52 protein-coding genes, 4 tRNA genes and 1 pseudogene are annotated in these 57,671 nt (G+C 39.5%); 33 read left to right on the forward strand and 24 right to left on the reverse strand.

The features are described from left to right. Positions 1-205: 205 nt before the first annotated feature. Positions 206-874, reverse strand: coding sequence for a TfoX/Sxy family DNA transformation protein (locus QP437_RS04350; RefSeq protein ID WP_285267072.1), 669 nt, complete (start codon positions 872-874; stop codon positions 206-208). 226 nt (positions 875-1,100) lie between these two features. Between QP437_RS04350 and QP437_RS04355 the strand changes: the two genes are divergently transcribed. The 3 genes from QP437_RS04355 (at position 1,101) to recX (ending at position 3,657) form a co-directional block, all read left to right on the forward strand. Continuing rightward, positions 1,101-1,943 (forward strand): patatin family protein, encoded by an 843-nt coding sequence (locus QP437_RS04355; protein WP_285267073.1) that lies wholly within the window; start codon positions 1,101-1,103, stop codon positions 1,941-1,943. Between the two features lie 136 nt (positions 1,944-2,079). Then, the gene (gene recA, locus QP437_RS04360; RefSeq protein ID WP_049369596.1) at positions 2,080-3,135 is read left to right on the forward strand and encodes a recombinase RecA; all 1,056 of its coding nucleotides are present in this window, start codon (positions 2,080-2,082) and stop codon (positions 3,133-3,135) included. Between the two features lie 69 nt (positions 3,136-3,204). After that, positions 3,205-3,657, forward strand: a complete 453-nt coding sequence (recX, locus tag QP437_RS04365; RefSeq protein ID WP_285267074.1) for a recombination regulator RecX — start codon at positions 3,205-3,207, stop codon at positions 3,655-3,657. Here recX and crcB read toward each other — a convergent pair. The 7 genes from crcB to QP437_RS04400 form a co-directional block, all read right to left on the reverse strand. After that, the gene (gene crcB / locus QP437_RS04370; RefSeq protein WP_285267075.1) at positions 3,632-4,027 is read right to left on the reverse strand and encodes a fluoride efflux transporter CrcB; all 396 of its coding nucleotides are present in this window, start codon (positions 4,025-4,027) and stop codon (positions 3,632-3,634) included. The genes recX and crcB overlap by 26 nt on opposite strands. Further along, positions 4,028-4,846 carry a Cof-type HAD-IIB family hydrolase gene (locus QP437_RS04375; RefSeq protein WP_285267076.1) on the reverse strand — a complete coding sequence of 273 codons (819 nt, stop codon included), beginning with the start codon at positions 4,844-4,846 and terminating at the stop codon, positions 4,028-4,030. A gap of 157 nt (positions 4,847-5,003) precedes the next feature. Then, on the reverse strand, positions 5,004-6,188 hold the full coding sequence (gene tuf, locus QP437_RS04380) for an elongation factor Tu (RefSeq protein ID WP_049383876.1): 1,185 nt from the start codon (positions 6,186-6,188) through the stop codon (positions 5,004-5,006). Between the two features lie 103 nt (positions 6,189-6,291). Next, positions 6,292-6,367 (reverse strand) — tRNA-Thr (locus tag QP437_RS04385). Positions 6,368-6,370: 3 nt separating this feature from the next. Continuing rightward, positions 6,371-6,445: transfer RNA gene (locus QP437_RS04390), tRNA-Gly, on the reverse strand. Between the two features lie 41 nt (positions 6,446-6,486). Then, positions 6,487-6,571, reverse strand: a tRNA-Tyr gene (locus tag QP437_RS04395). Between the two features lie 30 nt (positions 6,572-6,601). Next, positions 6,602-6,677: transfer RNA gene (locus tag QP437_RS04400), tRNA-Thr, on the reverse strand. Positions 6,678-6,890: 213 nt separating this feature from the next. On the opposite strand from QP437_RS04400, the gene coaA reads away from it, so the two are divergent. After that, entirely contained in the window at positions 6,891-7,826 is a 936-nt protein-coding gene (coaA, locus tag QP437_RS04405; protein WP_285267077.1) for a type I pantothenate kinase, read from the forward strand. Between the two features lie 38 nt (positions 7,827-7,864). Here coaA and QP437_RS04410 read toward each other — a convergent pair whose 3' ends face one another. From QP437_RS04410 to QP437_RS04430, 5 genes are all read right to left on the reverse strand, one after another. Further along, a complete protein-coding gene (locus QP437_RS04410; protein WP_285267078.1) occupies positions 7,865-9,523 on the reverse strand; it encodes an ABC transporter ATP-binding protein in 1,659 nt (552 codons plus the stop codon). Then, positions 9,516-11,261 (reverse strand): ABC transporter ATP-binding protein/permease, encoded by a 1,746-nt coding sequence (locus QP437_RS04415; protein ID WP_285267079.1) that lies wholly within the window; start codon positions 11,259-11,261, stop codon positions 9,516-9,518. Before QP437_RS04415 ends, QP437_RS04410 begins: the two co-directional genes overlap by 8 nt. A gap of 253 nt (positions 11,262-11,514) precedes the next feature. Then, positions 11,515-13,941: a DNA topoisomerase (ATP-hydrolyzing) subunit B gene (gene gyrB / locus QP437_RS04420; protein ID WP_285267080.1), complete on the reverse strand. Its 2,427-nt coding sequence runs from the start codon at positions 13,939-13,941 to the stop codon at positions 11,515-11,517. A gap of 177 nt (positions 13,942-14,118) precedes the next feature. After that, positions 14,119-15,006: a DUF3137 domain-containing protein gene (locus QP437_RS04425; protein ID WP_285267081.1), complete on the reverse strand. Its 888-nt coding sequence runs from the start codon at positions 15,004-15,006 to the stop codon at positions 14,119-14,121. Positions 15,007-15,017: 11 nt separating this feature from the next. After that, complete coding sequence (locus QP437_RS04430) at positions 15,018-15,572, reverse strand: LemA family protein (RefSeq protein WP_285267082.1); 555 nt, start codon at positions 15,570-15,572, stop codon at positions 15,018-15,020. 414 nt (positions 15,573-15,986) lie between these two features. Between QP437_RS04430 and hybO the strand changes: the two genes are divergently transcribed. From hybO to hybE, 6 genes are all read left to right on the forward strand, one after another. Continuing rightward, a complete protein-coding gene (hybO, locus tag QP437_RS04435) occupies positions 15,987-17,135 on the forward strand; it encodes a hydrogenase 2 small subunit (protein ID WP_005697985.1) in 1,149 nt (382 codons plus the stop codon). A gap of 1 nt (position 17,136) precedes the next feature. Beyond that, positions 17,137-18,177 carry a hydrogenase 2 operon protein HybA gene (gene hybA, locus QP437_RS04440; protein WP_285267083.1) on the forward strand — a complete coding sequence of 347 codons (1,041 nt, stop codon included), beginning with the start codon at positions 17,137-17,139 and terminating at the stop codon, positions 18,175-18,177. Continuing rightward, positions 18,170-19,396, forward strand: coding sequence for a Ni/Fe-hydrogenase cytochrome b subunit (gene hybB, locus QP437_RS04445; RefSeq protein WP_049368206.1), 1,227 nt, complete (start codon positions 18,170-18,172; stop codon positions 19,394-19,396). The genes hybA and hybB overlap by 8 nt, the downstream gene beginning before the upstream one ends. Next, a complete protein-coding gene (gene hybC, locus QP437_RS04450) occupies positions 19,396-21,105 on the forward strand; it encodes a hydrogenase 2 large subunit (RefSeq protein ID WP_049369729.1) in 1,710 nt (569 codons plus the stop codon). The genes hybB and hybC overlap by 1 nt, the downstream gene beginning before the upstream one ends. Next, positions 21,105-21,584 (forward strand): HyaD/HybD family hydrogenase maturation endopeptidase, encoded by a 480-nt coding sequence (locus tag QP437_RS04455; protein WP_285267084.1) that lies wholly within the window; start codon positions 21,105-21,107, stop codon positions 21,582-21,584. Before hybC ends, QP437_RS04455 begins: the two co-directional genes overlap by 1 nt. A gap of 142 nt (positions 21,585-21,726) precedes the next feature. Then, positions 21,727-22,236: a hydrogenase-2 assembly chaperone gene (hybE, locus tag QP437_RS04460; protein WP_285267085.1), complete on the forward strand. Its 510-nt coding sequence runs from the start codon at positions 21,727-21,729 to the stop codon at positions 22,234-22,236. Between the two features lie 110 nt (positions 22,237-22,346). On the opposite strand, the gene serA is transcribed toward hybE, so the two are convergent. The 4 genes from serA to lon form a co-directional block, all read right to left on the reverse strand. After that, on the reverse strand, positions 22,347-23,579 hold the full coding sequence (serA, locus tag QP437_RS04465) for a phosphoglycerate dehydrogenase (protein ID WP_285267086.1): 1,233 nt from the start codon (positions 23,577-23,579) through the stop codon (positions 22,347-22,349). Positions 23,580-23,598: 19 nt separating this feature from the next. Then, entirely contained in the window at positions 23,599-24,258 is a 660-nt protein-coding gene (gene rpiA / locus QP437_RS04470) for a ribose-5-phosphate isomerase RpiA (protein WP_285267087.1), read from the reverse strand. A 109-nt stretch (positions 24,259-24,367) separates the two neighbouring features. Next, positions 24,368-25,516: a radical SAM family heme chaperone HemW gene (hemW, locus tag QP437_RS04475; RefSeq protein WP_285267088.1), complete on the reverse strand. Its 1,149-nt coding sequence runs from the start codon at positions 25,514-25,516 to the stop codon at positions 24,368-24,370. 48 nt (positions 25,517-25,564) lie between these two features. Beyond that, on the reverse strand, positions 25,565-27,982 hold the full coding sequence (gene lon / locus QP437_RS04480; protein WP_285267089.1) for an endopeptidase La: 2,418 nt from the start codon (positions 27,980-27,982) through the stop codon (positions 25,565-25,567). Between the two features lie 234 nt (positions 27,983-28,216). Here lon and QP437_RS04485 point away from each other — a divergent pair, with 234 nt between their 5' ends. Together QP437_RS04485 and QP437_RS04490 are read left to right on the forward strand one after the other, a co-directional pair. Then, a complete protein-coding gene (locus tag QP437_RS04485; protein WP_285267090.1) occupies positions 28,217-29,095 on the forward strand; it encodes a DUF535 family protein in 879 nt (292 codons plus the stop codon). Between the two features lie 171 nt (positions 29,096-29,266). Then, on the forward strand, positions 29,267-30,790 hold the full coding sequence (locus QP437_RS04490) for a YfcC family protein (protein ID WP_285267091.1): 1,524 nt from the start codon (positions 29,267-29,269) through the stop codon (positions 30,788-30,790). A gap of 54 nt (positions 30,791-30,844) precedes the next feature. On the opposite strand, the gene QP437_RS04495 is transcribed toward QP437_RS04490, so the two are convergent. The 3 genes from QP437_RS04495 to ansB all read right to left on the reverse strand — a co-directional run bounded on the left by QP437_RS04495 (position 30,845) and on the right by ansB (position 34,115). Continuing rightward, complete coding sequence (locus QP437_RS04495; protein WP_285267092.1) at positions 30,845-31,480, reverse strand: hypothetical protein; 636 nt, start codon at positions 31,478-31,480, stop codon at positions 30,845-30,847. 128 nt (positions 31,481-31,608) lie between these two features. Next, positions 31,609-32,910 (reverse strand): anaerobic C4-dicarboxylate transporter, encoded by a 1,302-nt coding sequence (locus tag QP437_RS04500; protein ID WP_054420037.1) that lies wholly within the window; start codon positions 32,908-32,910, stop codon positions 31,609-31,611. A gap of 155 nt (positions 32,911-33,065) precedes the next feature. Further along, the gene (gene ansB, locus QP437_RS04505; protein WP_285267093.1) at positions 33,066-34,115 is read right to left on the reverse strand and encodes an L-asparaginase 2; all 1,050 of its coding nucleotides are present in this window, start codon (positions 34,113-34,115) and stop codon (positions 33,066-33,068) included. Positions 34,116-34,365: 250 nt separating this feature from the next. On the opposite strand from ansB, the gene QP437_RS04510 reads away from it, so the two are divergent. From QP437_RS04510 to QP437_RS04540, 7 genes and pseudogenes are all read left to right on the forward strand, one after another. Then, positions 34,366-34,812 (forward strand): rhodanese-like domain-containing protein, encoded by a 447-nt coding sequence (locus QP437_RS04510; protein ID WP_070582118.1) that lies wholly within the window; start codon positions 34,366-34,368, stop codon positions 34,810-34,812. Between the two features lie 9 nt (positions 34,813-34,821). Next, on the forward strand, positions 34,822-35,331 hold the full coding sequence (gene secB / locus QP437_RS04515; RefSeq protein WP_285267094.1) for a protein-export chaperone SecB: 510 nt from the start codon (positions 34,822-34,824) through the stop codon (positions 35,329-35,331). 53 nt (positions 35,332-35,384) lie between these two features. Next, the gene (gene gpsA / locus QP437_RS04520; protein WP_285267095.1) at positions 35,385-36,392 is read left to right on the forward strand and encodes an NAD(P)H-dependent glycerol-3-phosphate dehydrogenase; all 1,008 of its coding nucleotides are present in this window, start codon (positions 35,385-35,387) and stop codon (positions 36,390-36,392) included. Positions 36,393-36,402: 10 nt separating this feature from the next. Continuing rightward, on the forward strand, positions 36,403-37,200 hold the full coding sequence (cysE, locus tag QP437_RS04525) for a serine O-acetyltransferase (protein WP_285267096.1): 798 nt from the start codon (positions 36,403-36,405) through the stop codon (positions 37,198-37,200). Between the two features lie 678 nt (positions 37,201-37,878). After that, positions 37,879-38,469 carry a hypothetical protein gene (locus QP437_RS04530; RefSeq protein ID WP_285267097.1) on the forward strand — a complete coding sequence of 197 codons (591 nt, stop codon included), beginning with the start codon at positions 37,879-37,881 and terminating at the stop codon, positions 38,467-38,469. Further along, a pseudogene (locus tag QP437_RS04535) lies at positions 38,459-38,542 on the forward strand (serine O-acetyltransferase); the annotation flags it as partial. The gene QP437_RS04530 and the pseudogene QP437_RS04535, both read left to right, overlap by 11 nt. A gap of 9 nt (positions 38,543-38,551) precedes the next feature. After that, complete coding sequence (locus QP437_RS04540) at positions 38,552-39,367, forward strand: shikimate 5-dehydrogenase (RefSeq protein ID WP_285267098.1); 816 nt, start codon at positions 38,552-38,554, stop codon at positions 39,365-39,367. Between the two features lie 46 nt (positions 39,368-39,413). On the opposite strand, the gene udp is transcribed toward QP437_RS04540, so the two are convergent. Beyond that, complete coding sequence (gene udp / locus QP437_RS04545; protein WP_049381954.1) at positions 39,414-40,172, reverse strand: uridine phosphorylase; 759 nt, start codon at positions 40,170-40,172, stop codon at positions 39,414-39,416. Between the two features lie 49 nt (positions 40,173-40,221). Further along, entirely contained in the window at positions 40,222-41,721 is a 1,500-nt protein-coding gene (locus QP437_RS04550) for a helicase HerA-like C-terminal domain-containing protein (RefSeq protein ID WP_285267099.1), read from the reverse strand. A 122-nt stretch (positions 41,722-41,843) separates the two neighbouring features. Between QP437_RS04550 and QP437_RS04555 the strand changes: the two genes are divergently transcribed. The 7 genes from QP437_RS04555 to ppx all read left to right on the forward strand — a co-directional run bounded on the left by QP437_RS04555 (position 41,844) and on the right by ppx (position 51,619). Next, positions 41,844-42,521, forward strand: a complete 678-nt coding sequence (locus tag QP437_RS04555) for an MOSC domain-containing protein (protein ID WP_285267100.1) — start codon at positions 41,844-41,846, stop codon at positions 42,519-42,521. Then, positions 42,511-42,984, forward strand: coding sequence for a YchJ family protein (locus tag QP437_RS04560; protein ID WP_285267101.1), 474 nt, complete (start codon positions 42,511-42,513; stop codon positions 42,982-42,984). Before QP437_RS04555 ends, QP437_RS04560 begins: the two co-directional genes overlap by 11 nt. After that, entirely contained in the window at positions 42,984-43,808 is an 825-nt protein-coding gene (locus QP437_RS04565) for a virulence factor BrkB family protein (protein WP_285267102.1), read from the forward strand. The genes QP437_RS04560 and QP437_RS04565 overlap by 1 nt, the downstream gene beginning before the upstream one ends. Then, positions 43,805-44,239: a D-aminoacyl-tRNA deacylase gene (gene dtd, locus QP437_RS04570; RefSeq protein ID WP_285267103.1), complete on the forward strand. Its 435-nt coding sequence runs from the start codon at positions 43,805-43,807 to the stop codon at positions 44,237-44,239. Before QP437_RS04565 ends, dtd begins: the two co-directional genes overlap by 4 nt. A 187-nt stretch (positions 44,240-44,426) precedes the next feature. After that, the gene (locus tag QP437_RS04575; protein ID WP_285267104.1) at positions 44,427-46,163 is read left to right on the forward strand and encodes an autotransporter assembly complex family protein; all 1,737 of its coding nucleotides are present in this window, start codon (positions 44,427-44,429) and stop codon (positions 46,161-46,163) included. Positions 46,164-46,172: 9 nt separating this feature from the next. After that, a complete protein-coding gene (locus QP437_RS04580) occupies positions 46,173-50,066 on the forward strand; it encodes a translocation/assembly module TamB domain-containing protein (RefSeq protein WP_285267105.1) in 3,894 nt (1,297 codons plus the stop codon). An 8-nt stretch (positions 50,067-50,074) separates the two neighbouring features. Then, positions 50,075-51,619 carry an exopolyphosphatase gene (ppx, locus tag QP437_RS04585; RefSeq protein WP_285267106.1) on the forward strand — a complete coding sequence of 515 codons (1,545 nt, stop codon included), beginning with the start codon at positions 50,075-50,077 and terminating at the stop codon, positions 51,617-51,619. A gap of 22 nt (positions 51,620-51,641) precedes the next feature. On the opposite strand, the gene QP437_RS04590 is transcribed toward ppx, so the two are convergent. Beyond that, on the reverse strand, positions 51,642-52,007 hold the full coding sequence (locus QP437_RS04590) for a PRD domain-containing protein (protein ID WP_285267107.1): 366 nt from the start codon (positions 52,005-52,007) through the stop codon (positions 51,642-51,644). Between the two features lie 111 nt (positions 52,008-52,118). Here QP437_RS04590 and QP437_RS04595 point away from each other — a divergent pair, with 111 nt between their 5' ends. The 4 genes from QP437_RS04595 to purT all read left to right on the forward strand — a co-directional run bounded on the left by QP437_RS04595 (position 52,119) and on the right by purT (position 55,148). Further along, a complete protein-coding gene (locus QP437_RS04595; protein WP_285267108.1) occupies positions 52,119-52,718 on the forward strand; it encodes a beta-phosphoglucomutase family hydrolase in 600 nt (199 codons plus the stop codon). Continuing rightward, positions 52,718-53,197 carry a YqaA family protein gene (locus QP437_RS04600; RefSeq protein WP_285267109.1) on the forward strand — a complete coding sequence of 160 codons (480 nt, stop codon included), beginning with the start codon at positions 52,718-52,720 and terminating at the stop codon, positions 53,195-53,197. Before QP437_RS04595 ends, QP437_RS04600 begins: the two co-directional genes overlap by 1 nt. A gap of 256 nt (positions 53,198-53,453) precedes the next feature. Then, positions 53,454-53,957, forward strand: a complete 504-nt coding sequence (gene luxS / locus QP437_RS04605) for an S-ribosylhomocysteine lyase (protein WP_285267110.1) — start codon at positions 53,454-53,456, stop codon at positions 53,955-53,957. Between the two features lie 9 nt (positions 53,958-53,966). Further along, entirely contained in the window at positions 53,967-55,148 is a 1,182-nt protein-coding gene (gene purT / locus QP437_RS04610; protein WP_285267111.1) for a formate-dependent phosphoribosylglycinamide formyltransferase, read from the forward strand. A gap of 320 nt (positions 55,149-55,468) precedes the next feature. Here purT and QP437_RS04615 read toward each other — a convergent pair whose 3' ends face one another. Next, entirely contained in the window at positions 55,469-55,696 is a 228-nt protein-coding gene (locus QP437_RS04615) for a hypothetical protein (RefSeq protein ID WP_285267112.1), read from the reverse strand. Positions 55,697-55,887: 191 nt separating this feature from the next. On the opposite strand from QP437_RS04615, the gene QP437_RS04620 reads away from it, so the two are divergent. From QP437_RS04620 to QP437_RS04630, 3 genes are all read left to right on the forward strand, one after another. Then, positions 55,888-56,565 carry a transcriptional regulator gene (locus QP437_RS04620; RefSeq protein ID WP_285267113.1) on the forward strand — a complete coding sequence of 226 codons (678 nt, stop codon included), beginning with the start codon at positions 55,888-55,890 and terminating at the stop codon, positions 56,563-56,565. A 209-nt stretch (positions 56,566-56,774) separates the two neighbouring features. Beyond that, positions 56,775-57,188, forward strand: a complete 414-nt coding sequence (locus QP437_RS04625) for a hypothetical protein (protein ID WP_285267114.1) — start codon at positions 56,775-56,777, stop codon at positions 57,186-57,188. Positions 57,189-57,216: 28 nt separating this feature from the next. Then, on the forward strand, positions 57,217-57,648 hold the full coding sequence (locus QP437_RS04630; protein ID WP_285267115.1) for a hypothetical protein: 432 nt from the start codon (positions 57,217-57,219) through the stop codon (positions 57,646-57,648). Positions 57,649-57,671 lie beyond the last annotated feature (23 nt).

The raw sequence follows: 57,671 nt of genomic DNA on the forward strand, positions 1-57,671 counted from the left end.
ACAAGTCAATCAACAAGTGCCCACACAGATTGTCTGATATATTGTTAAAGAGCAAAAAATAACGACGCACTGGTTTTATAAAGCTTCACAACAGCGCGTCGTTGTGTGGAGTGCATTATAGGGATTTTTGAAATCCACGCAAGCACTTTTTTAAGAAATTTCTTCGATAGATGATTTTTTAAACGTTAAGTCCTTTATATGAATGCTATTCAGCCTTTTTTGAGGTTCGCTTACAACGTCTAAACCCATTTGCAGAAAGTATTTCATTAAGTTTAATAAGCCCTCTCTCCTTTTCTTTCTCAGTATAAAACTCACAATTACGATTTTCTAAAGCACCACGAAGTCGCCAATAAAAAGCTTCTGTTGCACCAATGTCCGCTTTCTTCAAACGAACAATTGCATTTTCAGCACCTATTTGTCGTAAAATATCGACATTATCAATACCAACTTTCTTTAATGCTCGTTCATACTTAACCGATAAATTCGGTAAATCACGAATCCGTCCAATCTTAGAGAGTGCAGAATCGAGTTTTTCCTTCCTTATTTGAGTAATTGAAAGAATGATCAAGGTTCTCATTAAGACATTATCTTTCAAGATACTTTCAGTTAAAGCATAATAATCAGATAATACAAAGCGCTTATTGAGTTCATTTGTTGTAAAGGGTTTACATCCAAGTCCTTTTAGTTTTATCGAAAGCTCATCCTTAGCGCGCAAGTAAACCTTATTGTTGGCCCAAACAGCAAACATATCTTTTTCTTTATGAAACAAGCCATATCCCGTAAATAGATTTTTACTTGTTACATCTCCGATAAGTTGATTTAACAAATCACATACTTTACTGATATGATCATTTGGGATTATGAGAGTTTTCATTTTAAAACTCCTCCTTACTTAAGGTTAATCACATACGACTATACCAAGAAGTACTTCTCAAAAATGGTTATATCATAACCAGTTAAAGATGACGAATATAAATTTTCAAATTTGTGAGAAAGATCGCAAATGCAAAATTTATTTATTGATAAACAACTAGATAAGAAAAAACAAGCTTATAGTTTAATATTTAACCATTAGAATTTTTTAAAATTCAGGAGTAAAAATGACAGTAGGACTCGTTCTTGAAGGCGGCGGCATGAGAGGAATGTTTACAGCAGGCGTTCTTGATGCACTCATGGAACAAAACATTCAAATTGATAAAATTATTGGCGTTTCTGCAGGGGCATTATTTGGCATAAATTATGCATCTAATCAAAAAGAAAGAGCATTGAGATATAACCTAAAATATCTTAAAGATAAACGGTACATGGGATTTCATAGCCTTTTTACAACAGGCAACATTGTCAATAAAGATTTTGCTTTCTATGACCTTCCTTTTAATCTCGACCCTTTTGATCAAAATGAATTTGAAAAATCTCACATTGATTTCTATTTAGCCGCCACAAACATTGAGAATGGTAAAGCGGAGTATTTCAAAATCAAAGATGTTTTCAAAGAGATGGAATACTTCAGAGCAACCTCGGCTATGCCTTTTGTCTCGCAATTTGTGGAAATTAATGGACAAAAATATCTAGACGGTGGAATTGCTGATAGTATTCCATTTGAAAAAGCACAAGAGCTCGGTTGTGATAAAATCATCGTTGTTTTAACCCAACCTATCGACTACCGTAAAACAAAATCTTCTTCTTTTTTATTCAAGCTTTTTTATCGCAAATATCCACACTTAGTTAAAACCTTAGAAAATCGCTACCGCACTTATAATGAACAAGTAGAAGAAATCATTCGTTTAGAAAAACAAAATAAAATCTTTGTGATCCGTCCAAATGTACCGCTCAATATAGGTCGATTAGAACGAGATGAAACCAAAATAAGAACTGTATATGAACTGGGTGAAAAAATTCTCTCAGCACAAATTCAAGATCTAAAAAAATACTTAAGAAGTTGATTTTAAATAAACTATTTCTCAAGTTTGGAATCTGATTCACATTTTTTCATCAAGGAAAAAATTTTCTCTTGATACTGTACATCAATACAGATATAATCTAGCCAAATTTAGATAACTCTATTTAAGAAGGTTTTATATGGCAACTCAAGAAGAAAAGCAAAAAGCGCTCGCCGCAGCACTTGGTCAAATTGAAAAGCAATTCGGTAAAGGCTCAATTATGAAATTAGGCGATACTCAAGCCCTTGATGTTGAATCTGTTTCAACTGGTTCTTTAGGTCTTGATGTCGCTCTTGGTATTGGTGGTTTACCAATGGGTCGTATTGTTGAAATTTTTGGACCTGAATCTTCTGGTAAAACAACTTTAACTTTATCTGTTATCGCTCAAGCACAAAAAGTAGGTAAAACCTGTGCGTTTATCGATGCGGAGCATGCACTTGATCCTATTTATGCAGCAAAACTTGGCGTTGATGTTAAAGAGCTCTTAGTCTCCCAGCCAGATAACGGGGAACAAGCACTTGAAATTTGTGATGCCTTAGTTCGTTCTGGTGCTGTAGATGTGGTCATCGTGGACTCGGTTGCTGCACTTACCCCGAAAGCTGAAATTGAAGGCGAAATGGGGGATTCACATATGGGTTTACAGGCGCGTTTAATGTCTCAAGCACTACGTAAATTAACTGGTCAAATCAAAAATGCAAACTGTCTCGTTATCTTCATTAACCAAATTCGTATGAAAATTGGTGTCATGTTTGGTAACCCAGAAACCACAACTGGTGGTAACGCGCTAAAATTCTACTCTTCTGTTCGTTTAGATATCCGTCGTACTGGTTCAGTTAAAGATGGAGATGAGGTTATTGGTAACGAAACTCGTGTTAAAGTAGTCAAAAACAAATTAGCCGCACCTTTCCGCCAAGTTGATTTCCAAATTCTTTACGGAGAAGGTATTTCGAAAGCTGGCGAATTAATTGAGCTCGGTGTTAAACACAAACTAGTTGAGAAATCTGGTGCATGGTATGCATACAACGGTGAAAAGATTGGTCAAGGTAAAGCTAACGCAATGAAATGGTTAAACGAAAACCCTGCTAAATCTGATGAACTTGAAGCGAAGCTTCGTGCTGAATTAGTCGCTAACCCAGAACAAGCATTAATGGCGGACATTGAACAATCTAACGATGACGCAGAAAGCGATTTCTAATCACTAAAAGTGCGGTCAAAATTGACCGCACTTTTCATTTCAACCGTATTTCACCTAAAAGGAATTTCTATGTCTTCTCTTGCTTTGAGCTATGTCGTTAATTTACTTGCTAGACGTGAATATAGCGAATTTGAACTACGCAATAAAATGCAGGAAAAAGCATTTACAGAAGATGAGATCGATGAAACGATTACTTACTGCCAGAAAAAAAACTGGCAAAATGATAAACGATTTGCTGAAAACTATTTACACGCACGTTCGCAACGTGGGTATGGTGCAAATCGTATCAAACAAGAATTACGTCAACTGAAAGGTGTATCTTCAGAGGTAATAAATGAAGTCCTCACAGAAAGTGAAATTAATTGGATTGAAATAGCAGAAAAGGTTCTACACAAAAAGTTTCCCAATTATGCAGAACCTCAACCAATCAAAAGCAAACAAAAGATTTGGCAGTATATGCTCTCTCATGGATTTTATTCTGAAGAATTTAGCGATTTTATCGGAAATGGAATAGAAGACTGATGAGCCTAAAGAAATAAATCCCTAATACTGTAAAAATTAAACAACCAACTAAATGGCTAACTAAAACGAACAATCCATTTGCCCACTCTTCTTTAAAAAAGAGTTCTATTACTTCGCCTGAAAAAGAAGAAAAGGTGGTGAGAGCACCAAGAAATCCAGTCACTAAGAATAATCGCCATTCAGGGCTAAATTGAGGAAATAACCAAAAGGCGGCCACTAAAATCCCCATCAAAAAACAGCCAATAAAGTTCGCCACAAGTGTACCAAATGCAACTGTGCTAAATAGTGAATTCAACCAAAGACCTAATCCCCATCGTAAGGATGCACCGATGGCTGCACCAGTGCTCACAAGAATGATTGACTGAAACATTTATTTGATACCAAAAAGCTCCGCCAAATGTTTGGCTACCGCTTCGTCTTTATTGAACCCAATCTCCTCCAACTCTGGGCAAGCTTCTTTTAGACGAGGATCAGCATTTGCCATCACATAACCTTTACCAGCCAAAGAAAGCATTTCAACATCATTTTGACCATCACCAAAAGAAATACAATCTTTTAATCCATAATTTCTATTTTCTAATAGATGAGCTAATGCATCACCTTTAGATACATTTTTATTCATGACCTCTAAGCAAGTCACAGCGGAATAAACAATCGTCGTTTTATCACCAAAATGCGTTCTAAGATAATCTTCCAGTTCTACAAGATCTTTCGGATCACGAGCAATAAAAAATACTTTTTCAGTTCCTCTTCCGTGATGTTTTGTGAAATCAACCACCTCATACATAAAGCCTGAATCCTTATGATATTTTGCTAATTCAGGCACATCTGTATTGATAAACCAACTGTCATCTTGATAAGTATTGATACAAATCTTGGTACGATCAAAAGGGATTTTATACAACTCAAGCACGATTTCTTCTGGAAGACTATTGCTATAAATAAGGTTACCTTTTAGGTCACGTACTCTCGCGCCATTGGAAGTGATCATTACAGCATGCTCAGCACCAACCTTACCCAAAATAGAAGAAACATCCGTGTGATTACGGCCCGTTGCTAAAATAATATCAACACCTTTTTGTTCTAATTTATTTAATATCTCAATTGTGAAATCACCAATTACATGATTGGTATTGAGTAATGTACCGTCAAGATCAGAAACCACAGCTTTAAATGGAAGTTGTTGCATAAAACCACCTATATAAAAAATGAGTCTGTATCATACCAAAACAACACTATTTTTGACCGCACTTTCTATCATAAAATCAACATTCATTGATAAAAAACAAAAAGGCGCATCTTTCGATACGCCTTCTTTATCTAACTTGTTACAGTTAATACATCAATTATTTGATGATTTTCGCAACAACGCCAGCACCTACTGTACGGCCACCTTCACGGATTGCGAAACGTAAACCTTGGTCCATCGCGATTGGGTGGATTAAGCTTACTGTCATTTTGATGTTATCACCAGGCATTACCATTTCCACTCCTTCTGGTAATTCGATTGTACCAGTTACGTCAGTTGTACGGAAATAGAATTGTGGACGGTAACCTTTGAAGAATGGAGTGTGACGACCACCTTCATCTTTTGATAATACGTAAACTTCTGATTCGAAATCAGTGTGTGGAGTGATTGAACCTGGTTTCGCTAATACTTGACCACGTTCGATTTCTTCACGTTTGGTACCACGTAATAATGCACCGATGTTTTCACCTGCACGACCTTCGTCAAGTAATTTACGGAACATTTCAACACCAGTTACTGTTGTTTTTGTAGTTGGTTTGATACCAACGATTTCAACTTCATCACCAGTACGGATGATACCACGCTCAACACGACCTGTTACTACTGTACCACGACCTGAAATTGAGAACACGTCTTCGATTGGAAGAAGGAACGGTTGGTCAATTGCACGCTCTGGCTCAGGAATGTAAGTATCTAAGTGGTTTGCTAACTCAAGGATTTTTTCTTCCCATTCTGCAACGCCGTTTAATGCTTGTAATGCAGAACCACGTACGATTGGAGTATCGTCACCTGGGAAGTCATATTGAGAAAGAAGTTCACGAACTTCCATTTCTACCAATTCTAATAACTCTTCGTCATCTACCATGTCGCATTTGTTTAAGAATACGATGATGTAAGGTACACCTACTTGGCGACCTAATAAGATGTGCTCACGAGTTTGTGGCATAGGACCATCTGTCGCTGCTACTACTAAAATAGCACCGTCCATTTGCGCCGCACCAGTAATCATGTTTTTAACATAGTCCGCGTGTCCTGGGCAGTCAACGTGTGCGTAGTGACGAGTTGGAGTATCGTATTCAACGTGTGAGGTGTTGATGGTGATACCACGCGCTTTTTCTTCTGGCGCGTTATCGATTTGGTCGAATGCACGAGCTGCACCACCGTAGTGTTTTGCTAATACGGTTGTGATTGCTGCTGTTAAAGTTGTTTTACCGTGGTCAACGTGGCCGATTGTACCCACGTTTACGTGCGGTTTTGTACGTTCAAATTTTTCTTTAGACATTTAAAGAGTCCCTCTAAATAGACACGGTTATCGATGGGTAAATTAAACCACATTAACCAATAAAATCATTACTATTTAATAAGGAGAGAGGAATTTGGAAGGCTGGTGCTGATAGGCGGATTTGAACCGCCGACCTCACCCTTACCAAGGGTGCGCTCTACCAACTGAGCTATATCAGCGTTTGGAGCGGGCAGCGGGAATCGAACCCGCATCATTAGCTTGGAAGGCTAAGGTAATAGCCATTATACGATGCCCGCAGTCCTAAATTCATCTGTCCCATCAGAATTCATTTAGAAAATGGTGGAGGGAGAAGGATTCGAACCTTCGAAGGCTGAGCCAACAGATTTACAGTCTGCCCCCTTTGGCCGCTCGGGAACCCCTCCACGCTAAATGAATACTTGTTTACTAAAGGATGGTGCCGACTACCGGAATCGAACTGGTGACCTACTGATTACAAGTCAGTTGCTCTACCTACTGAGCTAAGTCGGCGTGTTGTAAGCAAGTGAGGCGTATTATATGGAAAATTTTATGCCTGACAAGTTTTTTTTATGAAAAATGCGTTTTTTTTAACTATTCGTCTAATTTACAAGCAAAAAGCCACATTCTTGCTTTAAAACTCATCACTTTTAATAAAAAACGATGATCACAACTCATTTATAGGGTATATTTTGTCCAATTTTTTCACTCTAGATATAAAGCACCGTGGAAATTACCGAACAACTAACACCCTTTCTGAACTTTAGCCGTCAGCAATGGGCTGAATTAAGAAAATCTGTTCCGCTAAAATTAACGGAGCAAGATCTCAAACCGCTTTTAGGTTTTAATGAAGAGCTTTCTCTCGATGAAGTGAGCACCATTTACCTGCCACTTGCACGTCTCATCAACTACTATATTGACGAAAACCTTCGCCGCCAAACCGTTTTGAATCGTTTTCTTGGCGGACAAAGCCCTAAAGTCCCTTACATCATTAGTATCGCAGGTAGCGTTGCTGTCGGGAAAAGTACATCGGCACGTATTTTGCAATCTTTGCTAACCCACTGGCCTACCGAACGAAAAGTTGATTTAATCACTACCGATGGTTTCCTGTATCCATTAGAAAAACTAAAAAAAGACGATTTACTACAGAAAAAAGGCTTTCCTATTTCTTATGATACGGCCAAATTAATTCGTTTTTTGGCTGATATCAAATCAGGCAAGCCTTCTGTAAAATCACCTATTTATTCTCATCTGACTTACGATATTGTTCCTGATAAGTTCGATATTGTCGATCAACCGGATATTTTAATTTTAGAAGGACTAAACGTTCTCCAAACAGGTTCAAACAAAGCCAATCAAACCTTCGTATCTGATTTTGTGGACTTTTCTATTTATGTTGATGCTGACGAGAATTTGCTTAAAGAATGGTACATCAAACGATTCTTAAAATTCCGTCAAAGTGCTTTCACTAATCCGGATTCCTATTTTAAACATTATGCCAATCTCTCTGAGCAAGAGGCCATTGAAACGGCCAGCAGCATTTGGGATAACATTAACGGATTAAATTTAAAACAAAACATTCTGCCAACTCGTGAGCGCGCCAATCTGATTCTTAGAAAAGGTGAAAATCACGAAGTTGAGTTAGTGAAATTAAGAAAATAAAAAAGAGCGGTCAATTGACCGCTCTTTTTCTCACTGCCTTACGACATCCTTCCATTCTCAATGCCAATCACCTGATCGCAAATAGCCATAGTCGATTGGCGATGACTCACGAGAATAATCAATTTTTCTGCTTTCACATTCAACAATGATTTCAAAATCATCGCTTCGTTTAAGCTATCTAAATTACTGGTCGGTTCATCGAGTAAAATAATCGGTGCGTTGTGTAGGAATGCACGAGCAATACCAATACGTTGTTTTTCACCATCAGACAGGTTGCCGCCCAATTCCGTCATTTTTGTTTGATACCCTTCTGGCAAGCTTAAAATGAAATCATGAATTGACGCTTTCTTCGCGGCTTCCATAATTTCTTCTAATGTTGCATCACGGCGTGCAAGGCGAATATTTTCCTCGATGGTTTCGTTGAAAATGTAGGTTTGCTGGGTAATGTACGCCATATTGTCACGCAAACTACGGGTGTTGATGTTCGGTAAGGTTTCACCGTTAATTTTAATGCTGCCTGATTTAGGATCGTAAAAACGCATCAGCAGTTTTAACAAGGTGCTTTTACCGCTACCGCTTCTGCCGTGAATCCCTAAGATTTCACCTTTTTTCACAGATAAGCTAACATCCGATAAAATTTGTTCTTCGCCGTAAGCAAAGTTGATGTTCTCTACATCAATGCGAGAAACCTCTTTCAAATCGACCGCACTTTCTACGTCTTTTAATTCAGGCTCTTCCGCTAACAAACTCAATACACGCTCACCTGAAGCCAAGGTTTGTAACAAGTTGCTTGAAAGGTTACTTAACGCAATAACCGGGCCATAGCTCGACATCAATAAAATCACGCCGATTAAAAAGGCAGAAAAATCAATCTTATCTAGACTAAACAAAATTAAGCCGGTGAATAACAGAATGATGTTAAACGCTGATACTGCCACTTCAGTGTAAATGCGCACTTTCGCTTCTTGGTCTTTAATACGTTCAAAAGCCGTATCAATTTTTTGGCTACGTTGTTGGATTTCATCTAAGCGCTGTTTCGCGTAGCCGAAAAGTTGGATCTCTTTCATACCACGCACACTGTCGAGGAAGAAATCATTCATTTCGCCTACTAATTCACGATAGCGTCTGCCATCTTCACGCGCCAATTTGGTGGTAATAATGGGTAGAATCACACCCACCGTTAAATAAGCAGCTAATGCCACAACTACAAACCAGCCTGAAAGATGAGCAAAGACCAACAATAAAATCGCAGAAGTAAAGAACGCAATCATAATCGGTGCAATAGTGTGCGCATAGAACACCTCGAGCAATTCAATATCATTGGTGACTAATGACACTAATTGCCCAGCTTGTTTGTCTTGCAACTTCACAAAAGCCAAGCGACGTAAAGAAGAAAACACTTTATCGCGCAATAATGCCAATAATTTAAAAGCAATATAGTGCCCGGACATTTGCTCTAAATAACGCAACGCACCACGAGCTACCGCTAACACGATAAGCGCGGTCAAAATTCCAGAAAAACTTAAATGGGTGTCAAAGTTTAATAAATTTATTAAACCCATCGCCCCAAGCACCATAATAAAGATAGCGGCAAGAAAACCAAGCGTTCCCATGGTGATAGTAAACGCCATGATATGCGCCAATGGAGTCACTAATTTCAACAAATGCCCCATCACAACAAAACCATTTTTACGCATTTGCCACCTCTCTAATTTGTTCTAAATCTTTTTGTTGTTGGAACATTTCAGCATACGCACCTTGTTTTGCCATGAGGTCTTTATGCGTGCCTTGCTCAATCAATTTACCTTGTTCAAGCACATTAATGCAGTCGGCATTCACGGCATTCGCCAAACGATGGGAAATCATCACGATAGTTTTTTGCTGCTTAAATTGTTGAATGAACTGCAAAATAATTTCTTCGCTTTCCACGTCAATATTACTGGTCGCTTCATCAAAAATATAAAGCGCCGCATTGTGTAATAACGCGCGTGCTAAGGCTAAACGTTGAATTTGACCGCCAGATAAATTCGCGCCACGGCTTAATAGCTGCATCTCTAATCCACCATTATCTCGAACGAATTGCGCCAGATTGACTTGCTCTAAACACGCATAAATTTGTTCATCTGTGGCATCAATTTTCGCCATGGTCATATTTTCGCGCAGCGTACCTTTAAACACGTAACTGCTATGGCTCACCAAAGAGACTTTTTCGTAAAACGAATGACGATCAATCTCTTGAATTTCTTGGCCGTTGAACAAAATCTTACCTTGTTGCGCTTGATTAAAGCCCATTAGCAATGAAACCAAGGTAGATTTACCACAACCACTTTTACCCACAAATACCGTAAGCTGATTTGGTAAGATGCTTAAATCTAAGCCCACAATCGCAGGCTTCTCTTCGCTATAAGCAAAATGCAGATCTTGAATATCCACTTGAATAGCATTTTTCGCTGCAAAATCGACCGCTTGAGTTTGAGTTTCCACGGGCGTATCTAACAATGTGAAAATCTTATCTGATGCGGCTTTACCATTCATCGCCACATGGAAGAAAGAACCCAATAAACGAAGTGGAATAAAGAATTCAGAAGAAAGCAGAATAAATAAAATGACGCCTAATACGGTTAATTGATCGGCTTGGAATTGCAACAAAGCCGTTAAAATCCCGATTGCCGCACCACCGTAAGCAAGTAAATCCATCAGCGATACTGAGTTAAGCTGCATGGTCAGTACCTTCATGGTAATTTTGCGGAAATGTTCCGCTTCTTCATCCATTGCTTTCGCTTTATAAGCATCATCTTGATAGATTTTTAACGTAATTAAACCTTGTAGGTTATCTAAAAAGCTGCTGCCTAATCCCACATAAATCGACCAATATTTTGCCAAGAGTTTTTTCGCAATTTTATTCACCGCAATGATCGACATAGGAATAAGCGGCACGCAAATCAGCAAAATCACGGCTGTTTTAAAGCTGAAAAAGATCAGGAAGGCAAAGAGTGTGAGCGGTGCAAGTAAGCTATAAAAAAGCTGAGGTAAATAACGCCCAAAGTAGATTTCAAGCTGCTCCACACCTTCTGAGGCTACTTGAATGATACTTGACGTGGATTGTTGATTCACTTGATTTAGTGGCATCGAAGCCAATTTTCGATAGATGAGGCTACGCAGTTCGTGTTTTACTTTCGTACTAGCAAAATAAGAAGCCTGCACCGATTTTTTACCCGCAAAGGCACGCAACGCCAAAGCAGCAATTAAAACGATGCCCAAAATGACCGCACTTATCGGGCCCAATTCATTAAAATAAGCCGCCTGTAAAATATAAGAAAACACGACGGCACTGATAATCCCACCAATTAACGCCACCCAGTTCCATAACACCGTGATGCCAATCCATTTTTTACTGTCGGCCACCGTGTTAATTAGGCGTTTATCTATCATCATAATGATTGCTCCTAAAAACAAAAAAGAAGTACGCACATTACTATGCGTACTTTGCTACCAATCTAACAACTAAAAACGAGTCTATTTCGTATTATTGTCCTTAAGCGATAAAAATCGTGAAAATTATAGTAAAGAATGCACACAAATAATAGATCTAATTGAAAATTATTTCTATTTCTAAATGAAGTAAAAAAAATACCGCACCAGGTTTCCCTAAGTGCGGTCATTTTTAGTGATATTTTTGAATGTTAGACTAAACGTCTAAGTTTGCTCGCAACGCATTCATTTCGATGAATTCACGACGAGGCTCAACTTCATCCCCCATTAACGTGGTGAAGAGTTGGTCTGCTGCAACAGCATCTTTAATTGATACTTTTAACATACGACGAGCATTTGGATCCATGGTGGTTTCCCAAAGTTGATCAGCGTTCATTTCACCCAACCCTTTATAACGTTGGATTTCTAAGCCACGACGAGATTCTTTCATCAACCATTCAACAGCTTGTTCAAATGACTGAACGGGTTGAGTTTTTTCACCACGAGTGACATACGCCCCCTCTTCGAGCAAGCCAGTAACTTGCTGACCGAATGTAGAAATCTTCGCAAATTCATTGCCTGTCACAAAATCAAAATTGATAAAGTAATCGGTATCAATACCATGTTTACGAACGGTAATGACTGCTTCATATACTTGGCGTTCGCTGTTAAATTGCGTTCTTGCCGAATATAAATGCGCTTCTGTTTCTTTTTCGGTTAAGTACGCAACAAAAGCATTCGCCCAATTTTCGACCGCGCTTTCATTACGCATTAAATCAACGGTTAATTGTGGTTGGTAAACTAAGCCTTGTAACAATGGCTCTGGATAGTAACGACTTAAACGAGTAATTAATTTCTGAACATTGTTATATTCGCCTACTAATTTCTCAAACACTAAATCATTCATTGCTGGCGCATTAGCACTGATATGCAACGCTGCGCCATCTAACGCAAGCATTAATTCATATTGCACTATTTCGTCGTTATCTTTGATATAACGCTCTTGTTTACCTTTTTTCACTTTATAAAGTGGTGGCTGAGCGATATACACATAACCACGCTCAATTAATTCTGGCATTTGACGATAGAAGAAGGTCAACAATAAAGTACGAATGTGTGAACCGTCCACGTCCGCATCGGTCATGATAATGATGTGGTGGTAACGTAATTTATCTGGGTTATATTCATCACGACCAATACCACAGCCTAGCGCCGTAATTAATGTACCCACTTCTTGAGAAGAAAGCATTTTGTCAAAACGTGCTTTTTCAACGTTAAGAATTTTTCCTTTTAATGGAAGAATCGCTTGAGTTTTACGATCACGACCTGATTTTGCAGAACCACCCGCAGAATCCCCCTCCACGAGGTAAAGTTCTGACAGTGCTGGATCTTTTTCTTGGCAGTCCGCTAATTTACCTGGAAGACCTGCAATATCTAATGCGCCTTTACGACGGGTCATTTCGCGGGCTTTACGTGCTGCTTCACGCGCACGTGCAGCCGTAATAATTTGATTTACAATGATTTTTGCATCGGCTGGATTTTCTAATAAATATTCCTGCATGCGCTCATTCATGGCAGATTCAACCGCACTTTTCACTTCAGAAGACACTAATTTGTCTTTTGTTTGTGAAGAGAATTTAGGATCGGGCACTTTCACTGAGATAATCGCCACCAAACCTTCACGCGCGTCGTCACCAGATGTGCTCACTTTCTCTTTTTTCAGTAACCCTTCGCTTTCCATATAGTTATTTAAGCTACGCGTTAATGCACCACGGAAACCGGCTAAGTGAGTACCACCATCACGTTGTGGAATGTTATTGGTAAAGCAATAAACGTTTTCGTTTACGCCATCATTCCATTGCAATGCGACTTCCACGCCAATGCCGTCTTTTTCAGCTGAAAAATAGAATGGTTTTGGGTGAATTGGATTTTTATTTTTATTTAAATATTCAACGAACGCTTGAATACCACCTTCATAATGGAAGTGATCTTCTGTGCCATCGCGTTTATCGATTAAACGAATGGATACACCAGAATTTAAGAATGAAAGCTCACGTAAGCGTTTTGCTAAAATTTTGTAATCGAAAGTTGTAATGGCAAAGATTTCTGGACTTGGCCAGAAACGCACGGTTGTACCCGTCGCTTGCGTTTCACCGATAATAGTTAAAGGCCCTTGAGGCTCACCTAAGTGATAGAATTGCTCGTACACATGACCTTGGCGACGAATGGTTAATTGCAATTTATCAGAAAGTGCATTTACTACCGAAACACCCACGCCGTGCAAACCACCTGATACTTTATAAGAGTTATCATCGAATTTACCGCCCGCGTGAAGCACTGTCATGATTACTTCTGCTGCAGAAACACCTTCTTCCGGATGAATATCTACTGGAATACCACGGCCATCATCTTGTACGGAAACAGAATTATCATCATGAATGGTCACGATAATATCGGAACAATGACCCGCAAGGGCCTCATCGATCGCGTTATCCACCACCTCAAACACCATATGGTGTAGGCCTGTTCCATCATCGGTATCCCCAATATACATGCCCGGACGTTTCCGAACCGCATCAAGCCCCTTTAAGACTTTAATACTTGATGCACCATAAGCATTTTCTGTAACCGGTGTTTCTGACATAGTTTTTCTCTATTTTGTAATGAAAATTGTGCGGAATTATAGCAAAAAACTGACTATTTTGCGAAATAAAAGTGCGGTCAACATTTTCGCTGTTTAAAAACCAATAAACAAGTACATAGCATATTAAAACAAAAAGACGAGTTTTATCTAAACTCGTCTTTTTTATTGTATTAACACTTATTTCCAAATATGGTTATTTAACCCGAGTTCTTTCACCATATCTGTGAAACCTTTGATACTCGAAATATAATCACGAATCGTACTGTCTTCCAGCAAGGACTTTTCAAAAGATGGTTCAAAACTATTCTTTCCTAAATTAGCCGCAACAATCACTTCTCGGTTACGAAGTACCATCGAAATAGGACAATTAAATTTCTCTTTCAAGCTGCAAAAGCGTTCCATTAACTTAGGCGATAAGGCATATCTGGCTAAGATTTGATCTTCCGTAAATACATCAAAGTAACGGTTAAAAGACGGATTATCCATCAAAGCAATTTCACCTTCTTTTCTTAAACACCCCTCCTTCTTATCGCAAACATAAACCCAATGGGCCAGTTCTTTAGGGAAAGTTGCTTTAAATAAAATGCCTTGAAAGGTCGTGGTCCTTAATCCTTTCATCATTTTTCCGCTCGGTTCCATATTAAACGCTGCAAAATCACAGATTTCAACTTCAGTCTGGCCAAGCTCACCCAAAATTAAATCCTCACTACGATAACTCGCCGGATAACTATCGTAAACTGAGAAAAAATCATTAAGATGAAGCCCCCGGTCTGGTCTAAAGTGGAAACCAAACTCCTGGACAATTGTGTTAATTACCCGAGTTTTAAATTCTGCAATAAAGCGTTTATATCTAAAAAATAAGCGACGAAAACAATAAATGAGCACACCAAGAATCAATGCAGTACTTAATAGATTCTCACTCCCTATCGCACCGAGAAGCAAAAATAACCCAAAACACAACCCAATTATCGATTTGTTGATAAGTGATTTGACGGCTAAGCGTTCCTCATCTAATTTTTCCAACCCCAGGAAGCGAATCCCTTCAATCTCTTTTGGTGTATTCATGGTTTGTCCACTTATTGTTTAAATAAATTACCCACATTAGGGACTTCAGCTTCATTCTGAGGAATATCGAAAAATGTCCCTTTTTGGAAATTAAACAAATTTGCAATTAAATTCGACGGAAACATCTCCACAGCATTGTTATACTCTTCAACTGCTGAATTATAAGTACGTCTTGCTGCAGAAATTTGCTCTTCCACATCACTAAGTACGGCCTGAATTTGCATAAGATTTTGATTGGCCTTGAGATCAGGGTAATTTTCTAGACGAACCTGTAAATTACGCAATAATCCTGAAATCTCATTATTGAGTTGAAATTTTTCACTTGTGGTATGAGCTAATTTAGCACTTTCACGTAACGTCACGATACGCTCAAGCAAGCTACGCTCATGCGACATATATTCCTTTGCTGTGGCAACAAGGTTTGGTAACAAATCATAACGACGTTTTAACTGAACATCCACGCTTGCCTCAACACTGCTCACTTGATTACGTCTCATAACCAATTTGTTATACATTGAAATGGTGAAAGCTAAAGTTACAACAACAATACCTGCGACTACACTCATTATTATTTTCTCCATAAAAAATTATCCCTGCTTAGTATAGGGAAAAGCGTAATAAAATCCATTCTCTTAGACAATTTTTTGTTGATAAAAATCAATAAAAATAAACAAAACCAAGAATTTAACTTATTCACTTCCTATTCATATCAACGCAAAGTGCGGTCAAATTTTACGAGGATTTTTCGAGACCAAATCCTTCTTTATTATTGTGATTTTATGTACAAAAAAGATACTCTAAGTGAAGATAACCTTAATAAATAACAATCATTCTCAATAATTAAGTAAAAACAATCACTTACCCACTTATTTTATAAGGAAAATAAGGGTATTTTTGATTACGATCAAATAAACTTCCCTCATCAAGGCATATCATAGGTAAATTAACCATACAAGTAACGTGCCAATTGGAGTGATTATATGCAACGAAGTGATGGATTATTTTCTGCTTTAGCAGAAGTTTCCCGTCGGGATTTTATGAAGTTATGTACCGCACTTGCGGCGACTATGGGGTTAAGTTCAAAAGCGGGTGCAGAAATGACCGCTGCTTTAACCGAACCTAAACGTCCACCAGTATTATGGATTGGTGCGCAAGAATGTACGGGTTGTACTGAATCCTTGCTACGTGCGACCCACCCAACAGTAGAAAACTTGGTATTGGAAATGATTTCCTTAGAATACCACGAAACCCTTTCTGCCGCCTTTGGGGAACAAGCTGAAGATAATAAACACAATGCAATTAAACAGTATTATGGAAAATATGTTTTAGTTGTAGATGGATCTATTCCGGTGAAAGACGGCGGCGTCTATTGTATGGTAGCAGGTAAACCGATTGTAGAACACATCCAAGAAGCCGCTAAAGGGGCTGCCGCAATTATTGCGATTGGTTCTTGTGCGGCATGGGGTGGCGTACCTTCTAGTGGCGGCAACCCAACTGGTGCAAGCAGCTTGTCTGAAGTATTACCAAAAGGCACTCCAGTGATTAATATTCCAGGTTGTCCACCAAATCCACACAACTTCCTTGCAACTGTCGCTTATATTCTTACTTATAAGAAACTACCCGCAATGGACAAATTAAATCGTCCATTATTCGCTTACGATCGCTTAATTCACGAAAACTGCTATCGTCGTCCACACTTTGATGCAGGTCGCTTCGCTAAAGAATACGGCGATTATGGTCACCGCAACGGTTGGTGTTTGTATCATCTCGGTTGTAAAGGACCAGAAACTTACGGTAACTGCTCTACTTTAGAATTCTGTGATGTCGGCGGTAATAACTGGCCAGTCGGTATCGGGCACCCTTGTTATGGTTGTAACGAAAAAGGCGTCGGCTTTACCAAAGGTATTTTCCAATTAGCAGGCGTAGAAAACCCAACGCCACGTGTTGAAAAACCAGATGTTAATAATACCGAAGGTTCAGGTGCAACCATGACCGCCATTGGTTTATTAGGTGGTGCAGCTGCAATCCTAGCAGGCGTGAGTGTTGTGACCTTACGCGAATTAAGCGCTCAACATAAAGCCCGTTCCGAAGCTAAAGCCGCAGAGAAAGAACAACATACAGGTAAATAAGATGGATAGACGAAAATTTCTAAAAGCAGGCATGCTTGGCGGAATCGCTTCCTCCTTGCCTGTGTCGAGTGTGCAGGCAACGGAAACGGTTGAGCCCATTCCTGGCGCACTAGGAATGCTTTACGACTCTACCCTTTGCGTAGGTTGTCAAGCATGTGTGGCTGAATGTCAAAACGTAAACCACACACCTGTGAATCCAAAAGGTGATCAAACTTGGTCAAATAACGACAAACTCACCCCATTTACTCGTAACGTGATTCAAGTATGGAGTGATGGTGACGGCACAAATAAAGACAAAACAGAAAACGGCTATGCTTACGTGAAAAAACAATGTATGCATTGCGTTGACCCAAACTGTGTTGCGGTTTGCCCAGTTCAAGCCCTTACCAAAGATCCAAAAAACGGTATCGTAAAATATGATCCCGATATCTGTACTGGTTGCCGTTATTGCATGGTTGGCTGTCCGTTTGATGTACCAAAATACGACTATGACAATCCATTCGGTGAAATCAGCAAATGTGAACTCTGTAACCAAAAAGGTGTTGAACGTTTAGATAAAGGCGAATTACCTGGTTGCTGTCATGTTTGTCCAACTGGCGCCATTATTTTTGGTACACGTGAAGAATTATTGGCTGAAGCTAAACGTCGTTTAAGCTTATTACGTGGTACTGAATATGATTACCCACGTCAACACGTCAATAGTACAGATAAATACCGTGCTACCGTACCGGCATATCAATATCACATCTACGGTGAAAAAGAAGGTGGTGGTACACAGGTGCTCGCCTTAAGTGGTGTACCTTTTGCTAATCTTGGTTTACCAGACTTAGATGAAGTTGCAACGGGTTCTCGTGCCGCGCATTTACAACACTTCTTGTATCGCGGTTTAGCCTTACCGTTAGTGGCACTTGCGGGTTTAACCTTTATGACTTACAAAAATATGCACGGCGATAAAATCGCTGAGCGTATTGCAGCACAAAAAGAAGCCATGCGTCAGGCACGCAAGGAAATGGAAGAAGCGGAGGATGAGCATCATGAGTAATCCACGTCCGGTGGGCGGTCGCCTTGTTTCTGCCGCAATTCTCTTTTTTGCACCACTTGCCGTGCTTTGCGTTTTATTAATTTTAAAACGTTTAGTGTTTGGTATCGGTTCTGTAACCGCACTTAACGGCGGTTATCCTTGGGGTTTATGGATTGCCTTTGACTTACTTGTCGGTACAGGATTTGCCTGTGGTGGTTGGGCATTAGCTTGGACCGTGTATATTTTCAATAAAGGGAAATATCACGCCCTTGTACGCCCAGCATTGCTTGCAAGTTTATTCGGCTATTCACTCGGTGGTCTATCTATCACCATTGATATGGGTCGTTATTGGCATTTACCATATTTCTACATTCCAGGCCAGTTCAACACGAATTCCGTTCTGTTTGAAACGGCATTTTGTATGACGGTGTATATCATCGTGGTAACCCTAGAATTTGCCCCTGTATGGCTTGGTTTCTTTGGCTTGAAAAAATGGTTTAATAAACTCAATAAAATCATGTTTTTCATTATTGCCTTGGGTGCCTTATTGCCGATGATGCACCAATCATCTATGGGTTCCTTGATGATTGTGGCTGGTCATAAAGTCCATCCGGTATGGCAAAGCTATGAAGTTTTACCGATACTCTCCTTGCTGACAGCTTTCATTATGGGCTTCTCTATCGTGATCTTTGAAGGCTCCTTAGTTAAAGCGGGTCTTGCAGGAAAAACGCCAGATGAACGTCATTTATTTACTCAATTGGCACGCGTTACCGCAGGATTAATTTTCTGTTTCTTAGCTGTGCGTTTTGGTGAGTTGATTTATAACGATAAACTGCAAATGGTTGTTGGTTTCGATAAATTAACAAGATTTGAAGCATGGATGTTCTGGATGGAAGTCTGGTTGATGGTATTACCATTACTGACCCTCTTCCTCGGGGAGAAAAAATCTGATTCCCGTTGGTTATTTATTTCGGCATTAAGCATGTTACTCGGTGCGGCATTATGGCGTATGAACTACTCGCTTATCATGTATAACCCGGGCAATGGCTATCAATATTTTCCATCAGCGGAAGAATTGCTTATTTCAATTGGCTTCGTTTCTATTGAAGTATGTGCCTATATTTTAATCATTCGTTTATTCCCTGTATTACCGGTATTTAAAGAAAAACATACCGAAGACTCAGAAAAAATTATTGCCGAAAAAGCGGCATTCAGCAAAAAAGTTAGCGGAGCAGAATAATGTCAGAAAAAAAACGTATCTCAATTGACCCAATTACCCGTATTGAGGGTCATTTACGTATTGATTGCGAAATTGAAAACGGTGTTGTCACCAATGCTTGGTCATCAGGTACCATGTGGCGCGGTATGGAAAATATCGTAAAAGGTGCCGACCCACGTGATGCATGGATGATTATGCAACGTATCTGTGGCGTATGTACCACAGTACACGCGATTATCAGCGTACGTGCCGTAGAAGATGCTATTGGTGCTAAAGTTCCCGTCAATGCACAGTACATTCGTAACATGATTCTTGCTGCACATAGTATCCATGACCATATCGTGCACTTCTATCAACTCTCCGCGATGGACTGGGTGGATATCACCGCTGCGCTAAAAGCTGATCCTGAAAAAGCAGCAGACATGCTAAAAGGTGTCTCTACATGGTCATTAAACAGTGCTAACGAATTCCGCAACGTACAGAAAAAAATTCAAGCATTAGTGGACAGCGGACAACTTGGTATTTTCGCTAACGGTTACTTCGGTCATGCTGCAATGAAACTTCCACCAGAAGTCAACCTCATTGCCGTCGCGCACTATTTGCAAGCCCTTGAATGTCAACGTGATGCTAACCGTGTAGTCGCATTACTCGGTAGTAAAACACCACATATTCAAAACTTAGCTATCGGTGGTGTGGCAAACCCAATTAACTTGGATTCCCAAGCGGTACTAAACCAAGAACGTCTCATGTTCGTGAAAGCTTGTATCGATCGCCTAACTGACTTCATTAACCAAGTGTATAAAGTAGATGCAGCAGTATTTGCGGCTTACTATCCTGAATGGTTAAGCTTAGGCAAAACATCTGGCAACTACTTATCTGTACCAGAATACCCAATTGATGCAGATAACTCTAAATTCATGTTAAAAGGTGGTTATATCGAAAACGGCGATTTATCGACTTTCCGCCCAATTGATCAACAAAAAGATGAGTTCGTTGTAAAAGGCATCAAAGAAAGTGGTAAACACGCTTGGTACGAAGATGATGAACCATTAGAACCGTGGGCTGGCTTAACTCGTCCGAAATATACCGGCTGGCAAGATGATGGTAAATACTCTTGGGTAAAAGCACCAACCTTCTACGGTAAAGTTGTCGAAGTGGGTCCTCTCGCCTATTTAATGTGTGGTTTGGCTGCGAATGACACGCCAACTGTTAACCACTTCAATGAATTAAAAGGCATTTATGAAAAATTGACTGGTAACACGTTAACTACCGATCAATTACATTCTACCCTTGGACGTATTATCGGCCGTACCGTGCATTGCTGTGCGATCAACGACATTCTAAGCGCTCAATGGCAAATGCTCATTGATAATATCGCTAAAGGTGATATGACGGCGTATATCAAAACAGATATCCCTGCAAGCGGTGAGTTCCGTGGTGTTGGCTTTGGTGAAGTACCACGTGGTATGCTTTCTCATTGGGTTGTCATCAAAGATGGCCGCATTGAAAACTATCAAGCCGTTGTACCATCTACATGGAATGCAGGTCCACGTAACGAACAAGACCAAATGGGTCCTTATGAGCTTTCCATTATTGGTACACCTGTGGCAGATCCAACTAAACCATTGGAAGTGGTCAGAACTATTCACTCTTTCGACCCTTGTATGTCTTGTGCCGTGCACGTAGTTAATACCGAAAATGGTGAAGTGACTGAAGTGAAGGTGTTGTAATGAAGCCGTTAATTCTAGGCGTCGGTAATATTTTGTTAAGTGATGAAGGTGTCGGTGTACGTGTTGTGCAGGAACTTGAAAAACGCCCTGAAATTCAACCGCACTTTGACATCATCGATGGTGGTACTTGTGGCATGGAATTGCTGGATGCGATGGCAAATCGTGAGCATTTGATTATTGTCGATGCCGTGCTTGCTAACAAACAGCCAGGCGAGATTATTGTGTTACATGATGAGCAGGTGCCCACCTTTTTCTCTCGCAAAATTTCGCCACATCAACTCGGCATTTGTGATGTACTTTCTGCAATGAAATTAACAGATGAATTCCCAAAACACCTTTGCCTCATCGGCATCCAACCAGAATCGCTAGAATCTGGAATTGGCTTGACGGAAACAATACAAAACGTATTGCCAAAGGTTTTTAAAACGTTAAATCAAGTGATTGCTGAATATGGTTTGAATCTAGACTCCCCTCTTTAGAAAAGAGGGGCTGGGGGGAGATTTGACTTAATTAATAGAGACAAGAGTTAAATATCCCCTAACCCCTCTTTACGAAAGAGGGGAACTTTCTTTAAGATTTCACCTGCTATGCTTTAATCTTATTAATATTGAAAAATAAACCATGTATCGACACGAAAAAACACCTGAAAACTCTACCGCACTTTTAACCTCTGTTACTGGCTTTGAAGAAAACCCAACGGAGATTTTCCTTGCCGAAATGCAAAATATTGTACCTGAAATGCAAGATCTTCCTTTCTTTCATAAAGGCATCGAGTGTTTCTGCCCTAAATTTGTTTTATTTGAAGACCAATGGATCGGCACAGTATTAACGCCATGGATGATGAGTGTGGTGATTCTACCTGGCCCTCAACAACAATGGGAACCGCGTGAATTAGGTGATAAACTCACCGTACAACTGCCGTACAAAGCGCTAACCTTTACCGTTAGTAGTCTTGAAAATGTACCGCAATATTTAAGTTGCTCCTTACATTCACCACTCGACCCGAATCTGACTAACGAGCAAGCGGTTCAACTGACGCAAGATTGTTTGCGTATGGTTTTATCCATCCCAACCGCACAGCCGGTATTTAATTCTGATCGCCGTAATCTATTTAAGGCCATGATCAAATAAATGTAAGCCGCAAACAGTTAATAAAAATGGGCAAAGTAAGATAACCTACTTTGCCCATTTTGTGTTCTATCCCACACAAAGTGCGGTCAGTTTTCGCTTAATTTTTCACATTAAAACAACACTCGCGCTTTAATTGTGCCTTCAATTTCACGAAGTTTAGCCAATAACGGGAACGCATCATCTGTTTCGATATCCACTACGACATAACCAATTTTTGGATCGGTTTGTAAAAATTGCGCTGCAATATTGAGATTAGCTTCAACAAAAATTTGGTTTAATTTGTTTAATACACCCGGACGGTTTTCGTGAATATGAAGCAAACGTTTTGTGCCAACGTGTTCTGGCAAGGATACTTCAGGGAAATTCACGGAAGAAAGGGTTGAACCGTTATCTGAATATTTCACAAATTTACCCGCTACTTCAAAGCCAATGTTTTCTTGGGCTTCTGCGGTTGAACCACCGATATGCGGGGTTAAAATCACATTATCAAATTTACGTAATGGAGAAACAAATTCTTCATTGATTGAAGCAGGTTCAACAGGGAATACGTCAACCGCTGCACCACGAACTTTACCTTGCTCAAGCGCCGCTGCTAAAGCATCAATATCCACTACCGTACCACGTGCTGCATTGATTAAAATAGAATCTTGTTTTAATTGTGCAATACGTTCAGCACTCATTAAATTACGAGTTGAAGGTAAATCTGGTACATGAAGCGAAATCACATCACAAGAACCTAACAACTCTTCAAGTGTGTGTAATTGTTTTGCATTACCCAATGGTAATTTATTTTCAATATCGTAGAAATATACTTCCATCCCTAGAGATTCCGCAATAATACTTAATTGCGAACCGATATGGCCATAACCCACAATACCGAGTTTTTTACCGCGTACTTCATGAGAACCCACCGCAGATTTATTCCATAAACCACGATGCACATCCGCATTTGCTTGAGGGATATTACGCATTAAAAGCAAAATTTCACCCAACACTAATTCAGCCACAGAACGTGTATTGGAGAACGGGGCATTAAATACCGGAATCCCACGCATTTTTGCCGCATCAAGATCCACTTGGTTGGTACCAATACAGAAACAGCCAATGGCAATGAGTTTCGGCGCAGCTTCAATCATTTCCTTAGTCAAATTAGTACGAGAACGTAAGCCGATAAAATGCGCATCTTTAATGGCTTCTTTTAGCTCATCACCATCTAAGGCTTTTTTGTAAAAGTCGATATTGGTATAGCCTGCGGCATGCAAGGTATCTAATGCACTTTGGTGCACGCCCTCTAATAGCACAAATTTAATTTTTGATTTGTCGAGTGACACTTTGTTTGTCATGTTTGCTTCCTTATTTTTATTAATCGATGACTTTTGCGCCTTCTGGTGTACCAACAATTACAATATCCGCCCCACGTAAGGCAAAAATACCATTTGTTACCACACCGGCTACGTTATTCAATTCTTTTTCCATTTCCACTGGACTTAAAATGGCGAAGTTATGTACATCTAAAATCACGTTACCGTTATCCGTTACCACGCCTTCACGATATTCTGGCGCGCCACCAAGAGAAACTAATTTACGGCCAACTTGTGAGCGCGCCATTGGAATGACTTCTACTGGTAATGGGAAAGTCGTACCTAAAACATCCACTTGTTTACTAGTATCTACAATACAAATAAATTTTTTCGCTAAAGCGGCCACAATTTTTTCGCGAGTCAGTGCTGCACCGCCACCTTTGATCATCATTTTTTGTGGATTGATTTCATCTGCGCCATCCACATAAATATCTAAACTTGATACATCGTTAGCACTAAATACTTCAATACCCTGTTTACGTAATAACTCTTCTGAAGCTTTAGATGCTGCTACCGCGCCTTGAATTTGATCTTTTAATTCTCCTAAGGCTTTAATAAAACAATTCACTGTTGAGCCACTTCCTACACCAACAATAGTATCGGGTTTAACGTATTTTAACGCTGCGCGCGCAGCTAATTTTTTCATTTCTAGTTGATCCATTTCTCTATCCCTTTTAAATTTTGAATAATAACGTAAACGTTTGCTTTACTTTAATACGACACTATTAAATAAACAAGTGTAAAAATTTATTCATGATGATGAAAAAATTTTATTCATCTAAAAAAAGCGCTAACAGCTCATTCAAAAACAATTTGCCGTGTTCGGTGATCTGCCAAAAATCCAGTGTTTCCACGATATAATTTTGTTGAATGGCAAAATCAATTTGATTTTTGACCGCACTTTGCGAAAGCCCCGTGTAATACTCAAACTCTTGTTTAGGCACCGCTTCCAATAAACGAAAACGATTCATAAAGAACTCAAAAGCGCGGTCATTTTTTTCCACGTTTTTTTCTTCATAAAGATATTCACCACGCAAATAGCCTTTTGGATGCTTCGTTTTAGAAAAACGTAAAATATCGCCATCAGGAAAAGTGAGTTTTCCATGAGCACCGCAACCTATCGCCAAATAGTCCCCGAATCGCCAATAATTCAAATTATGCTGACATTGAAAACCCAGTTTTGCATAAGCAGATGTTTCATATTGTTGATAACCGGCTTCGGTTAAAAGTTGGTGGCCTTGCTCAAAAATATCCCAAAGCTCATCATCATCCGGCAACATAGGCGGACGATAAGCAAACATGGTATTGGGTTCAATCGTGAGTTGATACCAAGAAAGGTGTGGTGGAGCAAGCTCAATAGCTTGTCGTAAATCATCTAGAGCTTCCTCAAGTGTTTGGTTTGGCAAGCCGTGCATTAAATCCAGATTGAAACTTTTTAACCCAGAAACTTTCGCCAAACTGACCGCACTTCTAGCTTCCGCCTCATTATGAATGCGCCCTAAACGTTGTAATTTATCGTCATTAAAACTTTGGATGCCCATGGAAATACGTGTTACACCAGCATCCACATAGCCTTTAAAACGCTCCGCTTCGACAGTGCCAGGATTGGCTTCCATGGTAATTTCTATATTCTCTGAAAAAGGAATGCGACGTTGAATTTCTGCCAATAACAACTTGATACTTTCCGCTGAAAATAAACTCGGCGTGCCCCCACCAATAAAAATTGAATGAAGTAGACGATTTTGAATACTAGCCTGATATTTCTCTAAGTCTGCCTCAAGATCGGCGATCAGATGTTGCACATATTCTTGTTCAGGAATTGCGCCTTTCTGTGCATGCGAATTGAAATCACAATAAGGGCATTTCTGCACACACCAGGGAATATGCACATAAAGGGAAAGAGGGGGAAATTTTTGCATAATTAAAAGTCAAAAGGGCTTGTTTTCACAAGCCCTAAAAATGAGTCATTAATTGACCGCTCTTGCTGTTTTAGTCGCAGCTTTACGGCGTGGTGCTTTCGCTTTCGTTTCCACTTTCACAAATTCAATGCCTTCTGGTGGATTCTCTAACGCTAAGCCTAACACTTCATCAATGGTTTCTACCGCATGAATCGCAAGATTTTCTTTTACGTTATCTGGAATTTCTTCCAAATCTTTCACGTTATCTTTTGGAATCAATACGGTTTTAATACCACCACGATGTGCCGCAAGTAATTTTTCTTTCAATCCGCCAATTGGTAATACTTTACCGCGTAGGCTGATTTCACCAGTCATCGCGACATCGGCACGCACTGGGTTACCCGTTAAGCAAGAAACTAATGCGGTACACATTGCGATACCTGCACTTGGACCATCTTTCGGTGTCGCACCATCTGGCACGTGAATGTGAATATCACGTTTTTCATGGAATTCAGAATTGATACCCAATTTCTCCGCACGTGCACGGACTACAGTCATGGCTGCTTGGATAGATTCTTTCATCACATCGCCTAATGAACCGGTGAAGGTTAATTTACCTTTGCCCACCACTGACGCAGTTTCAATAGTCAGTAAGTCACCGCCCACTTCTGTCCACGCAAGCCCCGTTACTTCACCCACACGGTTTTGGGTATCCGCTTTACCGAATTCAAAACGTTTCACACCAAGATAGTCATGCAAGTTGTCTGAATTAACGGTAATGGATTTCACTTTTGGGTTTACCAATAAATTCTTCACCGCTTTACGACAGATTTTAGAAATCTCACGCTCTAATCCACGCACACCGGCTTCACGGGTGTAATAGCGGATAATATCTAAAATGGCATTTTCTTCGATAGTTAATTCGCCTTTTTTCAATCCATTACGTTCAATTTGTTTTTGTAACAAATGTTGCATCGCAATATTGAGTTTTTCATCTTCGGTATAACCAGAAAGACGAATGACTTCCATACGATCTAGCAATGGACCTGGAATATTCATGGAATTTGAGGTTGCCACAAACATCACATCAGACAAATCGTAGTCTACTTCAAGATAGTGATCGTTGAAGGTGGTATTTTGTTCAGGATCAAGCACCTCTAACAAGGCTGATGCTGGATCACCACGCATATCCGAAGACATTTTATCAATTTCATCAAGCAAGAAGAGTGGGTTTTTCACGCCAACTTTTGCCATTTTTTGAATCAATTTACCCGGTAATGCACCAATATAGGTTTTACGGTGACCGCGGATTTCCGCCTCATCACGTACCCCACCTAATGCCATGCGTACATATTTACGACCTGTTGCATTGGCAATAGATTGACCTAGTGAGGTTTTACCTACCCCTGGTGGTCCTACTAAGCAAAGGATTGGACCTTTGATTTTGTTTAAACGCGCTTGCACCGCAAGGTATTCTAAAATACGTTCTTTCACTCGTTCTAAACCGTAGTGATCCGCATCCAAGACTTGTTGTGCTTTTGCGATATCTTTCTTCACTTTGGTACGTTTATGCCATGGCACTTGAAGCATCCATTCAATATAGCTACGAACCACTGTCGCTTCAGCCGACATTGCTGACATCATTTTGAGTTTTTGCAACTCACTTTCCACTTTGTCACGCACATCTGCTGGCATACCTGCCGCTTCAACTTTTTGACGAAGTTGCTCAACTTCATCGATAGTATCTTCGCTTTCGCCTTCGTCCATTTCTTTGCGAATAGCTTTAATTTGTTCGCTAAGATAATAGTTACGCTGGCTTTTCTCCATTTGTTTTTTCACACGGCCACGGATGCGTTTTTCAACTTGAAGAATATCCGCTTCTGATTCCATCATGCCGAGCAAGTATTCCAAACGCTCTTGCACATCTGCCAGTTCTAACACGCTTTGTTTATGACGAACGGTCACTGGAATATGCGCAGCCATGGTATCTGCTAAACGATCGGCATCATCAATGCGTTGAAGCGCACCTAAAACATCTGCAGGGATTTTTTTATTAAGTTGCAGATAGCTTTCAAATTCATTTAAAACGGCTGCCTTCACCACATCTAATTCTTTTTCATCGCCAAACGTGGTTTCAATCGGTGTAACTTCCGCAGAAAAATGGTCTTCACCATCATTTAATTGATTGATTTTCGCGCGCTGTTGCCCTTCCACCAACACTTTCACTGTGCCGTCTGGCAATTTTAATAATTGAATAATATTGGCAATCGTCCCGACATCGAATACATCATCAACGGTAGGTTCTTCTAAATCAGCCTGCTTTTGTGACACCAATAATAATTTTTTGCCCTCATTCATGGCTTCATCAAGGGCGCTAATGGATTTTGCGCGCCCAACAAAAAGTGGCATCACCATATAAGGGAAAACGACGACATCCCGTAATGGCAATACAGGAAGTGTACGTTGTTGAGTTCTTTTGGCGTTCATAATTATCTCTCTTACATCAATTCTATAATTTCATTGAATATGGGGATGAGTTGCATAAATTCAAGGTAGGATTTGGCATATTAAGGAGAAATCGAAAAATAGGCAAGTAAAGAACCACCTTTATTGATGGTTAATTGGAAAAACCATGGAATACAGGTACAATAAGTGCGGTCAAAAATCACCATGATTTTTCCAATAAAAAACGTTTGAAAAAATAACCGCACTTTATCCATTATGACAACAAAACAAACTATTACTTTCGCAACCTTTCAAGAATTACTGCCCGATTCTTGTAATCATCCATTAAAAAAGCAATTAAGGGATAAAGCCCGTTATTACGGACGAAAATTTTTATTTAAAAAACAATGTGATGCACTGATTGATTTCTTGAATACTAACCAAACCTGGATTCCACTTTTTCAACAAAATCCATATCGTTTTAATGCATTGCTCGCGACCTATTGTGACAAACGTTTTTCTGCAACTGATCGACTCAATGCCATTACCAATAATCTCTTAATGCTTGAAGAAAAAATGGGCGTTGAATTTTGTAAAAAATTGCTACAAGAAAAATCCCTTTTATTAGCGCAATTAACGGATCAACTTGGTATTTATTTCAATATCAATCAGATTGACCCTTTCGAAGGTTATTTTTCCATTAACTTGAAAGACAATGATGGACGTAGCATTTATGATGCTTCTTTCACCTTCTTAAAGCCAAATAAGTTACTTATTGCCTCAATTCAAGGCCCTTCTTATGAAGAAGCGCAAGAAGCTGTGAAACAAGCCACAAAAGAATTACACGGTGTTCGTCCAATGTTTATGTTGATGAATGTTTTCCGCTTGTTAGCTGAAAAATGGCAATGTGAATTAATCGGTATCCCTCACACTTCACAAGGTAAATACCGTTTATCTGCTCGCAGTAAAATTCTATTCAACTATGATGAATTTTGGCAAGAAAACCAAGGGCAATTAAATGGTCAATATTGGCAATTACCGCTTGAAAGCGCCCGCAAACCATTGGAAGAAATCGCCAGTAAAAAACGTTCTATGTACCGAAAACGTTATGAAATGTTGGATGATTTGAGTGAAAAAATTACTCAATTTTCCTAAATAAAATAGACTTAAGCTAGGCTTACTCACAACAAAACCTGGCTTAAGTAAACGATTGCCCACCCTGATATTATTGCATTCTTTCAAAAATCACTCTTTGCTTTTTTGCTCGTTTTGTGTAGAATACGCGCTCGGCTTATTGATTAATCCGAACACAAGGAGTTCTCCATAATGGAAGCATCAAAGAAAAAGATGAAATTCCCTTCCGCATTTAGCATTCTCTTTATTATTCTTCTTATTGCTATTGGTCTTACTTGGCTTATTCCCTCAGGGTCCTACTCTAAGCTTTCCTACGACAGTACCGAACATCATTTTATTGTCAAAACCAACGGAATTCCCGATCAAAGCTATCCAGCAACAGAACAAACGCTTAATCAACTCAATATCAAGATTCAACTTTCTAATTTCACCAACGGCATTATCAAAAAGCCGATTGCTATCCCCGATACCTATCAACGCATTGAACAACACGAAAAAGGCATTACCGATATGATTCACGCCATGGTGGATGGCACTATTGAAGTCGCAGATATTATGATTTTTATCTTCATACTCGGTGGGATGATTGGTGTAATAAACAAAACAGGAGCATTCAATGCCGGATTAATGTCTCTCACCAAAAAAACGAAAGGAAATGAATTCTCCGTTGTCTTTGCTGTCTGTGTGTTAATGCTGTTAGGCGGTACGGCTTGTGGTATTGAGGAAGAAGCGGTAGCCTTCTACCCAATTCTTGTTCCTGTCTTTTTAGCCTTAGGCTATGATTCGATTGTCTGTGTTGGCGCCATATTCCTCGCAGCCTCGATGGGCACTGCCTTCTCAACAATCAATCCATTTTCCGTTGTCATCGCTTCAAATGCGGCAGGGATTCCATTCACGGAAGGAATGGGATTTCGTACACTGGGTCTGATTCTTGGTGGTACGTGTGTGATTGCTTACATGTATTGGTATTGTAAAAAACTGCGTGCTAATCCTGAATTTTCTTATACCTATGACGATCGCCAAGCCTTCTATGATCTCTATATGAAAGATATCGATCCCAATGCAACCGTTGAATTTACCTTTAGAAGAAAACTGATTCTGATTCTATTTAGTGGCGCCTTTCCTCTCATGGTATGGGGGGTGATGTTTGGCGGTTGGTGGTTCCCTCAGATGGCGACTTCCTTCCTGGCCATCACCATCATTATTATGTTTATCAGCGGATTGCCTGAAAAAGATGTCGTAAATGGCTTTACTCATGGTGCTTCTGAATTAGTTGGCGTCGCATTGATTATCGGACTCGCTCGAGCAGTCAATATCATTCTGGAACAAGGGATGATTTCTGACACCATTCTCGACTATATGACACATCTTGTCGATGGAATGAATGGCAGCGTCTTTATTATTGGTCAGCTCCTTATATTCATCTTCTTAGGGCTGGTTGTACCTTCATCTTCCGGTCTTGCCGTACTCGCTATGCCAATTATGGCTCCGCTAGCTGATACTGTGGGCATTCCAAGAGACATCGTGGTATCGGCTTACAACTGGGGGCAATATATTATGTTATTCCTCGCCCCGACAGGATTAGTCCTTGTCACATTACAAATGCTTGGTATTCCATTCAACAAATGGTTGAAATTTGTCATGCCAATTGTAGGCTGTCAGTTTGTTATCTCATCGATACTCCTCCTCGCTCAAGTATTTATGTATGCGCAATAAGCAATAAAATAAAAAGCCACGCAGTCTTGCGTGGCTTCTTTTTCTTATCAGATGTTATTTAACAAAATCATCAAACTCTAACTCGTAATCATCACCATCTCGGCTGTATTTGATATATCGTGGAAATTGTTCACCTGAGAATTTCTTCACCATAATGTCTTTGTTACCGGTTTTAAATGAATAGGTAATTTCCGTGACAGTTTGCTTGTTATATTGAATTTGTTTTTCCACTTTCTTCACATTCACATTTTCCATTGGGTAAAGTTTTTTACCATTTGTAATTTGGAAACTGGTTGGCAATTTATCGTAATAACTCAATTGAAATGCCATAGTGAATAAATCAAAAGTTGGTAATTTTAACGGCTCGGTTTCTAACCCATTTTTCACTTTACCGTATTCAATTGTTGTTGGCGAAATTTTAGAAATTGCATACGTTTTACCATTACGCACATCTTGATAATTTACCATTTTAAATTGACTCGCGTTTTGTGAACCACGAGAAGTAAACACAATATTGTACAACGGAACATTAATTTTCGCATTGACTGAATACTGTGAACCATCAGCTTTAAAATGCACATACGCGGGCATTAAATAATTCGAACTGTATTTAATATTATAATCCACCGCAGACCATGCTGTTGGTACATAAGCAATTAATGCAGCAAAAAGGATTTTAAATAACTTCATTGGTTTTCCTTATATATAAATAAAAAGAGATTGCCTTTTAGAGTATCACAATAAGAAGAAGTTCCCCATTAAAAAACCATCTTATCCGAAGACAAGATGGTTTTCATTTATTTTAGCTTAATGGAGGATTATAAAACTGCACCCGCCATTAAGAATCCGAATAATACAGATAAGCTAATTGCAATCACACCAGGAATTAAGAATGGGTGGTTGAATACATATTTACCGATACGGGTTGAACCAGTGTCATCCATTTCTACTGCCGCAATTAAGGTTGGGTAAGTAGGAAGAATGAATAATGCTGATACTGCGGCAAAGGCTGCAATTGCGGCTTCCGGAGAAACACCTAATAAAATTGCAGTTGGATATAATGCTTTTGCAGTTGCAGCTTGTGAGTAAAGTAAGGTACTTGCGAAGAACAAAATAACCGCTAAACTCCAAGGATATTGTTGTAAGAACTCAGCTGATACTGCTTTGATTTGATCGATATGACCTTCAACGAAAGTATTACCTAACCATGCCACACCAAGCACACAAATTACTGCTGACATACCTGATTTGAAGGTTGCCGCATTAGTAATGTTCGCAGTGTCCACTTTACATGCCATAGTGATAATCGCTGCTGTCGCAAGCATGAAAGAGATAATCGCGTTATCACGAGAAAGAATTGGGTTTTGAATTAAACCAACAGTTTTACTGATTGCTGTTGCATAAAGCATTACCACTAAAATTGCGATAAGGAAAATCATTACAGAGCGTTTTGCATAAGGTTTGATCTCAATTTGCATTTCACCACGCATAGTGATTAAGCCTTTTGCTAGACGATCTTGGTAAACTTCATCATTTTTCAAATCTTTACCAAGGAAGTTACAAATCACCGCAGTAATCATACATGCTGCGTAAGTAGTTGGGATCCAAATACCTAATAATTGTAAGTAACTTAAACCGAAGTTTTTCTCTAATTCTGCAGAAAGGAATACCACCGCTGCAGAAATTGGAGAGGCTGTAATCGCAATTTGTGAAGCGATAACCGCAATAGAAAGTGGACGTGAAGGACGGATACCTTGTTCTTTTGCTACTTCAGCAATCACTGGAAGTGTTGAGAATGCTGTGTGACCAGTACCTGCAAGTACAGTCATAAAGTAAGTTACAGTTGGTGCAAGGAAGGTAATGTATTTTGGATTTTTACGTAGAATTTTTTCAGCTACTTTTACTAAGAAATCCATACCACCCGCAACTTGCATTGCCGCAATTGCCATGATTACAGACATGATAACTGAAATTACATCAAACGGAATTGCACCCGGTTTTAAGCCAAGCAGTGAAAGTGCCACAACACCCATACCACCCATGAAACCGATACCAATACCGCCTAATCTAGCCCCTAGGTAAATAAAGAGTAGGACGACTAAAAGTTGAGCCCAAATCATAATATTTTCTCCATATTAATTTTTAAAATAATTCCAGAACATATATTAACAACAAACTAGTGCATTATCTATATTTATTACTTGGATTAGCCTATTTTATCCGAAAGTGCGGTTAAAATTTGATTCAAATTCTGACCGCACTTTCAATGGCTTTCTTAGAAATCCTCAAAGTATTGTTGAATCACTTTTGGATCTTTTGTTTGTGTTAAGGCTAATTGCAATAACACACGTGCTTTTTGCGGATTCAATGTGCCTGAAGCCACAAAACCATATTTAGAATCATCCACTTCAGCATCACGCGTTGTGTGACCCGTTGGTACACGAGATGAACGTACTACAACAACGCCATCTTTCGCGGCTTTTTCTAAACGTTCTAAGTGTGCCGCATTCACGTTACCGTTACCTACACCCGCTGAAACAATACCTTGATAGCCCGCATCCAATAATGAATTTAACGGCTCAATTGGTGCATTAGAATAAGCATAAACTATGCCTACTTTCGGCAAGCTGTCTAATTTATCTACGTTAAATGGTGTGTTCACAGTATGTTTACTTTCAGGTGAACGTTCGTAATCCACTTTACTGTTATGGATATAACCCAAGGTACCATAGTTTGGTGAATGGAATGTTTGTACTGCAGTGGTACTCATTTTAGTCACATCACGCGCACCTAGTACTTCACCATTCATCGCTACTAACACACCACGACCAGATGATTTTTTATCAGTTGCCACCACGACGGCGTTATAAAGGTTTAATGGACCATCCGCACTTTTTTCTGTCGCAGGACGCATTGCACCCACTAATACAATTGGTTTTTCACATTTCGCAGTAAGATCTAAGAAATAAGCGGTTTCTTCCATGGTATCGGTACCATGAGTAATCACGAAACCATCAGTCTCTTTACATTGTGCATTAATCGCTTTCGCTAATTTTAACCACACATCATCGCTCATATCTTGTGAACCAATTTTCACAATTTGTTCACCTTTCACATTGGCTAATTGCTTAATTTCAGGCACCGCATCGATTAACGCTTCAACATTGAGTTGCCCTGCTTTATAAGCAGAAGAAACGGCGGTTTCACCGCTTCCAGCAATAGTGCCGCCAGTCGCTAAAATCGTAATATTTGGCAATTCTGCAGCTTGTGCCACAGAAAAACCTAATCCAAGCATCATGAGTGCTGTTAATTTTTTTAATTTCATACTTGTCTCCTTTTACGTTAAATAATCTAAACTTGGCTATTCTCTACTTAATTAGAAGTAGAATAAACACTAAGATAATAGATTTATGATCCCGATCATGTTTTTCCCCATTTGATTGTATAAGCTTTCGCCAACCCGACGTTTCCTTCATAATTTTTTTGAAAGATAACCAAAGTGCGGTTATACTTAAGCCTTTATTTCATGTGAAGATAAACTCTTATTCATTATCAAAAATTAAGTTGAGAACAACATGCAAGAATTTATGCCTCAAGCAATTGAATTTGCTCAAAAACACACTTTTTTAACGATCGCATGGTTTGCTGTCCTTTTCATGACACTTTTTACCTTTTTTAAAAGTGCGACACAAAAATATCGCGTCATCACCAACCCTGAAGCCGTTCATTTAATGAATAACGAAGAAGCGGTGGTGATTGATTTACGCCCTATCGATGAATTCCAACGCGGTCATATTATAGGCAGCGTGAACTTGCTTCCAACTGAAATCAAAAATCACAATGTAGGCAAAATCGAACATCACAAAGAAAGACCGGTTATCATTGTGGATGTTAACGGTGTTTCTTCTACCACCTCTGCAGAACTTTTAACTAAACAAGGCTTTGAAAAAGTCTATGTGTTAAAAGACGGTTTAGCTGCTTGGGCGGGTGCAAATTTACCATTAGTAAAAAAACATAAGTAAGGATCCTCTATGTCTGAACAAAATCAACAACCTGAAGTAGCTGCTGAACAGCAACAAGAAGCCGTACTTCAAATTCAACGTATTTATGTAAAAGATGTTTCTTTTGAAGCACCAAATCTTCCTCATATTTTCCACCAAGAATGGAAACCAAAACTTGGCTTTGATTTAAGCACTGAAGCCGTTCAAGTGGGTGAAGATTTATACGAAGTGACGTTAAACATTAACGTGGAAACCACCATGGAAGATTCTGGTGATGTGGCGTTTATTTGTGAAGTGAAACAATCTGGTGTATTTACAATCAGCGGTTTAGAAGATGTTCAAATGGCACACTGCTTAACATCTCAATGCCCAAATATGCTTTTCCCTTATGCTCGTGAATTGATTTCTAACTTAGTAAATCGCGGTACATTCCCAGCATTAAACCTTTCTCCGGTAAACTTCGATGCGTTGTTCATTGATTATATGAATAAGCAGCAAGCTGCGGCCGAAGCGGAAGAAAATCAGGAAACCCAACATTAATTGTGATAAGGGCAGGCGATACCGTCTGCCCTTTTATTTTAAAGGTGATTGAAATGAACCCATCCCAATCTCCAATTACCATTCTTGGTTGCGGTTCTTATGGAACAGCACTCGCTATCTCATTTTCTCGCAATGGTTCTCCAACCTATCTTTGGGGGCACAATTCCGATCACATTCATCAAATGCAACAGGAACGTCAAAATCGCCGTTTTCTGCCTGATATTGAATTTCCAGAAAGTTTGCATTTAGAATTAGATTTGAAAACTGCACTTGACCAATCGAAAGATATTTTAATTGTAGTGCCAAGCCATGCTTTCGGTGAAATTCTCTTAAAAATTCGACCGCACTTAAAACCTAATCATCGTTTAATTTGGGCAACCAAAGGATTAGAACGCAACACCGGCCGATTACTACAAGAAGTAGTGGAAGAAACCTTAGGTAAAGCAATTCCAACCGCTGTGCTTTCTGGTCCCACTTTTGCGAAAGAATTGGCTCAAGGCTTGCCAACGGCGATTACCCTTGCCTCTCGTAATGAAAAGTTTGCCTTAGAATTTCAAGCTCGGATTCATTGCAGTCAGCATTTTCGGGTATATGTAAACCAAGATATGATCGGCGTTCAATTAGGTGGCGCCATTAAAAACGTGATTGCAATTGGTGCAGGCATTTCGGATGGTATGGGATTTGGTGCCAATGCGAGAACGGCATTAATTACCCGTGGGATTGCGGAAATTACTCGCTTAGGCGTATCCATGGGCGCCAATACGCAAACCTTTATGGGGATGTCTGGTTTAGGTGATTTAGTGCTCACTTGTACCGATAACCAATCCCGTAACCGCCGATTTGGTTTAATGCTTGGTAAAGGCACTGATAGCCAACAAGCCATGGATGAAATTGGTCAAGTAGTGGAAGGTTTTTATAACACCAAAGAAACCTATTTATTAGCACAACGACAAGTCGTGGAAATGCCAATTACAGAACAAATTTACCAAATGCTCTTTTGTGGTAAAAGTGCACAAGAAGTCGCACTGAGCTTATTGGGTCGTGAACGAAAAGGCGAATAAGGAGAAAAAAATGACGTTAGAAGTATGGCAACACATTCGCCAAGAGGCAAAAGAATTAGCAGAATGCGAACCAATGCTCGCAAGCTTTTTCCATTCCACTATTTTAAAACATCAAAATCTTGGCAGTGCCTTGAGTTATTTGCTTGCGAATAAACTGGCTAACCCTATCATGCCCGCAATTTCGCTGCGTGAAATTATTGAAGAAGCCTATCAAGCCGAGCCCAATATCATTGATTGTGCCGCTTGTGATATTAAAGCCGTGCGCCACCGCGATCCTGCTGTGGAATTGTGGTCTACACCATTGCTTTATTTAAAAGGTTTTCACGCCATTCAAAGCTATCGTATTACCCATTATTTGTGGAACCAAAACCGAAAAGCACTCGCACTTTATTTACAAAATCAAATTTCAGTGGCTTTCGATGTGGATATTCACCCTGCCGCCCAAATTGGGCACGGCATTATGTTTGACCATGCTACTGGTATTGTCGTCGGCGAAACCTCAGTGATTGAAAATGATGTGTCTATCTTGCAAGGCGTCACCCTTGGTGGTACAGGTAAAGAATCCGGCGATCGTCATCCCAAAGTACGAGAAGGCGTGATGATTGGGGCGGGCGCAAAAATTCTCGGCAATATCGAAGTGGGAAAATACGCCAAAATCGGCGCCAATTCTGTTGTACTTCAACCTGTGCCTGAATATGCCACTGCAGCAGGTGTACCTGCTCGTATTGTCGGCAAAGACAAAGCGGCAAAACCGGCATTTGAAATGAACCAATATTTTATTGATGATGATTTAAATTTGAATATTTAAAAATATTTATAAGAAAGGCAAATATATGATAGAGGAAAAAAAGTATCCACAACTTTCGATGAATGAGTTTTTTTTCACGTATAGTTTCATATTTGTTTTGCTATTATTTATATCTGTAGTTATTTTTTTTAACGATGTTCCAATAACTAACTTTGAAATATTTATCGATAAATATTTAGTCAAGGGGAGAGGAGTATATTCTCATATATACTCCTTTCAATCTGAAATAATCTCAAATTTGTCAATGATTATTGCTCCACTGTTTGCTATTTATCTAGCATTAACTTTGAAGCTCACTTACTTGTCGGAAAATGAAATTATTAATAGTGGAAGGGTAATAGAGAAAAGTGTAAAAAAAACTATATTAATGAAATTTTGCTTTATTATATCAGCACTGCTTCTTGTAACGATGTGTGCGTTTTTAACATACATATATAATTGGGATCTTGAAGAATCTAAAACTAATACATTATTTGTTAGTGATAATGTAATATGGTTGCTATCCTTAACTTATATAATTTATACAGGGACATTCTTTACACTTTTTGTGCTGTTTAGCGTAATACGTCACCCAGTATCTTCATTAAAGTATCATATATACCGACCAAATTGAAATAAACCAATATTTTATCGATAACGATATAAATATTTAAAAATATTTATAAGAAAGGCAAACATATGATAGAGGAAAAAAAGTATCCAAAAATTTTGATAAATGAGAATTTTTTAGTATATGGTAGCATTTTTATATCAGTATTGTTTGTTCTCATAGTCATTTTTTTTAATAATATTCCAATAACTGATTTTGAAGTATTCATTGATACGTATTTAATAAAAGGGAATGGAGTATACTCTCATATATACTCCTTTCAATCTGAAGTAATTTCAAATTTATCAATGATAATAGCTCCTTTGTTTGCTATTTATACTGTATTGACTTCAAAGCTTACTTATTTATCTGAACGTGAAATGATTGATTCTGGTATTACAATAGAGAAAAGTATAATAAAAACCATACTGAGAAAACTAGTCTTCATCATATCATTACTGCTTCTTGTAGCAACATTTATATTTTTGACATACATCGATAGCTGGGATCTTCAAGCTGTAGAAACTAATACATTATTTATTACCGATAATGTTGTATGTTTATTGTTCTTAAATTGTGTATTTTGCATCGGAACGCTTTTCGCTCTTACTTTTCTATTTAGTGTAGTATTACACCCTATAACTTTTTTAAGATATCATTACCAATCTCCTTTTAATTAAAGACAAAGCGGCAAAACCAGCTTTTGAAATGAATCAATATTTTATTGATGATGATATAAATTTGAATATTTAAGACCAAAATATGATTAACAAAGACACCCAACTTTGCATGTCTCTTTCTGGTAGACCAGGCAATTTTGGCACAACATTTCATAACTATCTGTATCAAAAACTCGGGCTGAATTTTATCTATAAAGCCTTTACCACCACAGATATTGAAAGCGCAGTCAAAGGCATTCGTGCACTTGGTATTCGAGGCTGTGCTGTTTCGATGCCATTTAAAGAAAGCTGTATGCCATTTTTAGATGAAATCTCGCCTTCCGCACAAGCCATTCAGTCCGTGAACACCATTGTGAATGATCAAGGGTTTCTTCGTGCTTACAACACCGACTATATTGCCATTGTTAAACTTATCGAAGAATATCAATTAGATAAAAAGAGTCGAGTGATTGTCAGAGGCAGTGGTGGTATGGCTAAAGCGGTCGTCGCAGCCTTTAAAAACAGCGGATTTGAGCATCTGAAGATTTTTGCTCGAAATGAAAAAACAGGTAAAAATTTAGCCGCACTTTATGACTATGAATATATCCCATCTTTAGACTATCAATCGGCAGACATTTTAGTCAATGTCACGCCAATTGGGATGAAGGGGGGAAAAGAAGAATTTGATCTCGCCTTTCCTGAAAATCTTATTCAACAAGCTCAAACCGCTTTTGATGTGGTGGCAATTCCTGCTGAAACACCCTTTATCCAATTTGCTCAACAGCAAGGTAAACAAACGATTTCTGGTGCAGAAGTGATTGTGCTACAAGCTGTCGAACAATTTGAGCTCTACACTGGGGTTCGACCTGATGACCAATTAGTCGCAGAAGCCGCAGCTTTTGCTCGAAAAAATAGTTAAAAAAAGAACCGCACTTTTAAAAAGTGCGGCTCTTTTTATCTGAGTTTTACGCTAACAATTTTCTTGCAGCTTCCACTACGACTGATACTGCTTTGTCTTCCGTATCTTTCATGGTTGCTTCATTTGGAATTTCTTGTTGTGTACGGTTCACAATCACACCCGCCACCATACCAGCTCGTAAGCCAAGAGCGTTACACATCGTGAATAACGTCGCAGATTCCATCTCATAGTTCATTACATTGAGATCTTGCCATTGTTTTAGCAAGCCTTGGTAATCGCGATACACTTTACCGCTATACGTATCATAACGTTCTTGACCTGGATAGAAGGTATCTGAAGAGGCTGTAATTCCTACAAATGGCTCAATTCCTTTTTCTTTAGCTGCATTGAAAAGCGCCGTGGTACATTCAAAATTTGCCACTGCTGGATATTCAATTGGCGCAAAGTGACGGCTTGCGCCATCAAGGCGGACTGCACCCGTTGTAACAAGAACATCACCCACATTAATGTGTGGTTGAATTGCGCCTGTTGTACCAATACGTAAGAATGTACGCACGCCAAGCTGAGCCAGCTCTTCCACACAGATAGACGTAGAAGGGCCACCAATACCGGTTGAACATACGACTACCGGTTGACCATTTAAATAGCCTAACCAAGAAGTGTATTCGCGTGTGCTTGCAAGAAACTCTGGGTTCTCAAGCTTTTTAGCAATACGTTCACTACGCGCAGGATCACCTGGCACGATAGCTAATGTGGCACCTTTCAGTTGTGCTTTAGTCAGGTTTAAGTGAAATACATCAGACATAACAATCTCCTTTTTATCATTATTGCCGCAAAGTGCAGTCAAATTTTCGTTATTTTTTCAATGCCCCTAAGATACCACGCATGATTTGTTTGGTCACTTCATTACGAATATTGCGACCAACTGATTTTGCCACGCTATTCACAATTTGTTCTGTCGGAGAAAGTTTATCCCCGCGTTTTTGTGTTCCAAAAATCATACGGCTTAAGCTACCAAATAAACCGCTCTCTTCCTCTTGCTGTGCTTGTTCAGCTTGTTTTTGTTGCACTGCTGCTAAATCCGCTTGAGCATTTAATACTTCGAAAGCCGACTCATTATCCACATAATCTTTATAGAAGGCATAAAGCTCATCGTCTTTCACCCACGCAGCACGCTCTTCTTCAGTAATCGGTGCAAGTTGGCTTTTCGGCGGGTAAACATACGCCACTTCAACTGGCGCAGGCATACCTTTTTCATCTAAGAATGAAATCAATGCTTGCCCCACACCTAAGGTTGAAATGGTCTCAACCACATTGACAGCAGGATTAGAACGGAACGTTTCTGCCGCAGATTTCACTGCTTTTTGATCGCGTGGTGTAAAAGCGCGTAGCGCGTGTTGAACACGGTTACCTAATTGCCCTAACACCGTATCCGGTAAATCTAATGGATTTTGGGTCACAAAATAAATCCCCACACCTTTAGAACGAATCAAGCGAACTACTTGTTCCACTTTATCCACCAACACACTTGGTGCACCATCAAAGAGTAAATGCGCTTCATCGAAGAACATCACAAATTTTGGTTTATCCGGGTCGCCGACTTCAGGTAATTGTTCAAATAATTCAGACATCAACCAAAGCAAGAATGCGCTATACATTCTTGGGGAATTAATTAATTTTTCAGAATTTAAAACATTAATCACGCCACGACCATCACGAGTTTGTAACCAATCTTCAAGATTTAATGCTGGTTCACCAAAAAGATTTGTCGCCCCTTCATTTTCAAGGGTCAATAAAGCACGTTGAATCGCGCCCACACTTGCAGCTGATACGTTGCCATATTCTACTTGGAACGATTTCGCATTTTCTGCCACAAATTTAAGCATTGCACGCAAGTCTTTCAGATCGATAAGCAATAAACCTCTATCATCGGCCACACGGAATACAAGGTTTAATAAGCCTTCTTGGGTTGCATTTAAATTTAATAAACGGGAAAGTAATAATGGTCCCATTTCAGAAATCGTGGTGCGAAGCGGGATACCGGTTTCACCGAATACATCCCAAAATGACACAGGATAGCCATTTAAATAACTCTCGCCCCCTAAATCAAATTGTTCAATGCGTTCTGCTACTTTGCCACTAAATGTGCCAGCTTTTACTAAACCAGACAAATCGCCTTTTACATCCACTAAAAAAACCGGCACACCATCATCACTGAACGCCTCTGCCATTTTACGTAATGTCACGGTTTTCCCCGTCCCTGTCGCTCCAGCGATCAGGCCATGACGGTTTGCCATTTTTGCGGTAATGCCAAGGGTTTGACCTTGTTCGCTACGCGCGAGAGAATATTGCATAAAGATTCCTTTGTTTTGTTGGTTTTATTTAAGCGAATAATAAGGAAAAAACGAAGTGCGGTCAAAATTTAAGTGATTTTACGGTATAATTTCTCAAAACTAACTCAAAGCAGGAAAAATAGATGTCAAACGCAAAAATTCTTATTATTAAAACAGGATTGATAGAAACCTTAACGTTCCCTGATGGTAGCTCATATGAAAGCGCGATTCGTAAAAAACCAGTATCCATGGTGAAAGTGCATGCGCTTGGCGCAGAAGGCAATGATGTCGGTTTAAAAGCCCATCACGGTGGTGTTGATAAAGCCTTGTTTTTTATGTCTGATGTGTCTTTCCCTGCTTTAAACGAGCTACTTGGTGAAAAGTTTGATTTTCACGGTAGCGCGATTTACGGTGAAAACTTTGTGGTATCCGGCTTGCATGAAGATAATGTTTGCGTAGGCGATCGTTACAAAATTGGCTCTACTCTGTTAGAAGTGTCTCAACCACGTAAACCTTGCGAACGTTTATCTCATAATACCAAGAATGAGAATACAAGAGAGGTTATTCGTCAGTCAGGTTGGACAGGTTGGTATGTGCGCGTGATTGAAGAAGGGGAAATTCATCAAGGTGATGAACTCATTTTGCAACATCGACCTTACCCTGAATGGACAATTCGTCGTTTAAACACACAACTCTCCGCGCCTTCAAGTATTGCAGAACTAGAAGAAGCCTTAGCCATTGAAGAATTAGCGCCTGCGTTTAAACGTTCGATCAATTCACAATTACATAATTTACAACAGGCGGCTAAAAATGTCGGCTAAAACGACCGCACTTTGCCCATGCCAATCTTCACTTTCTTATAAAGATTGCTGCGGACGCTTTCATTCAGGCAATATGTTTCCAGAAACAGCGGAACAACTTATGCGTTCCCGCTATTCAGCGTTTGTGCTCAAAAATATCCCCTATATTGTGCAAAGCACTGTGCCAAGCCAACAAGCGTTATTAGATCAAAAAGCCTTGCAAGATTGGGCTGATGAAACACAATGGCTCGGTTTAGAGATTGTCAAAACAGAAACCTTAACCAAAATACAAAGTGCGGTTGAATTTAAGGCGCATTTTCAAGGTAGCGAACAGCCACAAGTGCATCACGAACATTCTATTTTTGTAAAAATTGATGGCCGTTGGTATTTTGTTGACCCCACTGTGCCGCTCCCAAGTAATAAACAACCTTGTGTTTGTGGTTCAGGGAAGAAATTTAAACATTGTTGCGGAGGCTTGCTCTAATGACCTTAACGTCTTTTCTCGCATTATTTTGGCAGCGTTCTCAAGAAAACAAATTAACGCAAGCTGCTGGTTCACTCACCTACAGCACCATGCTCGCCATCGTGCCGTTAATTATGGTGGTGTTTTCGATTTTTTCCGCCTTTCCTGTCTTTAACGAAGTAACCGGGGCATTGAAAGAATTCATCTTCACCAATTTCGCCCCTTCCGCAAGTGATGTTGCGGGGCAGTATATTGATGAATTCGTCCATAATTCTAAGCAAATGAGCGCTGTGGGGATTGTGAGTTTGATTTTAGTCGCATTAATGCTCATTAACTCCATCGACCGTACACTTAATAGCATTTGGCAAGACACCAGTAATCGCCCGATTTTTACGTCATTTGCTATTTATTGGCTCATTTTAACGCTCGGTCCACTTTTAATCGGTACCAGCATTGCCGCAAGTTCATACGTCAAAGCCATGTTCGAGCAATCGGAAACGCTCTCTTTTGGCCTAAAACTGCTCAGTTTTGTGCCATTTCTTTCTACTTGGTTTATCTTCACGCTCATTTATATGATCGTGCCAAATAAGAAAGTGAGCATCAAACACTCCGCAGCAGGCGCATTAATTGCCGCGATTTTCTTTACCTTAGGGAAACAGGCCTTTGCTTGGTACATTACGACATTCCCGTCTTACCAATTAATTTACGGTGCCATGGCAACACTACCCATTATGTTATTGTGGATTCAAATCAGCTGGACAGTGGTGTTATTCGGCGCACAATTAGCCGCAGTACTTGCAGAAGAGCGGTCAATGGATCAAACGAATTTAGAGGAAGTAAAATGATTGCGTTAATTCAGCGTGTTACGCAGGCTAAAGTGGAAGTTGAAGGTCAAATTATGGGGCAAATCGGCAAAGGATTATTGGTTTTATTAGGCGTAGAAAAAGAAGATGATCAAGCCAAAGCGGATAAACTCGCCGAGAAAGTATTAAACTACCGTATTTTCAGCGATGAAAATGACAAAATGAATTTAAACGTGCAGCAAATCGGTGGTGAAGTGCTTGTGGTATCCCAATTTACTTTAGCCGCTGACACGCAAAAAGGCTTACGACCAAGTTTCTCAAAAGGTGCTGCACCTGCATTGGCTAACGAATTGTATGGCTATTTTTCGCAAAAATGTGCAGAAAAAGTCACTGTTGCCAACGGACAATTTGCGGCTGATATGCAAGTGAGCCTCACCAATGATGGTCCAGTTACATTTTGGTTAAATGTCTGAATAAAGAGAACAATCACTATTTTTTCAAAGCAAAGGAAACTCTTTCTTTGATCGCATTGTCGTATTAACGCTCAAATGTATATAACAATTTTAAATCCCATCCATAATTGCATTGGTAATCCCCTTATTTTATGGGTAAACTAAGGCGGTTTGATGTGGATCTTCTTAAAGTTTAGCTTGTAATAAAATGAAAAAAATTTCGTTAAAAATAACCGCTCTTTTGCTTGGATGGATGAGTTTTTCAGCCCTTGCAGAACAAACCGTGGATATTGAGATCCGCGGAATCAAAGGTGAACGTGCCATTCGCAATACTGATATGAATGTCAAACTCATTGATAAAGGTGAAATGGACGGTTCAGATCGGTATAAACAATTAGTTTCAGATGCTGTCGATAAAGGCCTTCGAGTCTTCGGTTATTATGGTTCTTCAGTCACCTTTGAATTGAAAAAACGCAAAGGTCAACGAGACTTACTCATTGCTAATGTAAAACCCGGTGAACCAAGTAAAATTGCGGGAACAGACGTTGAAATTATAGGTGAAGCGGCAGAAGACGAAAACTTCACAGCACTCCGTAAAAACTTGCCAAAACAAGGTGAGTTAGTTGAGCATCAAAAATACGATGACTATAAAAGCAGCATTTCAAACCTTGCCCTTGCTCGTGGTTATCTTGACGGAAAATTCCAAATTTCTCGCTTAGAAATCAGCCCTGAAACCCATGAAGCATGGTGGCGTATGCTGTTTGATAGTGGTGTGCGTTATCATTATGGCAACATCACATTCAACCATTCCCAAATTCGCGAAGACTATTTGCAAAATATGCTCAACATTAAATCAGGCGATCCTTATTTAGTCCGCGATTTATCTGAATTAACTAACGATTTCTCTTCTACCAACTGGTTTAGCTCAGTGCTTTTACAGCCTCACGTCCGCGAAGAAGAAAAATTAGTGGATATCGAACTTTTACTTTATCCACGTAAGAAAAACTCAATGGAGCTTGGGGTCGGTTTTGCAACCGATACAGGCCCTCATGTCCAAATTGGTTGGACAAAACCTTGGATTAATAGCCGAGGCCATAGTTTCCGTACAAATCTTTACGTCTCTGCGCCAAAGCAAAACTTTGAAGCCACTTATAAAATACCATTGTTGAAAAATCCATTAAATTATTATTATGAATTTTCAACCGGTTATGAAAAAGAAAATAAAAATGATACGGATACCAAAACGCTCACTTTTGCTGCATTACGTTATTGGAATAATAAAGAAGGTTGGCAATATTTTGCGGGTCTTCGTGTCCGTTACGACAGCTTTACGCAAGCTAATTTCACCGATAAAACTCTCCTTGTTTATCCAACCGGAGGTTTTAGCCGGACTCGTTTAAAAGGCGGTCAATTCCCAACATGGGGAGATACCCAAAAAATCACGGTTGATTTAGGGAATAAGCTTTGGATATCAGAAGCCAATTTCTTTAAAATTCAAGCTTCCACAGCGTGGATTCGTACTTATGCAGAAAATCACCGTTTTATTACCCGTGCAGAAATTGGTTATTTAAATACCGCGGATATTCGTAAAATTCCACCTGCATTGCGTTTCTTTGTTGGGGGCGATCGCAGCGTGCGAGGTTATGGCTACAAGAAAATTTCACCGAAAAATAAAGAGGGGAAATTAGTCGGTGGCTCTCGCTTAGTAACAGGTAGCCTTGAATATCAATATCAAGTTTACCCAAATTGGTGGGGAGCGTTATTTGCGGATACTGGCTTAGCCGCTGATGCTTACAAAGCAAATGAGTTACGCTACGGTGCAGGTTTCGGTGTGCGTTGGGCATCGCCAGTTGGCGCTATCAAATTTGATATTGCGACGCCAGTTCGAGATAAAGATAACAGCAAAAACATTCAATTTTACATTGGCTTAGGGGCTGAAATTTAGGGTATGACTATGTCTGAACAAGAAAAACAACCAGATAACCAAACGACACAACCCGTTAAAAAGAAAAAGACCTGCCGTAAAATTTTATGTGTCGGAAGTGCGGTCATTTTTATCCCTGTTTTAGGCTTAGTCACTGCACTTTCTTTTGATAGTGGGCAACGTGCAATTATTCAACTCGCCGATAAAATGCTCGATAGCTTATCTATTGAGCAAGTCAGCGGTGGCTTACAAGATGGTTTAGTCTTAGAAAATTTACGTTTTCAAACAACCGGCGTAGATGTGGCTCTTCCTAAAACGCGCTTACAACTAAATTTAGCTCGTTTACTGTCGGGAGATATTATTGTTGATGATCTCAGCTTAACGCAGCCGAAAATTGCCATTGATACCAGTGTTATGCCGCCTTCTGAAGAGAAAGAAACAGAAAGTGGCCCAATGGAAAAAATCCATTTACCGGTTTCTGTACAAGTGAAAAATGTGGCGATTACTGACTTTGATATGAAACTCGATCAAAGCAATATTACGTTTTCGTCATTTCAAAGTGCGGTCAGTTTAAACAATGAATCAGGCCTTACTCTTGAACCCACCACGCTTTCAGATGTGCTTTTCTCAACGGTCTCCCAAACTCAACCGAATCCCTCTCAGCCTGAGAAAAAAGAACCTGCTAAACCCGTTGATTGGGCACAAATTGAGCAAACACTCACACCCGCTTTTTTAGGTAATTTAAATACGGTGAACTTGCCTTTTGATATGCACATTCCAAGTGTTTTGGGTACAAACTGGCAATATCAATCGCTCAATGAAAAAGGCGAAGAAACCCAAAAAATCACTGTGCCTAAAGTGGAATTACAAGCGGATGCCACCGATCATTTAGTTAAATTACAAAAACTCGACATTGACAGCTCTCTTGGTACACTTTCTAGCCAAGGACAACTCCAGCTCAATGAAGATTTTCCTGTTGATCTCACATTAAAATCTGATCTCCAAGCCTTTAAATCAAAAGATAAAACTATTCTGCCAGCCAGCAAAGTTGATCTCAATTTATCGGGTTCATTGAAAAAAACGACCGCACTTTCGTTAACCACACAAGGCGTACTTGATGCGACCTTAACGGGTGATGTGAAACTGGCTGAAGATAAAATGCCATTAAATCTGCAGTTAAAAGCGAAAAAAGGTCAATACGCTTTTGCAGATAGCCTTGCACCGCTCAAAATTAACGATGTCGATATCAAGCTCACGGGCGATTTATTGAATTATCACGCAGAGGTTGTCGGTGGTGTGGACGGTATGGAGCATATCCCTCACACCCATATTAATTTGAATGCAGACGGTAAACTCTATGAAGTTACCATCAACGAATTAAAACTTGCTGCCCTCGATGGTACGGCACGTTTAACGGGTTCCTCAAACTGGAAAGATGGCGCGCAATGGGATGTGACCGCTGATTTAAACAAAATGAACATTCGCCCTTATGTACCTGCCATGCCAGCTGTATTATCGGGCAAAGTAAGCTCAAAAGGTTCCGCTGATTCCAATCATTGGAAAGTGGATGTACCAGCCGTGGATTTAACGGGTAGTCTCTCTTCTCGCCAATTAAGCTTAAAAGGAAGTGCCTTTTTAAGTAATGAAACCTTATTAAACATTCCTGATTTATTGCTGAACTATGGCGACAACCGCATTGCGGCAAAAGGTATATTAGGTGATAAATCAAACCTAGATTTAGATATCAACGCACCAAGCTTACGTGGTCTGTGGCAAGATTTAGCGGGTTCCGTGGTCGGCAAAGCACAAATCTTAGGCAAACTTACTGCGCCAACCATTAATACCGATTTAACGGCACAAGGCTTGCACTTCCAAGGGTTAGACTTATCTAAAGCCGTAATTAAAGGTAATGTTGTGAGTGAACCGCAAGTGAAAGGTGAACTTAACGTCAAAGCGGAAAACTTCCGCTATGGCGACAGCATTAAATTGCATAATATTGATTTGAATGCATCGGGTGATGAAAAACATCATACGATTAACTTAAAGTCAAAAGGTGAACCTGTTGCAGCTGATTTACAAATCACTGGTAATTTTGACCGCACTTCTCAGCAGTGGAAAGGCAATTTAAGCCAAGTGAGCCTAAACTCACCTATCGGCGATTTTAAAGTGAATCAAACCGTTCCCGTGACTTATGACAATAAAAAAATCCAAGCCACCATCGGGTCACACTGCTGGATTAACCAAGATTTAGATTTGTGTTTCCCACAACAATTTACTGCAGGGAAAAACGGCGAAGTTCCTTTTGAGCTTAAACGCATTAATTTAGATTTAGTGAATAGATTGATGGAACAAAACACGCTCAAAGGCCAGTTACAAAGCCGAGGTAAAGTGGCATGGTTCACAGATAAACCATTACAACTAAATGTGGCAGTGGAAGGCAATAACATTGGTGTGGCACAAAAATTAGACTACCGCACCTTTAAGCTAGATATTCCTAAATTAAGTGTGAGTGCCGATATTCAAAATAACAATTTAACCCTGAAATCGGACATTAACGTTCAGAATCAAGGTCGAATTGGCACGGACTTAAAAATTAATGATTTAAGTAAAGCCCGACAATTAGGCGGTACCTTCACCATTGAAGGTTTACGCTTATCTTTAGCGAATCAACTTTTCTCTAGCGGGGAAAGCATGGATGGTGAAGTGGTCTCTCGCTTAAGTTTCGGTGGCAATTTAGAAAAGCCATTATTAAATGGTAATTTTGATATCCGCAATGTAAAAACAAAACTGAAAAGCCTGCCTTTTGACGTAACTGATGGTCAAGTGGCAATCCGCTTTAATGGCACCTCTTCAACCTTAAATGGCCATGTTCAAACACCAGATAGTAAGCTAAATATTAATGGACAAGCCAACTGGGCTAACATAGATAACTGGACGGCAGAAGTTAGAGCGCAAGCGGATAATTTCAAAGTCGATATTCCGTCTATGGCGAAATTAAAAGTCAGCCCGAATGTGGTTGTCAAAGCCTCACCAAAACTCTTAGATTTGAGTGGTAATGTAGATATTCCGTGGGCAAGAATTGCCATTGAAAGCTTACCGGACAATGCTGAACCAGTGAGTGAAGACGAAGTGATTTTAAATGGCCCAAGAAAAAGTGAAGAAGAGCTCATTAATCGCCAATTTGCTTCAGAAACCAAATCGGGTATGCAAATTCAATCTGATTTAAAAATTAAAATCGGCGATGATGTGCATTTAAATGCCTATGGTTTAAAAACGAATTTGGATGGTTTACTTTCTGTGAAACAGGATAAAGGCAAATTAGGTTTATTTGGTCAAATTAACCTGAAAAATGGTCGTTATGCCTCTTTTGGACAGGACTTATTAATTCGTAAAGGCCAAATCAGTTTCTCCGGTTTACCTTCACAACCGATGTTAAATATTGAGGCAATTCGTAACCCAGAAGCCATGGAAGACAATAAGGTCACAGCAGGGGTAAAAGTGATTGGTATGGCATCTAGCCCACAAGTCACGATTTTCTCTGATCCAGCGAAATCTCAAGACCAGGCACTTTCTTATTTATTAACCGGCCGCTCATTAGAAAACAGCGGTGAAGCAGGCTCTAGTGGTTCTGTGGGTGCGGCATTACTCGGCTTAGGTTTAGCGAAAAGTGGTAAAGTCGTCGGCGGTATTGGCGAAGCCTTTGGTATTCAAGACTTAAACTTAGGCACAGCCGGTGTTGGGGATAGCTCCAAAGTACAAGTTAGTGGTAATATTGGTAAACGCTTACAAGTGAAATACGGTGTAGGATTGTTTGATGGCTTAGCCGAAGTGACCTTGCGTTACCGCTTAATGCCGCAGCTTTATTTCCAATCGGTTTCCAGTACAAACCAAGTTTTTGATTTATTGTATCAATTTGAATTTTAGGAAAGGACATGCATAACGACAAGCAACTGGCTCAACTCGCAGAACCTCATCACCGAGGTGAGGCCCGGGAGATTGCTGCCATTGATTTAGGCTCAAACAGCTTCCACATGATTGTGGCGCGTATTATCAATGGTTCGATTCAGGTGCTTTCTCGTTTAAAACAAAAAGTGAGACTTGCCGACGGCTTAGACGAGCACAATGTATTAAGTCAAGAAGCCATTGAGCGTGGTGTAAATTGCCTTGCGCTTTTTGCTGAACGCTTACAAGGCTTTGAGCCGAAAGATGTGAATGTCGTAGGCACTTATACCCTACGAAGAGCGGTCAATAATGACGAATTTTTACGTCAGGCTGCCACTGTCTTTCCTTATCCCATTAATATCATCAGCGGTCAAACTGAAGCCAAAACCATTTATGCGGGTGTTTGCCACACTCAACCTGAAAGCGGACGTAAACTGGTCATTGATATTGGTGGTGGCTCGACCGAAATGATCATCGGTGATGATTTCACCCCCTTAGTGGCTGAAAGCCGTCACATGGGCTGTGTGAGCTTTGCAAAAAAATTCTTCCCGAATGGCGAAATTTCAAAAGAAAACTTCGAGCAAGCTCGCCAAAGTGCGGTCAATAAAATTGAAGATTTAAGCTGGGAATATCGCAAACTCGGTTGGCAATCAGTGTTAGGTTCATCAGGCACCATCAAAACCGTCTATCAAGTGATTACTGCAACTCTTGACCCGAACGGCATCATCACGGCTGAACGCTTACAAAATTTAATTGAACGAACCTTACAAGCTTCCCATTTTGAAGAGCTCAATATCACGGGATTAAATCCTGATCGCGTGGATGTATTTGTGCCAGGCTTAGCCATTTTAAGTGCCGTTTTTGATGTTTTTGGCTTAGAAAATATGCGCTATTCTGACGGCGCTTTGCGTGAAGGGGTAATTTACAGCTTAGAAAAAAACTTCCAAGTTTCAGACATCCGTACACGTACCGCATTAGGGCTTGCCGAACAATTTAACTTAGATTTGGCGCAAGCCGATCGCGTAGCCAATAGTACAAAAACCTTAATTGACCAATACACCCATTGGCAAAAACCACATCTCGCTGATGAAATGAAAAACCTGCTGATTTGGGCGGCACGTTTATTGGAAGTGGGCATCGTAATCAATCATCGAAATGTGCAAAAACATTCCGCTTATATTCTGCAAAATATGGAATTACCAGGTTTTGATCGCGAGCAACAACGCTTATTGGTGAATTTAGTTCGTTATCATACCAGCTCATTTAAGAAAAATGATTTACCGATTTTTGCTCGTTATGCAGATGAAGATGTCCTTGTTTTACTGCTTCTTTTACGCATTTCAGTGATTTTAAATAAATCTCGCCAAGCGACAGACAGCACGGACAAAATTAGTCTCAGAATTGACCGCTCTTTGCAGACTTGGGAACTGACTTTTGAGAAACATTATTTGGATAACAATCCGTTAGTGTGGAATGAATTGCGCTTAGAAAGCAATTTACTCAAAGATTTAGAACTCAGTTTGATTTTTAACTGATAGAATAGGGGCTTTCATGCCCTTATTTTTTATCTTGCTCCAATAGCAAGCTATAAATATTGGCTAAATAATAGCTCTGCTCGGCTTCGGGAATTTCTTGCGGAATAAAAGAAAGCAAATCGTGGTGTATTTCCAAAACATCAGGGAAAATGGCCGCACTTTGCATTTCATCATAAAAAGGTTGATGAAGTGGGGAAACGCAACCGCCTCGTTTTAAGCGGGCAAGACTGTTGGCAATATGCAATAAGAGTGTGATGACGGTCGGAATAGACACATCAATGCGCCAATGGTGCTCTAGGCGACTTTGCAAAGTCAGAATAATATCAATAACTTCCTGATCAATCTGACCGCGAATTTTCCAACGGGTTAATTGTTTGAGTAACGACATAACATTCCTTTTTAAGATAGGATAACTTTACCGCTATTTCATAAAATTACCAGTGCACAGATCACAAAATTGAAACAAAGTGAAAAAATTTACGAACTAGGAAAGCAATAAATGATAGATAACAGACTTTTTGAAAAATATGATGGCTTGATTTTTGATATGGATGGCACCTTAATCGACACCATGCCAGTGCATGCACGCGCATGGAACCTAGTAGGGGAACAATTCGGTTATCGTTTTAACAGCCAAATTATGTATGATTTAGGTGGCGCAACCGTGAGCACTATCGCCTCAGCCATTATGCAAGATGCCGGTATGCCACAAGAACGTTTAAATGAAGTCATACAAGCGAAACGCAAACTTTCCTATGAATTGATTCCAACCGAATCAAAATTACTCCCGACCTTTGAAGTGGTGCGTCATTACTATCAACAAAAGCCAATTGCGCTTGGCTCTGGTTCGAACCGCCAAATCATTGATATGTTGATGCAAAAATTAGATATCAAACATTACTTTAACGCCATTGTCAGCGCTGATGATGTGAAAGAACACAAACCACATCCAGAAACCTTTTTACGCTGCGCAGAACTGGCAAAAGCTGAACCGTCACGCTGCATCGTCTTTGAAGATGCCGATCTCGGCGTAAAAGCGGGATTAAGTGCGGGGATGGATGTGTTTGATGTCAGAACACGCGAGATTATTAGAGCCTAATGTGGGACATTTTCTCTTTCAGCTTTTGGGCTGATTTCTGGCAAACCCATGGCTTATGGCTGATGTTTTTCAGCGCCTTCTTAAGTGCCACCATCTTGCCAGGTAATTCAGAAATTGTGTTTGTCTCCCTTGCTGCGCCAAAAGTATTGGTTGGGTCATTATTAAGTGCGGATATTTTTTGGCTTGTTTTTATAGCAACCTCAGGCAATACACTTGGCAGCCTCACCACTTACTGGATTGGGCGATGGTTTCCGAAAATTGACAGCAAAAATGACCGCACTTTATGGGCGATAAACAAAATACAACGCTATGGTGCCATTACTTTATTATTGAGCTGGTTGCCTATTATCGGGGATGTATTTTGTGCGGTAGCCGGTTGGCTTCGATTGAATTGGCTAAGTTGTTTGATTTTTATGACGATTGGAAAAGGACTACGTTATATTGCCCTGCTCTTTTTCAGTTTACCTTTCGTGTCATAGCCGAGAATAGCCTTTGTGCATAACGTGGTTGTGGGCTAGAATAAAGAGGAATTACTATTCAATAGATAAAAAAACGCCCCTTATCAAGTAAGGGGCAAATAACCTAAGGAACCAATTTTATTAAAACAACTGCAAGTTGCTTGTTCTATAAGACCGACGCTAAAAAGAAAAGTTCAAAGAAATTGTAAAAAAATGTAAAAAAATTTACAAAAACTTGCAATTAATTTACAAATCACTGATTTTCAAGGAAATAAATATGCCATTACTCGACAGTTTTAAAGTGGATCACACCCGTATGAACGCACCTGCCGTGCGTATTGCCAAAACGATGCGCACCCCAAAGGGCGATGACATCACTGTTTTTGATCTTCGTTTTTGCATTCCAAACAAAGAAATTCTCCCACCAAAAGGGATTCACACCCTTGAGCATTTATTTGCGGGCTTCATGCGTGACCATTTAAACAATGACAATGTGGAAATCATCGATATTTCCCCAATGGGCTGTCGCACAGGTTTTTACATGTCATTAATTGGCACACCAAACGAGCAACAAGTGGCTGATGCATGGTTAGCTTCCATGAAAGATATTTTAACCGTGCAAGATCAAAACCAAATTCCTGAATTAAACGAATACCAATGCGGAACTTACACCGAGCATTCTTTAGAAGAAGCACATGATATTGCTAAAAATGTGATTGCTCGCGGTGTGGGGATTAATAAAAATGACGATTTAGCACTTGATGAATCTTTCTTAAAATAAGGACACAACATGACAACCTTAGGTACAGCATTAACCCCGAATGCTATTAAAGTGATGATGCTTGGCTCTGGTGAACTGGGCAAAGAGGTGGTGATTGAATTACAACGTTTAGGCGTGGAAGTGATTGCCGTCGATCGTTATGAAAACGCCCCAGCACAACAAGTGGCACATCGTGCTTATACGATTTCCATGCTAGATGGTGCCGCACTCAAAGCCTTAGTGGAAAAAGAGCGCCCAGATTACATTGTGCCGGAAGTGGAAGCCATCGCGACTGATACGCTAGTGGAATTAGAACAAGCAGGTTTTAATGTTGTACCTACCGCCAAAGCCACCAAGCTTACGATGAATCGCGAAGGCATTCGCCGTTTAGCCGCTGAAGAGCTTAAATTGCCAACTTCGCCTTATCAATTTGTCGATAACTTTGCTGACTTCCAAAGTGCGGTTGAAAAAATCGGTATTCCTTGCGTGGTGAAACCAATTATGTCTTCTTCTGGCCACGGTCAAAGTATTTTGAAATCCAAAGATGACTTACAAAAAGCCTGGGATTACGCTCAACAAGGTGGTCGCGCAGGCGCTGGACGCGTGATTGTAGAAGGGTTTGTTAAATTCGATTATGAAATCACCTTGCTCACCGTTCGCCACATCAACGGCACCAGCTTCTTAGCGCCAATCGGCCATCGTCAAGAAGATGGCGACTATCGCGAATCTTGGCAGCCACAAGCCATGTCTGATGCAGCCTTGAAAAAAGCCCAAGACGTGGCAGAGAAAATCACCACCGCATTAGGTGGTCGTGGCATTTTCGGCGTGGAAATGTTTGTATGTGGTGATGAGGTGATCTTCAATGAAGTCTCCCCCCGCCCACATGATACCGGTATGGTCACGCTGATTTCTCAAGAACTATCCGAATTCGCCTTACACGCCCGTGCGATTTTAGGCCTACCGATTCCAGAAATCACTCTTATTAGCCCATCCGCTTCCAAAGCGATTGTGGTCGAAGGTCAATCGAAAAACGTGCAATTTGGCAATATCGCCGAAGTGTTAGCTGAACCGAACACCAATATTCGCATTTTCGGCAAAGGCGAAGTCAATGGCCATCGCCGTTTAGGTGTCTTACTCGCTCGTGATATTTCCGTAGAAAAAGCATTGGAAAAAGTAGAGCGAGCTTACGCGAAGTTAGATGTGAAATTATAAGATTTGCTTAACATAAATATCGTTGAAAATACAAAAGTGCGGTCAGTTTTTGAGAGGTTTTAAAACTCTTTGAAAATTGACCGCACTTTAATATCTTCTTAAATCATTAAACCACTATTGAGTACATTCCATAATTCACTCTGATTTCTTTAGATAAAACACTACCAATGCAATAAAAAGACTCACAGGATACCATTTTAATATAATTAAAATATTAACCTTAGAGAATTCAAAGTTAAACTTGTATAAAATAAGGACATAGACCATTGTTATAATATAAAAAGATACCTGAAAGATGGAGATAAGCTCTTTTTTTGTCATTATTCATTCCCTTTTTGAATTCGCTCATATACTTTTTCAAATAAATTAATAAAGGACTCGCGAACAATTGGTGAATATGGTTTATTACCCAACTTACTATCTAAAACGCTACCAACTATATTTCCTCCTGTAGTTTTAACTACATCATACTCTCCATTATCTTTATGCCTATCAGTTATCACACCTAACGCTATCGCCGGGATTATTGGCATACCTGCCGCTGCCAATAATAAACCTGTAACATAAGATACGAGAACCGCACACGAACAAAAATATTGAAAGAGTATAACATTATAAGATTCACCTAAAGCAAAACACCATAGATAATCTGCCGTTTTTTACAATGTATTTGCTATAAAAAATAAGTGCTATAAAATAGCCACAACAAGCAAATGGTAATTAATGAGATTGGCTCGATATGAACAATGTACAAAAGAAATATTTTATTGGTCTAACCCATTTTTTGGGAAGTGTTCTAGGCCCTAAATACGAAGTCGTATTTCATTCTTTTGATAAAAAGAAGGCTCATATGGAAGCCATTGCGAATAGCCACGTCAGTGGGAGAACACTTTCCTCGCCACTTAGTTCTTTTGGTTCTAGTTTGTTGCAGGATAAAGTGTATTTAGATAAAGATTTTATCTTTAACTACAAAGCGGTGGCAGATTCCGAAAAGGTCATTCGAGGTGCAACTTATTTCATTAAAAATGGGGATAAATTAGAAGGTATCCTTTGTATTAATCATGATACCTCTGAGTTGGTTGATGTGATGACCAAATTGATTTCGCTGGAAAACCTTGGAAACTTCGTCAATATTTTAGGTATTGATGCAGCCTTTGCTGAAGTGGAAGAGGCTGAGATTATTAATAAAGAAAAACTCGAGAACTCCATCGAAGATATCCTTTGTGAATACCTTGATTTCACCCTATTACATTCCGATAAACCACTCAGTTTAAGACAGCGGGAAAACGCCGTTCAAGTCTTATTTGATAAAGGGATTTTTAATATCAAAGGTGCCATTCCAATGGTCGCCAAATATTTGAAAATCTCAGAACCTAGCGTATATCGTTATCTCAAAGCAATCAAAAAGAAAGTATAGCGTTAGAATAACTGCCTAATTATGCTAAAAATGTGTATGAAGCAACGTTTCACACCCTACCTATCGCATTCTTTGTGTTCTTTTCATATTATTTAGAACAAGATAATTTTCCTCTGCAATTACCCAAAATAACAGAATGATTTCTTATCGGAAAATAGATTTTTATTGCTATAATGCCTTAAATTACTATCAATTAAAGGTATTTTAAGATGCAAAAAGGCACCATTATTTTAGGGTTATCTCTTCTTTTAACAGCTTGTGATTTAGGTTTTCCCAGAATGACTGTTAATTACGATAATTTACCTCAAGGGGAAATTAAAGAATATATTACGAAAAGATTTCCTAATGAGCCGGAAAAAGAAGCGCTAAGCAAATTAATTTATGCCAATTTAGATGGTGATAATCGTGCTGATAACATCAAAAAAACAGTTTCCCAAATGGGCATGACTTGTGAAGCAGGAAAAGAAATTTGCGAGTATTCAGGATATATTAGAACGAAACTTACTGGACATAGCTCAGGAAGTGGTCGAGCAAAACGCATTTATCATATTGTTATTTCACCTAAAAAAGGAATAGATTCGTTAGGTCTTGAATATCAAATTGTAGAAGATACTGAAAACTGAAACCCAAGAAATATAAAAGGTACTTAACATGAAAAAATTACTCACAATATCCCTTGCTCTACTTTCCCTAGTTTCAATTGGCTGCGAAGCGAGTGGCCATGAGAATCATTCTGGAATTCAATCTTCAATTTCAGACAGAAAAAGTAATGCAACAGATTTAAACTTAATGCTAGATGAGGTTTTTAAAACCCGTATTACTGACATTACAAGTCAACGTGCGGATGTTAGTCATATTGTCTCCAAATACCTTTATTCAGGAATGGATAAGAAAGAAATAAGCGATTTAATTTCGAACCAATTTGAAATTTTAGAAGAAACAGATAATAAACTATTTGCACTCTATAAAAAAGGTGAAGGTTACTTAGGTAATAGACGTGATTTTTATATTGAGTTGTTTTTTAGTAAAGAAGGAAAATTATTAAAAAATAAATCTTATTTAGATAAAAGCAACAATATCTAATCCATTCTTCATGCTCTTATATC

Origin of the sequence: Haemophilus sp. UMB1048 (assembly GCF_030218125.1) — a bacterium.
Classification (GTDB): Bacteria; Pseudomonadota; Gammaproteobacteria; order Enterobacterales; family Pasteurellaceae; genus Haemophilus_D.

Coding starts and splice junctions, on each gene's coding strand:
- QP437_RS04595 (WP_285267108.1), top strand. CDS start 52,119: ATGATAGATAACAGACTTTTTGAAAAATATGATGGCTTGATTTTTGAT.
- QP437_RS04630 (WP_285267115.1), top strand. CDS start 57,217: ATGAAAAAATTACTCACAATATCCCTTGCTCTACTTTCCCTAGTTTCA.
- cysE (WP_285267096.1), top strand. CDS start 36,403: ATGACGTTAGAAGTATGGCAACACATTCGCCAAGAGGCAAAAGAATTA.
- QP437_RS04530 (WP_285267097.1), top strand. CDS start 37,879: ATGATAGAGGAAAAAAAGTATCCAAAAATTTTGATAAATGAGAATTTT.
- QP437_RS04455 (WP_285267084.1), top strand. CDS start 21,105: ATGAAGCCGTTAATTCTAGGCGTCGGTAATATTTTGTTAAGTGATGAA.
- gyrB (WP_285267080.1), bottom strand. CDS start 13,941: ATGTCAGAAACACCGGTTACAGAAAATGCTTATGGTGCATCAAGTATT.
- hybE (WP_285267085.1), top strand. CDS start 21,727: ATGTATCGACACGAAAAAACACCTGAAAACTCTACCGCACTTTTAACC.
- dtd (WP_285267103.1), top strand. CDS start 43,805: ATGATTGCGTTAATTCAGCGTGTTACGCAGGCTAAAGTGGAAGTTGAA.
- hybB (WP_049368206.1), top strand. CDS start 18,170: ATGAGTAATCCACGTCCGGTGGGCGGTCGCCTTGTTTCTGCCGCAATT.
- serA (WP_285267086.1), bottom strand. CDS start 23,579: ATGACAAACAAAGTGTCACTCGACAAATCAAAAATTAAATTTGTGCTA.
- QP437_RS04565 (WP_285267102.1), top strand. CDS start 42,984: ATGACCTTAACGTCTTTTCTCGCATTATTTTGGCAGCGTTCTCAAGAA.
- QP437_RS04560 (WP_285267101.1), top strand. CDS start 42,511: ATGTCGGCTAAAACGACCGCACTTTGCCCATGCCAATCTTCACTTTCT.
- QP437_RS04485 (WP_285267090.1), top strand. CDS start 28,217: ATGACAACAAAACAAACTATTACTTTCGCAACCTTTCAAGAATTACTG.
- QP437_RS04555 (WP_285267100.1), top strand. CDS start 41,844: ATGTCAAACGCAAAAATTCTTATTATTAAAACAGGATTGATAGAAACC.
- QP437_RS04575 (WP_285267104.1), top strand. CDS start 44,427: ATGAAAAAAATTTCGTTAAAAATAACCGCTCTTTTGCTTGGATGGATG.
- recA (WP_049369596.1), top strand. CDS start 2,080: ATGGCAACTCAAGAAGAAAAGCAAAAAGCGCTCGCCGCAGCACTTGGT.
- QP437_RS04550 (WP_285267099.1), bottom strand. CDS start 41,721: ATGCAATATTCTCTCGCGCGTAGCGAACAAGGTCAAACCCTTGGCATT.
- hybA (WP_285267083.1), top strand. CDS start 17,137: ATGGATAGACGAAAATTTCTAAAAGCAGGCATGCTTGGCGGAATCGCT.
- QP437_RS04600 (WP_285267109.1), top strand. CDS start 52,718: ATGTGGGACATTTTCTCTTTCAGCTTTTGGGCTGATTTCTGGCAAACC.
- QP437_RS04430 (WP_285267082.1), bottom strand. CDS start 15,572: ATGAGTGTAGTCGCAGGTATTGTTGTTGTAACTTTAGCTTTCACCATT.
- hybC (WP_049369729.1), top strand. CDS start 19,396: ATGTCAGAAAAAAAACGTATCTCAATTGACCCAATTACCCGTATTGAG.
- hemW (WP_285267088.1), bottom strand. CDS start 25,516: ATGCAAAAATTTCCCCCTCTTTCCCTTTATGTGCATATTCCCTGGTGT.
- udp (WP_049381954.1), bottom strand. CDS start 40,172: ATGTCTGATGTATTTCACTTAAACCTGACTAAAGCACAACTGAAAGGT.
- QP437_RS04620 (WP_285267113.1), top strand. CDS start 55,888: ATGAACAATGTACAAAAGAAATATTTTATTGGTCTAACCCATTTTTTG.
- QP437_RS04415 (WP_285267079.1), bottom strand. CDS start 11,261: ATGATGATAGATAAACGCCTAATTAACACGGTGGCCGACAGTAAAAAA.
- rpiA (WP_285267087.1), bottom strand. CDS start 24,258: ATGGATCAACTAGAAATGAAAAAATTAGCTGCGCGCGCAGCGTTAAAA.
- luxS (WP_285267110.1), top strand. CDS start 53,454: ATGCCATTACTCGACAGTTTTAAAGTGGATCACACCCGTATGAACGCA.
- tuf (WP_049383876.1), bottom strand. CDS start 6,188: ATGTCTAAAGAAAAATTTGAACGTACAAAACCGCACGTAAACGTGGGT.
- QP437_RS04425 (WP_285267081.1), bottom strand. CDS start 15,006: ATGAATACACCAAAAGAGATTGAAGGGATTCGCTTCCTGGGGTTGGAA.
- QP437_RS04375 (WP_285267076.1), bottom strand. CDS start 4,846: ATGCAACAACTTCCATTTAAAGCTGTGGTTTCTGATCTTGACGGTACA.
- crcB (WP_285267075.1), bottom strand. CDS start 4,027: ATGTTTCAGTCAATCATTCTTGTGAGCACTGGTGCAGCCATCGGTGCA.
- QP437_RS04580 (WP_285267105.1), top strand. CDS start 46,173: ATGTCTGAACAAGAAAAACAACCAGATAACCAAACGACACAACCCGTT.
- QP437_RS04590 (WP_285267107.1), bottom strand. CDS start 52,007: ATGTCGTTACTCAAACAATTAACCCGTTGGAAAATTCGCGGTCAGATT.
- QP437_RS04540 (WP_285267098.1), top strand. CDS start 38,552: ATGATTAACAAAGACACCCAACTTTGCATGTCTCTTTCTGGTAGACCA.
- QP437_RS04625 (WP_285267114.1), top strand. CDS start 56,775: ATGCAAAAAGGCACCATTATTTTAGGGTTATCTCTTCTTTTAACAGCT.
- hybO (WP_005697985.1), top strand. CDS start 15,987: ATGCAACGAAGTGATGGATTATTTTCTGCTTTAGCAGAAGTTTCCCGT.
- lon (WP_285267089.1), bottom strand. CDS start 27,982: ATGAACGCCAAAAGAACTCAACAACGTACACTTCCTGTATTGCCATTA.
- QP437_RS04500 (WP_054420037.1), bottom strand. CDS start 32,910: ATGATTTGGGCTCAACTTTTAGTCGTCCTACTCTTTATTTACCTAGGG.
- QP437_RS04350 (WP_285267072.1), bottom strand. CDS start 874: ATGAAAACTCTCATAATCCCAAATGATCATATCAGTAAAGTATGTGAT.
- QP437_RS04355 (WP_285267073.1), top strand. CDS start 1,101: ATGACAGTAGGACTCGTTCTTGAAGGCGGCGGCATGAGAGGAATGTTT.
- QP437_RS04495 (WP_285267092.1), bottom strand. CDS start 31,480: ATGAAGTTATTTAAAATCCTTTTTGCTGCATTAATTGCTTATGTACCA.
- purT (WP_285267111.1), top strand. CDS start 53,967: ATGACAACCTTAGGTACAGCATTAACCCCGAATGCTATTAAAGTGATG.
- gpsA (WP_285267095.1), top strand. CDS start 35,385: ATGAACCCATCCCAATCTCCAATTACCATTCTTGGTTGCGGTTCTTAT.
- QP437_RS04410 (WP_285267078.1), bottom strand. CDS start 9,523: ATGCGTAAAAATGGTTTTGTTGTGATGGGGCATTTGTTGAAATTAGTG.
- ppx (WP_285267106.1), top strand. CDS start 50,075: ATGCATAACGACAAGCAACTGGCTCAACTCGCAGAACCTCATCACCGA.
- QP437_RS04510 (WP_070582118.1), top strand. CDS start 34,366: ATGCAAGAATTTATGCCTCAAGCAATTGAATTTGCTCAAAAACACACT.
- ansB (WP_285267093.1), bottom strand. CDS start 34,115: ATGAAATTAAAAAAATTAACAGCACTCATGATGCTTGGATTAGGTTTT.
- recX (WP_285267074.1), top strand. CDS start 3,205: ATGTCTTCTCTTGCTTTGAGCTATGTCGTTAATTTACTTGCTAGACGT.
- secB (WP_285267094.1), top strand. CDS start 34,822: ATGTCTGAACAAAATCAACAACCTGAAGTAGCTGCTGAACAGCAACAA.
- QP437_RS04490 (WP_285267091.1), top strand. CDS start 29,267: ATGGAAGCATCAAAGAAAAAGATGAAATTCCCTTCCGCATTTAGCATT.